We start from the raw sequence: 57671 nt of genomic DNA, 5'->3' as shown, positions 1-57671 counted from the left end.
TACGGGGTCAAGTTTTTGCCCGTTAAACAGGCTTGGCGTTTGAACCCCCTCCACCAGTTTCGCTGGTCCCCCTCCCCGTGCCGGGGAGGAATTCAGGTCATCGGCCTTCGTGCCCGCAGCGCCTGGGCGAGCGTGCCTTCGTCGAGGTAATCCAGTTCGCCGCCGACGGGGAGGCCGTGGGCAAGCTGAGTGACGCGGATAGGGAAGCGTTCGATGCGTTCGGCGATGTAGTGGGCGGTGGTCTGGCCCTCCAGCGTCGCATTCATGGCGAGGACGACCTCGTCGATGCCGCCTGCCTCGATCCGGCGGACGAGCGCGTCGATCGACAGGTCTTCGGGGCGAATGCCTTCCAGCGCCGAGAGGCGACCGCCAAGGACGTGGAAACGGCCGGGGAACAAGCGCGAACGGTCGAGCGCCCACAGGTCGGCCACCTCCTCCACCACGCACAGCGAACGGGCGTCGCGGCGGGGATCGGCGCAGATCGAACACGGATTGGCGGTGTCGACATTCCCACAGGTCGAACAATTCTCCAGCCGTTCGTCGACCTGCTCCAGCGCGTGGCGCAGCGGGCCGAGCGCGCCCTCTCGCTTCTTTAGCAGGTGCAGCACGGCACGGCGCGCGGAACGGGGGCCGAGGCCCGGCAGGCGGGCGAGCGCCTGCGTCAACGCTTCGATTTCAGGAGACGCCATGGGGAACAGATAGGGGGTTGCGCGGGGGTTCGCCAGCGGAGAGAGGCGTGGCCATGCGGATCGTCTTCATGGGAACGCCCGACTTCGCGGTGCCGACGCTGAATGCGTTGGTGTCGGCCGGGCATCGGGTAGTTGCGGCCTATAGCCAGCCGGCGCGGCCGGGCGGGCGGCGCGGGCGCGAACTAGTGCCCTCGCCCGTTCAGCGACGCGCCGAGGCACTGGCGATTCCGGTGCGGACGCCGGTGTCGTTGAAGAGTGCGGAGGAACAGGCGGCGTTCGTCGATCTGGGCGCGGAGGTAGCGGTAGTCGCGGCGTATGGCCTGATCCTGCCGCGCGCGGTTCTGGATGCGCCGGTGCATGGCTGCCTGAACGTGCACGGATCCTTGCTGCCGCGCTGGCGCGGGGCGGCGCCGGTGCAGCGGGCGATCATGGCCGGCGATGCCGAGACGGGCGTCGGCATCATGCAGATGGAGGCGGGTCTGGATACCGGCCCGGTGCGGCTGGAAGGGCGCACCCCGATCGACGACAAGACGACGGGCGACCTGACGATCGAGCTGGCGGCGATGGGCGCGCGGCTGATGGTTGAAGTGCTCGGCGATCTCGCTGCGCATCCAGCGGTGGCGCAGCCGGACGAGGGAATTACCTATGCCGCCAAAATCAACAAGGCGGAGGCGCGGATCGACTTCACGCAGAGCGCGGTGGCGATCGAACGATTGGTGCGGGCGATGAACCCGGCGCCGGGCGCATGGTTCGAGGTGGCGGGCGAGCGGGTGAAGATACTGGCGACGGAGGTGCTGCCGTTCACCTTCCCGGGCGGCGACGGATACACCGTGGACGACCGGTTGACGATTGGGTGCGGCGACGGGTCGATCCGGCCGACTCTGGTGCAGCGCGCCGGGCGGGGCGTGACATCGACCGAGGAACTGCTGCGCGGCTTTCCGATCGCGAGCGGGACGCAGCTTTGACGCGATTCGCGCTGACGGTGGAATTCGACGGGCGGCCCTTCATGGGCTGGCAACGGCAGACTCACGGGCCGAGCGTGCAGGCTGCGCTGGAGGCGGCGGTGCTGGCGGTGACGGGGGAAGCGGCGGCGGTGCATGCAGCCGGGCGCACCGATGCCGGCGTGCATGGGCTGGCGATGCGAGCGCATTGCGACATCGCCAAGCCGATCACGCCGTTCCGGTTGATGGAGGCGCTGAACGCGCTGCTGCGGCCGGCGCCGGTGGCGGTGCTGGCGTGCGACGCGGTAGCGGACGACTGGCATGCTCGATTTTCATGTGTCGGCCGGTCGTATGAATACCGGATCGTCAACCGGCGTGCGCCGCTGACGGTAGAGCGTGGGCTGGCATGGCAGGTGCCGCAGCCGCTGGACGCCGGCGCGATGGCGGCGGCGGCGGCGATGCTGGTGGGGCGGCATGACTTCACCACCTTTAGGTCGGCGCATTGCCAGGCGGACAGCCCGGTGCGGACGCTGGACGTGCTGACGGTGGAGCGGGAGGGCGACCTGATTATGGTGCAGGCGGCGGCGCGTTCATTCCTGCATCATCAGGTGCGGTCGATGGTCGGGTGTCTGGCGCTGGTGGGTATGGGGCGATGGGCGCCGAGCGAGGTGGGCGCGGCGTTGGCGGCGCGGGACCGGGCGCGGCTGGGGCTGAATGCGCCGCCCGATGGGTTGTTTTTCGTGGGGGCGGTTTATCCGGTTGGTGCTGCTGCCGGGTAGGGCAGTTTCTGTTCCCCGGCGAAGGCCGGGGTCCAGTTGGGGAACGTTCGCTATCGTTCTCGGAAGCCTTTTCAACTGGACCCCGGCCTTCGCCGGGGAACAGGAGGTCTTCCTTTTACCCCTGATCGAAGATCAACAGGCCGACCGAACGCGTTCACCTCTATCTAACGAACCGCGCCGCCAGCTCCACATGGGTGGACCAGCGGAACTGGCCCACGGGCTGGACCCAGTCGATCCGCCATCCGCCTTCCACCATAACCTTCGCGTCGCGCGCGAAGGTACTGGGATTACACGAAACATAGGCGATGCTGTTCACCTTGCACGCGGCCAGCGCGTCGGTCTGCTCGCGGGCGCCGGCGCGAGGGGGATCGATGACGACGGCATCGAAGCGATCGAGTTCGGCGACGGTCAGCGGGCGCCGGTAGAGGTCGCGGTGTTCGGGGAAGACCGGACGGCTGCGGAGTTGCGCGGCGGCTCTGAGCGAGAACAGCGCGTTGCGGGCGCCCTCGGCCGCATAGACCTTGGCGGGCAGCGCAAGGGCGAAGGTGCCGAGGCCGGCGAACAGGTCGGCTACCGCTTTTGCTGATCCGGTGGCTTCCTTCACGGCCGCGACGAGCGCGTCTTCGCCTTCCTGTGTGGCTTGCAGGAAGGCGCCGGGGGGCATGGCGACGGGAATGCCGCCAAGAGTGATGGTAATCGGTTCCGGTTCCCAACGGGCTTCGGGGCCGACGCCGTCATCGACCGAAAAACGGGCGACGCCGTGTTTTTCGCAGAAGGCGGTCAGGGCTTCGGCGGCTTCTAGGCCCTGAGGCGCGAAGCCGTTGATAAGGATATCGGGACCCTGATCGGCCATCGCCAGATGAACGTCGACACGGCGTTTCAGGCCGACGCGCTGGAGCAAGGTGCGCAGCGGCGCGACGAGCGCGAACAGTTCGGGCAGCAGGATATGACATTCGCGCATGTCGACGATCTGGTGGCTGCTTTCGGCGGTGAAGCCGAGCAGGCCACGATCGGCGTGGAGCGTTGCGCGGCGACGGGTGCGCGGCGGCGACAGCGTGGCCGGGCGGATCGGCGCTTCGAGTCCCTGTGCATCGAGGGCGACGGCAATACGGTCGGCGACGAAGGCCGTATAGCTTTCGTCGTCGAGATGCTGGAGCTGGCATCCGCCGCATCGCGGAAAGTGGCGACAGGGTGGCGACTGGTGATGCGGGCCGGCGATCACCTCGCCCGTGGCGGTCAAAGTATCGCCGGGAGCGGCAAGGGCGGCGTGGCGGCCGTCGGCGGCGACGCCGTCACCGCGGGCGGCGACACGGAGGATGGGGCTCATCGGACGCGCGATAGCGCGTTGGCGAGGTCGTCGGCAATGAAGGATCGTCCACACAGGCGCGCGGCCTCGCGGTGGAGCCACACGGCGGCGGTGGCGGCCTCGAACGGCGGCAGGCCGCTGGCGAGCATCGCGCCGGTCGCGCCGGCCAACACGTCGCCGGTGCCGGCGGCGGAGAGCCAGTCGCTGGCATCGGCCGAGACGGTGACCCGGCCGTCGGGGGCGGCGATGACGGTGTCCGGGCCTTTGAAGATGATGACAGCGTTCGCGCGGGCGGCGGCGGCGCGGGCACGATCGATCTTGCTGGCGGTGCTTTTGCCGAAGAGCGCGTCGAACTCCCCGGCATGGGGCGTGAGGATCGTCGGCGCGCGCCGGGGCGCGTCGGGGTCGAGCAGGCGGAGGGCATCGCCGTCGATCACCAGTGGGCGACCGCTGACGTGGGCGGCGTCGAGGCGGGTGCGGGCGTCGTCGTCGCGGCCGAGACCGGGACCGATCACGACGGCACCGATGCGGGGGTCGGTCAGGGCGTCGGCGCTCCAGGGGCGGCGAACAAGCGCGTGCGGTGCGCCTTCGCCGTCACCCAGATGCAGGACGTAGCCGGCACCGGCGCGCAGGGCAGCGAGGCTGGCGAGTTCGGACGCGCCGGGCATTGCACCGCCGACGAGCGCGACCATGCCGCGGCTGTATTTATGCGAGTCGGGGCCGGGATCGCGAAAGGCTGGTTTGGCGATGACGGTAGCGGTGCCGATGAGGGGCAGGCCGAGATCGATCAGGCGGACGTGACCGGCGTAGCGTGCAGCAGGCTGGAGCAGGTGTGACGGCTTGACGGCACCGAGCGCTAGCGTGACGTGGCAGCGGGGCGGTTCGGTGAGGACGCGGCCGTCGTCGGTCGTGACGCCGCTGGGGAGATCGATGGCGATCGTCAGGCGGGCGGCGGCGGCGAGGCGGTGGAAATGGGTGGCGTGGACGGCGTCGAGCGGGCGGGACAGGCCGGTGCCGAACAGCGCATCGATCAGGATAGGTGCGGGCGTGGCGGTGGCGAGCGGTTCGACGAGACCGGTCCAGCGTGCTCGGGCGGCACGGCCAAGGTCGGTCCTGGGTTCGGTCGCGGCGGCGACGCGGACGGGGTGGCCGGCGGCGTGAAGCTCGGCGGCAGCGACATAGCCATCACCGCCATTGTTGCCGTGGCCGCAAATGATCAGCACCTCCGACGCGCCGGCCAGCCGCCGGGCGGCGATGGCGACCCCTGCCCCGGCTTGCGCCATCAGGGCGGCGAGGTCGCCATGTGCTGCTTCCGCGTCACGCATGGCAGCGGCGGTGAGGATGGGGTGGCCGTCAATCTGGATCATGGCGGACGAACGATCCGGATCGACGGCGCGATCCCTTTAGATGTCGGCGTAGACGTGCCGTTCGGCCTTGGCACCGGGATGCGTCACCGCGCCTTGCCATGCCGGGCCGACATTCTGGGCGTAGCGCCACAGGGCGCCGGCCTGATAATCGTTGACGCGGGGCGTCCACGCGGCGCGGCGGTCGGCGAGGATGGCGTCGTCGACCAGCAGGTCGATCGTGCCGGCCTCGGCATCGATGCTAATTCGGTCGCCGTTCTCGACCAGCGCGATCGGGCCGCCTTCGGCTGCTTCGGGGCCGACATGGCCGATGCAGAAGCCGCGAGTGCCGCCCGAGAAACGACCATCGGTGATGAGCGCGACGCTTTCACCCATGCCGAGACCATAGAGCGCGGCGGTGGTCGACAGCATCTCGCGCATGCCGGGGCCGCCCTTGGGGCCTTCGTATCGGATGACGATGACCTCGCCCTCGACGATGGTGCGGTGTTCGACGGCGGCGAAGGCGTCTTCCTCGCAATCGAAGACGCGGGCGGGGCCTTCGAATTGCAGGCGGTGCATGCCGGCGACCTTCACGATCGCGCCGGCGGGGGCGAGGCTGCCGACGAGGCCGACGACGCCGCCGGTGGGGGTGATCGGCGTGGAGATGTCGTATATGACCTTTTGATCGGGGTTCCACGTCACGCGGTCGATGTTCTCCGCCAGCGTGCGGCCGGTGACGGTCATGCAGTCGCCGTGGAGCAGGCCGCCGGCCATCATCGTCTTCATCAGCATGTACACGCCGCCGGCCTCGTACATGTCCTTGGCGACATAGCGCCCACCGGGTTTCAGATCGGCGAGGTACGGCGTTTCCTTGAAGACGCGGGCGACGTCGTGGAGGTCGAAGTCGATGCCGGCCTCGTTCGCCATCGCGGGTAGATGCAGCGCGGCGTTGGTGGAGCCGCCGGTGGCGGCGACGACGCGAGCGGCATTCTCGAACGCTTCGCGCGTGCAGATCATCCGGGGGCGGAGTTGCTGCTGGACCAGTTCCATCACCTGCGCGCCGGCGGCGATCGCGATCTGTTCGCGGCTGGTGTAAGGAGCCGGCACCATGTTGCTGTTTGGCAACGACAATCCGATCGCTTCACCGACACAGGCCATGGTGTTGGCGGTGAACTGGCCGCCGCAGGCGCCGTGGCCGGGGCACGCGACCTTTTCCAGCTCGTGGACCTCGGACAGCGGACAGGCGCCAGCCGCATATTTGCCGACGACTTCGAAAACATCGACGACGGTCACATCGCGGTTCTGGTAGCGGCCGGGGAGGATCGAGCCGCCATACACGAAGATCGACGGCACATCGAGGCGGAGCATCGCCATCATCATGCCGGGCAGCGACTTGTCGCAGCCGGCAAAGCCGACCAGCGCATCGTAGCAATGGCCGCGCACGGACAATTCAACCGAGTCGGCGATGACCTCGCGGCTGACCAGCGAGGATTTCATGCCCTGATGGCCCATCGCGATGCCATCGGTGACGGTGATCGTGTTGAAGCGACGGGGCAGGCCGCCGCCCTGAATCACACCGGCTTGCGCGGCATCGGCCTGCGCATCGAGCGTCGTATTGCAGGGCGCGGAGTTGTTGCCGGCAGAGGCCAGTGCCACGAAGGGACGGGCAATATCCTCTTCGGAAATGCCCATGGCATAGTAGTAGCTGCGGTGTGGCGCGCGCTCCGGCCCGACAGAGACGTGGCGGCTCGGCAGGCGGGACTTGTCGAAGGTCTGGGTCATGGCGACAGCCTATGTCGCGACAGCCATATTCGACGCAAGCATCTTTCGCATGGGCGTCAGTGCACGATGGCCATCAACGACAACAAACCGAGCAACACCACAAACACGATCACGATTAGCAGTGCGATGATGAAGAAGGTGCCGGATCGATTATCGAACGCCAATGCGAGCGCTGGGAGCATCAGGATCAGCGTGGCCACCACTGCAACCGCGCCACCCAATGCGTAGCCGGATACGACCAACGCCGTCGTACTTGCCGACGCCACGATCCGTGCGTGGCGCATGTCGGTTCAAAGCGCCGCTAGCGCCTTCGCCACACCGTCCATCGTGAAGGGCTTTTGCAGGACGGGCCGATCGCGGAAGCGTTCGTCGACGCTGTCGTCGCCGCCGCCGGTGGCGAAAACGAAGGGCACGCCGGCCGCGGCCAACGCTTCGGCGACGGGGGTACTCTTCTCACCGCCCCGCAGGTTGACGTCGAGGATCGCGGCGTCGATGCCGCCCTGGCCGACGCGTTCCAGCGCGGTGGCGACGTTATCGGTGCTGCCGGCCACTCCCTGGTCGAGGATGTCGAGGAAATCCTCGAGCATCATGGCGATCAGGGGCTCGTCCTCGACGATCAGAATCTGCTTGGCTGCGGTCATCCGTTTCGTCTTTAGCGGGAGTTGTGACGCAAATGCAACGTCATGGCCCGGCGAGCACTTCGCGCGCGGCCTCCGCCAGTTGCTGGACCGAGAACGGCTTGGGCAGGAATGCGACATTGTCGAGGTCGATCGACCGGCGTAGCTGCTCCTCGGCATAGCCGGACATGAACAGCACCGGCAGATCGGGATAGCGTTCGCGGACGTGGCGAACCATCGTCGGCCCATCCATCGTCGGCATTACGACGTCTGAAATCAGCAGGTCTGGCCGGTCGCTTACGCGCAACAGTTCGAGTGCGACCTCACCATTTTCCGCTGTCCACACCGTGTAACCCTGACGAGTCAGCGCGCGTTCGGCGACGGCGCGGACCATGTCCTCGTCCTCCACCAGCAGGACGGTCCCCTGCCCCCACAGCTCGCTAGGTTTCGGCGCCGGCTTGGGCGGGGCCGCCGGGCGCAGCGTCGCGGGATCGACGGTGTGAACGGGCAGGTACATCGTGAAGGTAGCGCCCTGCCCCGGTTTCGAATCGGCGAAGATCCAGCCGCCCGATTGTTTGACGATGCCATAGACGGTGGACAGGCCGAGGCCCGTTCCCTTGCCGGTTTCCTTCGTGGTGAAGAACGGCTCAAAAATCTTGGGCAGGATGTCGGCCGGGATGCCGGTGCCGGTGTCGGTGACCGACAGCGCCGTGTAATCAGCCGCCGGCATGATATCCTGTTCCATCTCGCGCACCTCGGCAGGAGTGACGGCGCGGGTATGGATGCTGAGCGTGCCGCCGCCCTGCGGATTGGCGGTGACGATTGCGTCGCGGGCGTTCACCGCGAGGTTGACGACGACCTGTTCCAGCTGGCCGGGATCAGCACGCACCGCACCCAGACCGCGGCCGTGGCTGACGTCGAGCCGGACGGTTTCGCCCATCAGGCGTTTCAGGAGGTTCGATACCTCCGACACCACGTCGGGCAATTGCAGAACCTGCGGTCGAAGCGTTTGCTGGCGGGAGAAAGCGAGCAGCTGGCGGGTCAGGCTGGCGGCGCGGTTCGAATTGGTGCGGATCTGCTGGATGTCGTCGTAATCGCTGTCGCCCGGTGAATGGCGCATCAGCATCAGGTCGCAATGCCCCAGGATGGCGGTCAGGATGTTATTGAAGTCATGCGCGACGCCGCCGGCAAGCTGGCCGACCGCCTGCATCTTGGTCGCCTGCGCCACTTCGCGCTTCAGGCGGGTTTCCTCGCTGTTGTTCTTCAGGCTTAAAAGGACGGCGGCGTCGCCTAGTCCGCGTGCACCGGCGATGGTGAGCGCAACAGGTTCGTCGGGGTGATCCTTCAGCCGCACCGCCATGTCGGTCGAGTGTGTTGCGCCGGCGGCGAAGCGGCGGATCGCATCGGCGACGGCGGCCTTGTCCTCGCGCACCACCAGATCGCCGGGATAGAGCGGGACGTCCGTCGCCTCGACTCCCGCCGCGCGCAGGAACGCGTCATTCATCTGGAGGAAGCGCCCTTCGCGATCGACGAGTGCCATGCCGAACGGCATCAGGCTGACCAACGAGCGGACGTGCGCGGAAGCCGACGCACCGGGGGCCGGCGTATCGTCACGATCGTCGAGCAGGACGACGAGCATCGGCGCGTCCTGACCATTCAGGAACGGCACCTGGATCAGGCGTAGCGGCGTCCCCTCCAGCCCCTCACGCTCAAACCGGACCAAACCACGACTGTCGGTGATGAGCAGATCGACGAAATCGCGACCGTTGATCGATCCCGGATGACCCAGCGCGCGGTGTTCGAGCACGGCGTTGGCGGCCAGGACGTGGCCATGCGGGGTCATCAGCGCGGCCATGATCCCCGCCTCACCCAGCCGGTCACCGGTGGGGCCGCCAATCAGGAAGCGCGCGGACATCGCCAGATCGCGTTCCTCGGTCGGGGCAAATCGCCAGACCAGCATGTCCGCCTCGTCACCCGCACGGGTGATCGTGGCGGTGAGGGACGCGTCCATCCCCTCTACCCGCTCGACGTAGGCGATGCCGTCGCGCCAAGCGACGCGGGCGGCGGCGGCGAGCGCATCGGTCGCCTCCTCGTCCAGCGGCAGGCCGGGGGGCGTGGGGAAGCCATCGAACATCGCCTCATAGGCGTCGTTGGCGCAGATCAGGCGACCACCGCGATCGGTGACCGCGACCGCATCGGCACTGGCCCCGGCGACGGCGCGGGTGATGTTCCAGTCGATCGCACGCGCGCCATCCGCCGCGACCGGTGCCAGCAGGCGCCATGCCACGACCGCGCCGACGACGATGATCGCGGTGGCGACGAAACCGGCGGCGGCGATCCAGCTGTCGGCAACAACCAGCACCAGTGCCGCCGAAACGAGACCGACGCCGAGCGCGATAGCTGCAGCGGCGCGGGCGGGCGATGATCGGGGCGCTAGCGAAGCCATGGTGTGTCTTCGGGCCGTGTGCCGCGCGTCGTCAAGCGAGTTGACCACGTGCGGGTGGATGGGGCGCGTCCCCGTCGCACGCCGTGAATGGCTGCGACGGGGACGGCGCGGAGTGCGAGCTTACCAGACCTTGATACGGTCGGCCGGCGCCAGATAGTATTTCTCGCCAGGCTTGACCGCGAACGCGGTGTACCAAGGGTCGAGATTGCGGACGACATAGGCGCGCCAGTTGCCGGGCGTGTGCGGATCGGTGGTCAATTGCTGGCGGATTGCCGCTTCGCGCGCCTTGGTCTGCCAGACCTGGCCGAAGCCCATAAAGAAGCGCTGATCGCCGGTATATCCCTCGATAACCGGGGCTGGCTTGCCGTTCAGCGAGATCTTGTACGCGTCATAGGCGACGGTGACGCCGGCGAGATCGGCCATGTTCTCACCCAGCGTCAGTTCGCCGTTCACGTGCATGCCCGGGACCGGTTCATATGCACCATATTGGGCAACGACCTTGTCGGTGTACGTCTTGAACCGAGCTACGTCCTGCGGCGTCCACCATTCGGCGAAATTACCCTTGGGGTCGAACTTTCGGCCCTGATCGTCGAAGTGGTGGCTGAGTTCGTGGCCGATGACCGCGCCAATCGCACCGTAGTTCACCGCCGGATCGGCGTTGGGATCGAAGAACGGCGGTTGCAGGATCGCGGCGGGGAACACGACCTCGTTCATGGTCGGGTTGGCATAGGCGTTGACCGTCTGCGGCGTCATGAACCATTCGCTGCGGTCGACGGGCTTGCCGATCTTGGCGAGCTGGCGGTTATACTCGAACTCGGCCACGCGATCGGCATTGCCCAGCACGTCGCCGCGCACGACCTGAAGCGCGGAATAGTCGCGCCACTTGTCGGGATAGCCGATCTTCGGCGTGAAGGCGGCCAGCTTGGCGCGGGCCTTCACCTTCGTTTCGGGTGCCATCCATTCCAGCTTCGACAGGCGGACGTCCATCGCGGCGATCAGGTTCTTGACCAGCACATCCATCTTGGCCTTGGATTCAGGCGGGAAGTAACGCTTCACATAGAGTTCGCCGACCGCCTCACCGAGGCTGCCGTTGACCAGATCGACGCCGCGCTTCCACCGCTCCTTCAGCTGCGGCGTACCGGACAGGGTGGTGCCGTAGAACGCGAAATTCTCGTTCACGAACGGGCTCGACAGCTTGGAGGCCGCCTCTGAAATGGTGTGGTAGGCGAGATATTCGCGCCACGTCGACATCGGCGTGGCGGCGGCGATCTTGGCGGTGCCGGCGAGGGCCGATGGCTGGGTGACGATCACCTGCGGCTGCGCGGACAGACCCTGTGCCGCGAGCAGCGCCGCCCAGTCGAAGCCCGGCATCCGCGTCGCCAGTTCGGCGGTGGGTACGGGGTTGTACGCCTTTTCCACCTGACGCTGTTCGGCGCGGGTCCAGTGGACGGTCGCGATCTGCTTTTCCAGATCGTAGATGCGCTTGGCCGCGCCCTCAGGATCGGGCTGGCCGGCCAGACGCAACATCGTGGCGATGTGAGCCACGTATTTGGTACGCGCCTCGATGAACTTGGGATTGTCGACGAGGTAATAGTCGCGGTCCGGCAGGCCCAGACCGCCCTGCCCGGCATAGACCGTGTAGACGGTGTTGTCCTTCAGGTCCTGCTGTACGCCCAGGCCGATCGGCACATCCATGCCGTGACGGTTCGCGTCGCCGAACGCGGTGGCGAGATCCTTGGGCGTCTTCACCAGCGCGATCTTATCAAGATAGGGCTTCAGCGGGGTCGCGCCCTTCGCCTCGATCGCGGCGGCGTCCATGAAGCTGGCATAGGTGGTGCCGATCTTGTCACCGATGCTGCCGGGCGCGTTCTGCGCCTTGGCGGCATCTTCGATCACGATGCGGGTGCGCTGGTCGGACAGGTCGCGCAGGATACCGAAGCCGCCCCAGCTGGACTTGTCGGCGGGAATTTCGGTCTTGTCCTGCCACTTGCCGTTGACGAAGCGGTAGAAGTCGTCACCCGGCTTCACGCTCTTGTCCATATTGGCGAGGTCGACGCCGAAATCGCCCAGCTTGGGCTTGCCGGCGGTGGTGTCAGCCGCGGCGGCCGCGGGGGCTGGCGTGGCAGTCTGCGGGGCGGAACCAGCCAGGGCGGCGGTCGACGCGGCGGAGGCGAGCAGGAAGGCGGCGAACAAGCGCTGATGCATCGATGATCCTTGGGAAAGGTCTTGGCTGATGCCGCGTGTTGTACTCCGCTGAAACGCCTCGTCAATTCGCCTTGTGATGATGCCGCGTGCGCCATTTACGGGCGATCCACAAACGCCAGCCGAGCGTGGAGAGCGCATAGCCGACCAGCGCCGACACCAGCGCGATGACGACCAGACCGGTGATCGTCGCCGGCCCCGCCTTCCACAGCCATTGCAGCCAGTTGGTGGCGGCATCGGCCACCGGCTGGGCGACGACGGGGGTGTCGAGGCGTAACATCCAGGTGCCGATCCAATAGGCGAAGACGAGGATAAAAGGCGTGGTCAGTGGGTTGGTGATGAACGTCGTCAGCGCGGCGACCGGCACGTTGGCGCGGAACGGCAGCGCGAAGACGGCGGCAATGGCGATCTGCGCGACCGGGAACAGCACGCCGGCGACCATGCCGAGGGCGACGCCGCGCGGCACCGAGCGGCGGGTGAAGCGCCACAGTTCGGGTGCCAGTACGCGGTGGGCGACGGGGCGGAGCATCCGGCTCTTTTCCATCGACTCGCGGGTCGGAAGGTTGCGGCGGCACCACGCGGCGCTGCGATGCCACACGCCGGGGGCCGTCGATGCCATCAGCCGCGATCGCGGAGCACGCGCCCGGCCTCACGCTTCCACTCGCGTTCCTTGATGTGTTCGCGCTTGTCGTGGTCCTTGCGGCCCTTAGCCAACGCAAGTTCTACCTTCGCGCGCCCCTGCGAATTGAAATAGACGGACAATGGCACGAGCGTCATGCCCTGTCTGGCGACCGCGCCGTGCATCTTGTTGATCTCGCGTTCGTGCAGCAGCAGCTTGCGGGGGCGTTTGGCCTCGTGATTGAAGCGGTTGCCGTGGCTGAATTCGGGGACGTTGGCGTTCACCAGCCAGACTTCCTTGCCCTTCACCTCGGCATAGCTTTCGGCGATCGATCCTTCGCCGAAGCGCAGGCTCTTCACCTCCGTACCGGTCAGCGCGATCCCCGCCTCGTAGACGGTATCGATCGAATATTCGAACCGGGCGCGACGGTTCTCGGCGACGATCTTCTTCTTGTCGAAGGCGACGGGTTTTGGGCGGGGCATGTGAATGGCGATGTAGGCGGCCGATACGCCGTTGGGAAGCGGCGGACGCCGAGTGGGCGCAAAGTGACGATCGCCAGAGCGTCGGCCGGGGCGAAACGTCACTAAAGTCACACGTCCATGCGCGCGCGATCGCGCGCGGGCGCATGAGCGCGCGAGCATTATACAATCGCCGGGGACTAGGGGTGAGAAAGAGCGAAAGTTGGTGTTACCGGAAGTCCCGCCCTGTAGGACAGCCGGTTTCTCGCCTGGCGTGAAAGGCCCCGGAAGATGGCTCTTAGATCAGCCCGGCATGATCCAGCGCCGCATCGACGAGCGCGCGCGCGGCGTCGTTCGCGGGCGTCATCGGCAGGCGGAGATGCGCGGGGAAGCCGGGGCGGACCCGGGTCATGGCGTATTTCACGGGGCCGGGCGATGCATCGGTGAACATCGCGTCGTGGAGCGGATAGAGGCGGTCGTGGAGCGCGAGCGCGGTCGCCATGTCGCCGGCCGCACAAGCCGCCTGAAAATCGGCGGACAGGCGCGGCGCGGCGTTGGCGGTGACGGAGATGCAGCCGGTGCCACCCATCGCGTTATAGGCGAGTGCGAGGTCGTCATTGCCCGACAACTGAACGAAGCTGGTGCCGAGCGCACCGCGATGCTGCGAGACACGGCCGAGCGCGCCGGACGCGTCCTTGATGCCGACGAACACCGACGGAAACGCCTGCACGATGCGGATGACGGTGGCGGGCTGGATGTCGGTGACGGTGCGGCCCGGCACGTTGTAGAGGACGATTGGCAACGGCGCATCGGCGGCCAGCGCCTCGAAATGGCGGAAGATGCCCTCTTGGGAGGGGCGGTTGTAATAGGGTGGCACCATCAGCGCGGCATCGGCGCCGGCATCCCTGGCGGCGCGCAGATTGGCGGTGGCGACGCGGGTATCGTTGGAGCCCGCGCCGGCGATGACGGGCACCCGCCCCCTCGCCTGATCCACGCAGACGCGGACGACGTGGAAATGTTCGTCATAGCTGAGCGTCGCGGCCTCACCCGTGGTGCCGCAGGCGACCAGCGCGGCTGATCCTTCCGCGATCTGCCATTCGACGAAATCGCGGAACACCGCCTCGTCGAAATCACCGGCCGCGTCGAACGGGGTGACGAGCGCGGGAATCGAACCGGAAAACATGGGTGCAGGCGTCCTTTTGGGCAGCTTGGGTGCATTTCGTTCAGGACAGATACGGGTGCGATGCGTAATCTGTCCACATGATCGCACCGATGAAATCAGGGATGCTGCTGGCGATGCTGGCCGGCACCGCCGCGCTGTCCCAGTCGACACCCCCCTATTCCACCCAGTCACAGGACGCGATCGACCGCGCCCAGACCGAGGCCGCCAATCGCGGCGCGGCCATTGCGACCACCACCACGGTCCGCTCCGCCGCCCCGGTGATGGTGGCCCCCAGCAACCCGGCGATCGCATCGGCGCTGGCGCAGTGGCGGGCCCTGCAACAGACCGATGCACTGCCGTTCGACAGCTATGCCAATTTCGTCATCGCGCATCCCGGCTGGCCGGGCGAGACGGCGAACCGACGCGCGGCGGAGCGGCAGGCGGGGCTGGGCACGGGATCGCCGGGAAATGTCGCGGCGTTCTTTCGCAAATATCCGCCGCTGACGGCGACGGGCATGGTGGCGCAGGCGCGGGCGTTGCTGGCGGCGGGCGACCGGGCGGGCGCGGATGCGGCGGCGCGGGCGGCGTGGCGGATGGGATCGCTGTCGACGACCGACGAAAGCGTCGTGCTGACGAGCTTTCCCGGCGCGCTGACGCCCGCCGATCAGGACGCGCGCATGGATGCCCTGTTGTGGCAGGGGCAGACGACGCTGGCGATGCGGCAATTGCCGCTGGTCAGCGCGGCAAAGCGGCCGGTGTTCGAGGCGCGGCTGGCGTTCCGGACGAAGGCGGCCAACGCCGCCGAACTGTCGGCGGCGACACAGGCGATCTATGCCAATGACGCGGGCTACATCGCGGATCGCGCGACGTGGCTGCGCGATACGTTGAGCCCCAGTGCGCGGACCTGGCTGGCGCAAACGCGGACGCTCGCCAGCCGGCCGGGCCATGTCGAAAAATGGTACGAAGTCCTGCTGGTCAACGCGCGCGGTGCGGCGGCGGACGGACAGCATCAGGTCGCCTACGACATCGCGCGGCAGATCGACGATGCCTATCCGGTCGGCACCGACGTTTCGACCAAGCCGTATGGCGAGCGCGACGATTACACCTCGCTGGCGTGGCTGGCGGGGCAGACCGCGCTGAAGCAGTTGAACCGGCCCGCCGATGCGATGACGATGTTCGATCGCTATGGCCGTGGCAGTCAGGCGCCGCAGACGCGGGCCAAGGGCTTCTACTGGGCCGGACGCGCGGCGGAAGCAGCCGGCATGGCCGAACAGGCGACGGCGTTCTATGCGCGGGCGGCGGGGTATCGCGACCAATATTACGGGCAACTGGCGCTGGAGCGGACCGGGCGTCCGCTGGTCGCCCCGCCCGCGATCGCGGCGCCGACGATCGATCCCGCGGTCCGCGCGGCGTTCACCAATCGCGAAACGGTGCAGGCCGCACGCTTCCTGGGTCAGATCGGCCAGTGGCAGGACCAGACCGCCTTTGTCCGCCAGATCGCGGCGGATGCGACCAGCGCGACCGATCATCTGCTAGCGGACGAACTGTCGCGCCAGATTGGCCGCCCCGATCTGGCGGTGATGGTCGGGCGCAGCGCGATGCAGAACGGCCTGACCGATTACTCGGCGGCGGGCTTTCCCGTGGTGCCGGTGCCGGCGGGGTATGAGGGCAACTGGACGCTGATCCACGCGATCGCGCGGCAGGAGAGTCAGTTCGACCGGGCGGCGGTGAGCGGCGCGGGAGCGCGCGGTCTGATGCAGTTGATGCCCGCCACCGCGCGCGAACAGGGCGGCAAGATCGGCCTGAGTTTTACGCCCGAGCAATTGTCGAGCGATCCGTTCATCTCGATCATGCTGGGATCGAGCTATTTCCAGCGCGTCTATGCCAATTACAACAGCTTCCCACTGGCGGTGGCCGCGTACAATGCCGGTGGCGGCAACGTGAACAAATGGCTGCGCCAGTTCGGCGATCCGCGCACCGGCGCGATCGACATGGTCGATTGGGTCGAGCTGATCCCGTATGGCGAAACGCGCAATTATGTGCAGCGCGTGCTGGAGAATGCGGTCGTGTATGACCTGATGAATCCCACCCGCGCCAAGAGTCAGGGTGCGGCGCGCCTGTCCTGGTATCTCGGCAAGTCGCGGCCAGGCTGATGGAGGCGCGGCCCAATTACATCACGCCGGCCGGCTATGCGACGCTGCGCGCGGAATATGAGCGGTTGTTCGGCACCGAACGCCCCGCGCTCGTCGAGACGATCAGCTGGGCGGCGGGGAACGGCGACCGGTCAGAGAATGGCGACTACATCTATGGCCGCAAGCGGTTGCGCGAGATCGACCGGCGGCTGGGCTGGCTGTCGAAGCGGATGCAGGCGGCGAAGGTCGTCGATCCCGCCCGCCAGGAGGATCGCGCGCGGGCGTGGTTCGGCGCCAGCGTGACGATCGTGGACGAGGAAGACCGGGAACGGACCCTGACGCTGGTCGGCGACGACGAGACGGATGCCGCGGTCGGTCGGATCGGGTGGAGCGCACCGTTGGCCCGTGCCCTGCGCGGCAGCGCGGTCGGTGATCTGCGCCGGGTAATTCTGCCCGCCGGCGAGAAGGAATATGAGGTCGTGGCGGTCGCCTATCCGACGACGTGAGGAACACCGCCTTGCCCGCATCGGTTGATGGTCGAAGGAGACACTAGGATGACGGAGCGCCAGCGCGACAATCCGGCACGCGAGGCCGAGGACGAGGCGATCATCAGAGCGGCGCTGCGCGAGACGGGTCTGGACGCGATCGCCGGCGGGATGGGCGGCAGCCTTCAGGCCGAATTCGCCTTGCAGGCCGAGTTGCGCGACGCCAATGACGACGATGAGGCTGAGCCCGATGCAATCGTGACGCGGTGACGGGCAGAGGCTTGCGGGCGCGGGGCGGCTCGGCGAGAAGGCGGGATGGATTATACCCCCACCCGTAACGTCGCTCTGCTGATCGACGCCGACAATGCCTCCGCCGCGACGCTGGACCCGGTACTGACCGTGCTGGCGGAATTGGGGACCGTCAATGTGCGGCGGGTGTACGGAAACTGGTCGAAGCCCGGCCTGAAGGGCTGGCGCGACATGACCGTGAAGCATGGCATCGAGCCGCAACAGCAGTTCGACCTGACCAAGGGCAAGAACGCCACCGACATGAAGATGACGATCGACGCCATGGACCTGTTGTTCCGCGGCAAGATCGAGGGATTCGGAATCATGTCGTCGGACTCGGATTTCATGCCGCTGGCGATGCGTATCCGGCAGGAGGGTATCCCGGTTTATGCGTTCGGCACCAACCGGACGCCCGAAGCCTTTCGCCAAGCCTGCACGCGCTTCATCGATGTCGGCGCGCTGACGGCGGAAGCCACCGCCAAGCGACCGATCGTGGCGACCGATGTGCCGATTTCGGATTCGTTGCCGCCGGCGATCGGAGCGGCGATGCCCACAAGCACGACGCGGCAAGCGCCTGCTCCGGCCAAGGGAACGGGACAGGTCGATCCTGAATTATTGAAGCTGCTGATCGACGCGTATGATTCGGTGCGGCGCGACGAGCGGGGGTTCGTCAGCCTGTCTGCGATGGGCCAGTTGGCGGGAAACCGGTCCAGCTTCGATGTGCGCAATTTCGGCTATCGGCAGCTATCCGACTTGATCGCCGCCGTACCCAATTTTCAGATGGAACGGCGCGACAATGGTCGCGCCTATGTGCGCCGGGTACGGTAAAGCTTAGAGCTGCCTGGCGATCGGTGCCGTCGCGTCTTTCAGCGAGGGGCGATCCGGCAGACCAGCACCGACTACCGCTGCCCCAGCCGCAATGAGCACGATAAAGGCAGCAAGTCTTCCGGTACGCTGACGGGGCATCAAACTCTCCAATCGTGGAGACCTCTTGCGGGCCTGTTAACCGCGCCGTACCGAATGTTGCAGAATTAATCCAGCATGAATCTGAAGGACTGAGATCAGTACCGGGGACTGGCTGTGACGCATACCCGAACGCCAGGTCCGGCATCCTCGAAGACGATATCGCCGCGCAGCTGGCGTACGAGGCTGTGGATCATGCGCATGCCCAGACTGGTGCGCGATGCCGCCTTCCCTTCGACGTCCGCCGGCAATCCGATCCCGCGATCGGCCACGACGATCGACATGCGTTCGTCCGCGACCGTGATCTGAACGGTGATCGGCCCGGTTTCGTCGCCATAGGCGTATTTGATCGCATTGGTGACGAGTTCGGTGACGAGCAGACCGATCGGGATCGCGGCGTCCGCGCTGAGTTCGATATCGACGACGTCGCAAGCGATATCATGACCGGCGGATTGTTCGCGAAGCTGCGCGACGATGCCGCCGACGAGATCGTCGAGCTGCACGATACCCACCTTGTCGCCGCGCCACAACTGGTCGTGCGCCTGCGCGATGGCTGTAATCCGAGCCTGCGCGTCACCGAGCAACCGGGAGATGCGGGGATCGTCGTCTTCCTGCATCTGGAGGTTCAGCATCGCCGACACCAGCGCGAGACTGTTCTTCACGCGGTGGCTCGCCTCGCGCGTCAGCAATTCCTGATGGACCAGCGCGTCGTTCAGGCGGGCCTCGGTCTGCTGGCGTTCGATCGCGACGCCGATCAGGTTGGCGAACCCCTGCATGAAGGCGAGATCGGCAGCCTCAAACTTGCCCTCGTCCGGACTGTCGACTTCCAACACGCCGAACCGGTCACCGCCGGCATGGACCAGTACGTTGATCGCGCGGCGGATCTGATGGTCGGCCATGAAGGCGGGGGTGCGAAACCGAGTCTCGTTCTCAAGATGATTCGAGATGACCGGTTCGCCCGTTTGGTAGGCAAAGCCGGCGGGCGAGCCGAGATCCGAGCGCATTTCGACCTGCCCGACGACGCCAGCCCGCCAGCCGACGCCGGTACGCACGATCAGCTTGTCACGATCGGGACAACCTTCGAGGAACTTGCAGTACCGCGATTGCATGCCGTCCGCGCATAACTCCACGGCGCGTTGCAACAGCGGATCGAGATCGCGGGCGCGTAGTGCCTCGATCCCGAAATCTGCCAAGACGGATTGCTGGCGCAGGCGATATTCCAGCTCGCCCGCGCCGGGCGGTGCGTCGCCACCAGGAGATTCCTCGACCACCGCCACCCCCGATCAGCGCGTCAGTTTCTTGTACGCGAGACGGGTCGGACGATCGGCCGCGTCACCGAGACGACGGCGCTTGTCCTCCTCGTAGCTTTCGTAATTACCCTCGAACCATTCGACGTGGCTGTCGCCCTCGAACGCCAGGATGTGCGTGCAGAGGCGATCGAGGAAGAAGCGATCGTGGCTGATGACCACGGCGCAGCCCGCGAACGTCTCCAGCGCCTCTTCCAGCGCGCGCAGCGTCTCGACGTCGAGATCGTTGGTCGGTTCGTCGAGCAGGAGGACGTTGCCGCCCTCCTTCAGCATCTTGGCCATGTGGACGCGATTGCGCTCACCACCCGACAGCTGGCCGACCTTCTTCTGCTGGTCCTGCCCGCGGAAGTTGAAGGCGCCGACATAGGCGCGTGTGCCCATCTCCTGCTTGCCGAAACGGAAGATTTCCAGCTCGTCGGAGATTTCCTGCCAGACGTTCTTGTTGGGATCGAGATCGTCGCGGCTTTGGTCGACATAGCCGAGCTTGACGGTCGAGCCGACCTCGATCGTGCCTTCGTCCGGCGTTTCCTGACCGGTAATGAGCTTGAACAGCGTCGACTTGCCGGCACCGTTGGGGCCGATGACGCCGACGATGCCGCCCGGCGGCAACGTGAAGTCGAGCCCGTCGAACAACAGCTTGTCGCCGTACGATTTGGTCAGGCCCTTGGCCTCGATCACCTTACCGCCCAGGCGCGAGGGCAACTGGATCAGGATCGCGGCCTTGCCGGCGACGCGGTTCTCCTGCTTCTCCATCAGCTCGTCGAAGGCGCGGATACGCGCTTTGGACTTGGTCTGGCGGGCCTTGGGCGTCTGGCGCATCCAGGCCAGTTCGTCCTGGATCGCCTTCTGCTTGCCGGCTTCTTCGCGCTCTTCCTGCTCCAGCCGCTTGGACTTCTTTTCCAAATAGCCGGAATAGTTGGATTCGTATGTGTAGTAACGGCCGCGATCGAGTTCGAGCACCCAGTTGACGACGTTATCGAGGAAGTAGCGATCGTGCGTCACGAGGATAACGTTGCCGGCATATTCCTTCAGATAATTTTCCAGCCACGACACCGATTCGGCGTCGAGATGGTTGGTCGGCTCGTCGAGCAGCAGGATGTCCGGCTTTTCGAGCAACAGCTTGCAGAGCGCCACGCGGCGCTTCTCGCCACCCGACAGATTGGTGACTTCTGAATCACCCGGCGGGCACCGCAATGCTTCCATCGCCTGTTCGAGCTGGCTGTCGAGCGACCAGCCATCGACCGCGTCGATCTTGGCCTGAAGGTCGCCCATTTCCTCCATCAGCGCGTCGAAATCGGTGTCGTCCTGCGGATCGCCCATTTCCGCCGAGATGGCGTTGAAACGATCGACCAGATCGGCGACGGGACGCACGCCATCCTTGACGTTGCCCATCACGTCCTTGGTCGGATCGAGCTGCGGCTCCTGCGCCAGATAGCCGACCTTGATGCCCTCTGCGGCCCAGGCCTCGCCCACGAAATCCGGATCCATACCGGCCATGATCTTCATCAACGTCGACTTGCCCGACCCGTTGGGGCCGATGATCGCGATCTTCGCCGAAGGAATGAACTGCAGGTGGATGTTGTTCAGAACGGGCTTGTTCGCGCCGGGGAAGGTCTTGGTCAGACCCTTCATGACATAGGTGTACTGGACGGCCATCGGGGGCTCGCGCTCCATGCGTTGGAATGGCGGGAAAACTTCCACGCGCAAATAGCCGTGCCGGGGCCGGAACGCAAACGACGGCGTCGGGGCGTGCCTATCCATGCCGACTTGTGTGGCAGCGGCAATCCGCCCTACCCCTGCGACATACCAATGTGACGTACCAACAAGGGGATCGATATGAAGCGCCTCGCCCTCATGCTGCTTGCCAGCGCCGCACCCGCCGCCGCGCAACAGGCAGCGCCCGCCACCCGATCGCGCGCGGCGCCGCCGGCCGCCGCCGTCGATCCGAAGGTCGCCGCCCTTCGCGACAAGGCGCTGCGCGACGATGTCGCCTATGCCATCACCGAAGGGCTGACGACCGAGATCGGCCAGCGCGGCACGGGCGGATCGGCGGCACAGGCGCGGGCACGCGATTGGGGCGTGGCGAAGCTGAAGGCGTTGGGGTTCCGCAACGTGCGAATCGAGACATATACCCTGCCGAATGTCTGGCAGCGGGGCGTGGAGACGGCCGAGGTGGTGGCCCCCTATCCACAAGTCCTGCGACTGACCGCGCTGGGCAATTCGGGCGCGACACCGGCGGCCGGCCTGACCGCGCCGATCGTGTACTTTGCCAGCCTGAACGACCTGATGGCGGTGCCGGACGGCAGCCTGACCGGCAGGATCGCCTTCGTGTCGAACGCCATGCAGCCCACGCAGGATGGATCGAGCTATGGCAGCAGCGGCGCCGCGCGGTTCGTGGGACCAAACATCGCCGCGAAGAAGGGCGCCGCGGCCATCGTAATCCGGTCGATCGGCACCGATCATGGCCGAGGCCCCCATGCCGGCACGACGAACTTCGATGCGGGCGTCACGCCGATACCGGCCGCCGCGCTGTCGGTGGCGGACGCGGAAAATCTGGAGCGGATGGTGAAGCTGGGGAAGCCGGTATCGCTGAAGCTGACGCTGACGCCGCGCCTGATCGGCCCGCGCCAGTCGGGCAACGTCATCGCCGAGGTGCCGGGGACCGACAAGGATGCCGGTATCGTGCTGGTCGGCGGGCATCTCGACAGTTGGGAACTGGGCACCGGCGCGATCGACGACGCCAGCGGTCTGGGCATCACCACCGCCGCCGCCAAGCTGGTGATGGACGCCGGCCGCCCCCGGCGGACGATCCGCGTCGTGTGGTTCGGCGACGAGGAGATCGGCGGTTTCGGCGGACAGGAATATGCCAAGGCCCATGCCGGCGAACGCCATGCCAGCGCGAGTGAAAGCGACTTCGGCGCCGACCGGGTGTGGCGCGTTGAGACCGCCCTGCCCGACAGCGCCAAAAACGTCGGCGACCGGCTGGCCGCCGCCCTTGCCCCGCTCGGAATCGTACGCGGATCGGGTGTTGGCGGCGATGGGACGGACATTGGCCCGGTCATCCGCACCGGCGTGGCCGGAATCGACCTGAATCAATCGGGCCTGCGATATTTCGACGTACACCATACGCCGGAGGATACGCTGGACCGCGTCGATCCGGAACAATTGCGCCAGAACGTAGCGGCTTGGACGACGATGCTGGCGATCGTGGCAAATGCTCCGGAGGAAATCGGACCCGTCGTCAGGCAGCCGTGACTGTCATCATCTCGTCGCAACATTGCTGTTTGATGAATTTTCCGCGTTGACCGCCTCCGTCCGTCCGCTATGCACGCCGCTTCGCGACGGCAATCAGGTCGGACGCGATTTTTTCTATGCTTGGGAGCATTCGAATGAAGAAGATCGCCTTTGTTCTCGCTGCCGCCGGCCTGATGTCCGTGGCCGCCTGCTCGAAGTCGCCGGAAGCGGCTGCTGTTGAAAACAATGCCGAGATGATGGCGGATAACCTGGAAGTCCAGGCCGACAACCTCGAAGATCTGGCCGACAACTCTTCGAACGTCGCCGCTTCGGCCGCGCTCGAGAACGCATCGGACAACCTCGAAGCAGCTGCGGACAACGTCCGTGACGCCGCTGACGAGAAGATCGACAACATGAAGTAATCGCCGGTCGGGCTTCATGCCCGATCGACCGTTACGAGGAAAAAGGGTGCTTGCCATGCGGCAGGCGCCCTTTTTCTTTTTGGCGGACTGCGCTAGGCGACGTCGGCGTGGGCCTGTAGCTCAACGGTTAGAGCTGGCCGCTCATAACGGCTAGGTTGCGGGTTCGATTCCTGCCGGGCCCACCACTTTTACCACAATGACCACGCTGCAACGCTTGCACACGGCGCATTACCCCTCTACCGCCACCTTCGTCGGGGAGTGGCGCAGGCTGGTAGCGCACCTGGTTTGGGACCAGGGGGTCGCAGGTTCGAATCCTGTCTCCCCGACCACTTATTCAACAAATCTTCGAGCGATGGCGCAGGCTGGTTTGCATGACCCGATCGGGGTCGCGTGTCTTCGATGCGTCACCGACCCAGCCCGCGCCGATGGACTCGAGATCGATCATCGACATCCTCACATCAGGACATCGCCGGCGCTGGTGGGACTGGGCCATCCGGCAGGGGAATGAATTCCTGATCGTCCGCGTCCGGCAGCTTCATCCGTCCCTCCCGCCAATCGGCGGCCGCTTGCATCAGGCGTTCATGGGATGAGGATACGAAATTCCAATACAACAGGCGCTCGCCCACGGGATCGCCACCCAGCACCATGACGGTCGAGGGCCGCAGCGCGCGGACTGAGGATGCCGTTCGATCGACGACAATCATGCGTCCGGCTTCGTGCCGCTGGCCACCGCATTCGACCTCTCCTCGAGCGACATAGACCGCGCGCTCGGCGTGACCGCTGGGGATCTCGGCGATGCTCCCCTCGGCCATTTCTAGGTGCGCGTAGAACAGGGGCGAATGGGTTCGGGCCGCTGCGGTCAGCCCGAATGCGCTGCCTGCGATCAACTGCCCGATGACACCGCGATCGTGCCACTGCGGCAGGTCGTTCCCCTCGTGATGGGTGAAGGAAGGCGCCGTCTCTTCGTCGCCCGTGGGCAATGCCACCCAGGCCTGGATGCCGTGAAGATGATCGCCGACTGCCCGCGCGCGCTCGAACCGCTCGCTATGCGTGATGCCGCTGCCGGCGGTCATCCAGTTTACCTCTTGCGGTCGAACCGCCTGGACCGAACCGACGCTGTCGCGGTGCATCATTTCGCCGGCGAACAGATAGGTTACCGTGGACAGGCCGATATGCGGATGCGGCCGCACATCGACGCTGCGATCCACCCCGGATGCCAGATCGAGCGGACCCATGTGATCGAAGAAGATGAATGGTCCAACCATCCGCCGCTTGGCGAAGGGCAAGACGCGTCCGACCTCGACACCGCCGCCCAGGTTTCGTCGACGTTGTTCGATGATCATCTCGATCATGATGTAGCTTCCCTGAATATCTGACGACCTGCGCTTCGGTACATTTCTATGTCAGTCGATCACTTCGGTCCAACTCGCAATCGAGAGGCCAAGGCGATGCCTGCCACAAGTTGCAGAACGCCATACATCCGGCGACGGCCGGGCTTGCCGCCGAATGGCCGGACCAACATGTCGGCAGCGACAAAGTTTGATCGCCAGAGCTCGACATGCCGTTCGGGCTGCAAAATGCCGAGGATGCCGTCGCCGATCATAAAGATCGCAGCCATTTCGGCAGTGCGATTGATCGCGATTTTACGGTCGGCCGGTTTCATGGAATGCTCCTTCAGCAGTCTAAACGCGGCGGCACGTGGTCGGTCTCCTCATGCCGTTGCTCACGAGCCGATCTTACAAGGTTGCCGCGTCACATCTGGCTGGAAAGAGCGCCTGTCGCGTGTCACCATCGATCGTGAACGAAGGTAGCGACCCCACATTTCCTGAGGGTTTGCCGGTCAAGGGAAGGCATGGAATGGCTGTGAACCGTCGAGGCTGGATGGCAGTAGTTGCTGCACTGGGTTCATCCATCATCGCCGGCCGGGCGATCGCCGCGGGCAGCGGTGGTCGCAAGCAGATGGTTCACCACGTCTTCTTCTGGATGAAAACGCCCGGCCGTTGGACTGACGTGGACAAGCTCATCGCGGGTCTGGAAACGCTGCGCGCCATCCCGGAAATCCGCGAGTTGCGGATCGGCGTCCCGGCAGACACCGAGAACCGGTCGGTGGTGGATGGCAGCTACGGCGTTTCCGAACTGATGGTGTTCGATACGGTCGAGGACCAGCGCCGGTATCAGGACCATCCCATCCACAAGCGGTTCGTGGAATCCTGCGGTGAGCTTTGGGACCGTGTCGTCGTCTACGACAGCATCGATGTCTGATCGGTCCTGATGCAGGCTCAGCCCGGACTGTTGCCCATCACCTCGCCGAGACGCACGGTGCGTTCGGGCGACCATTGGTCGTTGAACTCGATCGCATCGTGTTTGAACAGCATCACGATGGTCGAACCCAGCAGGAAGCGACCCATCTCCTCGCCCTTCGCCAACATGATACCCTGATCAGCATAACTCCATTCGGCCGCCCTGCCCGTGCGCGTCGGATTGACCACGCCGTGCCAGACCGTGGCGATGCTGCCGACGATAGTCGCACCGACCAGCACCATCACGAAGGGACCGTGGATCGGGGATTCAAACACGCACACGACCCGCTCGTTGCGCGCGAACAGGTTCGGCACGCCGCGCGCCGTCACCGGATTGACCGAGAACAGCGCGCCCGGCACGTAGATCATCCGCAACAGTTTGCCGTCACACGGCATGTGCAGCCGGTGATAATCCTTTGGCGACAGATAGAGGTTGGCAAAGCTGCCATGCGCGAATTCAGCCGCTAGCGTCTCGTCGCCACCGATCAACGCCGCGGCGGTAAAGCGATGGCCCTTTGCCTGGATGATGTGGCCATCATCGATCGGGCCGAATTGGCTGATCGCGCCGTCCACCGGGCATATGAAATCTGCGGCGGCCAGAGGACGTGCTCCGGTCTTGAGCGGGCGCGTGAAGAAATCGTTGAAGCTCTTGTAGCTGGCGATATCGGAATTCGCGGCCTCATCCATGTCGACGCCGTATTGGCGGACGAACCAGCGGATCAGGCGCGGCGTCCCCCAGCTCGACTGAGCGCTGGCGACCATGCCGGCGAAGGTTGTCAGGCGTTGCTTCGGGAGCAAATGTTGAAGCAGGACCTTCACGCGATCTGACGTGCCGGGGTTCATGCGTCCGACGCCATAACGTCGGCTGCGTTGCGCGCGGGAAATCGATAACGGACGCTTATTCTCATGAGTGAAGGCTATGCGCAGCCAACCGGAAGTCCAAGCGAATCCGGTTTGCAACAATCTGAAATCTGTTTCGTATGACCCAGTTGCAGGAGTGGCGCGCCGCCGCCGCGTTGCATATAGCTGCCGCCATGATCTTTTTTTCGAATGCTTCGCGCCGTGCCGTCCTCGCCGTGATGCTGCCCTTGCTGGCGGCGCCATTGCCGGTCAGCGGCGCGACGGTCCGCAAGCAAAAGCCGCGGGCTGCCGCATCAACGCCGGTTAAGGCGAACAACACCATCATCGCTCTGCCGTTGAACCCGGTGGTGCCACCGGGGCAGCGGCTGTGTTCGGCGACGACCGCGTCGGGATTGGGATATACGATGCTTCGATCAGGTACGGGCGCAAAGCCCGGCCAGAGCGACGTCGTGCTGCTGAACTACGTCGGGTATCTGGCAGCAACCGGCGCGGTGTTCGATCAGGGCATGCGGTCGCCCCTGCCGGTCAACGGCGTTATCCCCGGCTTTTCGCAAGGGCTGCAGATGATGGCGAAGTCCGGCGTCGCGCGGCTCTGCATCCCGGCGGCGCTGGGCTATGGCGCTCGAGAGTCAGGACCGATCCCTGCCAATTCCGATCTGGTCTTTCAGGTTGAAGTCGTGGATTTCAAGACTGCGGCCGAAGTGGCGAGCATGAACAGCGGCGCAACAGACGGGGTAGCCGTGCCGAAGGATGCCAACCCACAGCCATAGTCGGATTGCCGCTGCACACGAGGTTTATCAGCCAAGGTATTACGTTGGCTCGGCCACCTTCCGGAGGATGCGCGAGAGCTGCTCCACTGAATAGGGTTTGTGCAGCAGTTCGAAGCCGTGGGTCACATCTTGCGCCAGCACGTTGCTGTAGCCAGACGTCAGGACCACCGGCAAATCGGGGTATTTCGATCGGATCAGCTTTCCGAGTTCAATCCCGTTTATGCCGGGCATCATGACATCGGAAAACACGATGTCGAAACGCGAGATATCATTAGCGAGTTCGGCCAACGCCTCCTGCGCATCTGCCGCCCACACCGTCACATAGCCCAGTTCGGCAAGGGACTGGGTAGTGAACGTCCCGACCTCCTTGTTGTCCTCGACCACCAGGACACAGGTGCCATGCCCATCGGCCAGGGTTTCAAGCGTCGTACCAGTCGCCACCACATCATTGCCGTCGGCCCGCGGCAAATAGAGGGTGAAGGTCGTACCTTCGTCGACCCGACTTTCGACGACGATGTCACCGTCGGATTGCTTGGCGAATCCGAATACCTGACTGAGGCCGAGGCCGGTTCCCTGCCCTACTCCCTTGGTCGTGTAAAACGGCTCGAAGATGCGCTCCAGCTTGTCGGGCTCGATGCCCGATCCGGTATCCCTCATCGAGATAGCAACATACTGTCCCTCGACGGCCGGATGCGCGCGGACGGCGGGAATGAACGACGCGGACCTGACCGAGATATCGATCCGGCCAGCCCCATCCATCGCGTCGCGCGCGTTCACCGCCATGTTGACCAGCGCCGTATCGAGCTGGCTGGGATCGACGTTGGTGAAGCAAGGCGTTTCCCGCAGATCGATGCCGATCTCGATTCTCGACCCGGTCAATGTTCCCAACATGTCGGAAATGACCCGCAGGCTCTGGCCCACATCGATGACCTCTGGCCGCAACGCCTGCCGACGGGCAAATGCAAGTAGCTGACCAGTCAGCTTGGCCGCGCGATCGGCGGTGTCGGAAATCGCGTCAATATACCGAGCCTGCCGCTCGGGGCTGAGATCGGGTCGCTTGAGCAGGTCGGTCGCCGACCGGATGACCGTCAGCAGGTTGTTGAAGTCGTGGGCGACGCCACCGGTCAACTGGCCGACCGCCTCCATCTTCTGCGATTGGCGCAGGGCGTCTTCGGCATGTTGCAACTCCCCCGTCCGGGCGGCCACCTGTTCTTCGAGCGACAAGGCGAGCGCTGCCAGTGCCTGCTCCGTACGGCGACGTTCCGTGGCGATCCTGGTCCGCTCCGCGACTTCGCGAGCAAACATGATCTCGGCCGAACGCCAGCGCAGTTCCCAAGCACTACCCAAGTAGAGCATGGCGACAAGCTGGCCATTCTCCATGATGGGCATATTGATCAACGCACGCGCGTTAACCGATTCAAGCGCGTCAACGGCCTGCCATGTGCGGGGATCGAGACGAATGTCTTCGATGCAGACCTCTTCGCCGCGCTTCATATCGTCGATGTACGACCCGAAATTGCGGAGATTAAACGTACCCGACAGGGGATGCACGCCGGGCGCAGTCCAGTCGCGAGTCACGGTCACAGTTTCGGCTGTCGCGTCGATCTCGCCATAACCGACCCTGCTCAGGTCGATCGTGCGGCCAATGATCGCGGCGGCGGCAAGGACGATGTCGTCGGGAGATTCAGTATCGCGAAATACGTCACCTAGCTCGACAAGCGCGGCGCGCATGATCTCGTTACGGCGCTGATCGGTGATGTCGATCGAAACGCCGGCAATGCGCAGCGCCTTGCCCTCGGCATCGAAAAATGGCTGGCCCCGCGAGCCGATCCATCGCATTTCGCCGTCAGCGCGATAAATCCGGTAGGTGACATCATAATCCGTGCCCTCCGCCACACAACGGCGGACCTCGGCCACGCTTTTCGCCCGGTCATCAGGATGAATGGCCTCCAGTCGATCCGCATAGGTGAAGGGTTGGTCGATCGGCCGGCCGAAAATTTCTTTGCACGTTTCGGATGCCGTTAGTTGCTTCGACTCAATCTCCAGGCTCCACGTGCCAAAACGGGCGGCCTTGAGCGTGAAAGCAAGTTCGCGCTCCTGCTCCTGTTGCACGCGCAACCGATCGGTCAATTCGGCCATGAGCGATGCGTTACTGGTCTCCAGCCCCTTCAATCGCTCCCGCTCGAGCGTGACGTCGACCTGGCTGGCGAAGAAATAGGCCAGAACACCCTCGGTATCGTAGACCGGCGCCATCAGCAGCCGGTTCCAGAACGTCTCCCCATCCTTGCGATAGTTCTGAATGTCGATCTCGATGGACTCGGCTCGCCCGACCGCATCGCGGATTTTGCGCACGGTTTGCGGATCGGTGTCTGGTCCCTGGAGAAACCGGCAGTTGCGCCCGATTATTTCATCCCGGCCATAACCGCTCAGACGACAAAAGGCATCGTTGGTGAAGACGACAGGGTTGTCTGACAGCCGGGGGTTGGTGATGATCATCGGCATGCGCGTGGCGCGCACCGCCGCCACGAACGGATCGGTTCCGAGATCTTGGCCAATCAACTCGGCGGCGATGCGTTCGGCATCGGCGGTCATCTTCGAGCCGATTTCGACGGCGCGATCGGTCGTGTCACTCAAGGCCGTCACTCGTCGATTGCCGCGTTGTTACCGGCCTCTACGCGACACCTGTTTTCGTCGCAACGACGCTGTTGCGCGTCCGTTTTCCACTCGTCCATCTCGAACGTATCGAAATGAAACAGCAAAGACACAATGGTACTTCGACACCAGATAAACCCGCAAAAATACCAGGAACACGCATCACGGCGAGCGGTTGATGCGGCCGAACCGGTAGCGCCTAAGCGGAGTCGGTGCGGAGATCGACCATGAAGGCACTGACGACGATGTTGCTGGGAGCGCTGGCGCTAACTGCCTGTGCCGCCCCCGCGACGCGTATCTCGACGGGGCTGCAGCGTTATGGGCTGGATGCGGAACGTTCCGATTGCGTCGGGACACGATTGCAGAGCGATCTGTCGCTGGGCCAGCTTCAGAAATTGGGCCGCGCCGCTGCCGCCTATCGCAAGGGTGACACCACGCCCGGCGTTTTGACCGTTAGCGATCTTCTGAGGGTCGCCGGCGAGTTGAAGGATCCCGCCATCGCACTCGCCGTGGGCAAGGCCGCCTCCGGCTGCGGCGTCCTTCCCTGACCGATCACCGTATATCCATTTCATTCTTCAAGGAGACGATCATGAACAACGACGAATTTCAGGGTAGCGTCCGCTACGTCGGCGGAAAAGTCGAAAAGGCCGTCGGGGATGCCGTCGACAGCCGCGACTGGAAGGTTGACGGCGTTGTCGATCAGGTCGCCGGCGGGGCGCAGCACACGTACGGGCGAGCCAAGTCGATTATCGGTGATGCCATCGATAGCGCACCCGAATTGGCGGACGAGGCACGTGACCGGTTGAAGGCGGCCGGGGAACGTATCGCCGATACCGCGCAGAAGAGCGGCAAGGCGGCGGCGCAGACCGTGCAAGATACGCCCGTTCTCTCGGCAGTCGCAGCGGCGCTGGCCGGCTATGGCCTCGCCTGGCTCGTGCACGCCCGGCACGACTGAGTTCGTCATGACCGAGGCAGCATTCAAATCCCTCCGCGAGACAGCCGACCTGCGCCATCTGCGTCAGATCATCGTCGGTCTGGACGAGGGTGTGATCCTCATCGATCCCGACCAGAGCCTGCTCTGGGCGAACGATGCTGCCTTGACCATGCACGGCGTGGAAGACATCGCCGAACTCGGCGCGACCGTGGACGATTACCGGTCACGATTCCAACTGCGTTACCGCAACAACCACCGGGTCGAAGCGGATGACTATCCTGTCGAACGCGTGGTTGCCGGAGATTCCTTTTCGGAGGTGGTGGTCGAGGTGACGGTGGCGGGAGACGACGCGCCCCGCTGGGTGCATCAAGTGCGCAGCCTGGTCCTCAACGATGCCGACGAGGCAGAACCCGCGTGCCTCGTGCTCATCATTCAGGACGTATCCGCGCGCTACGAGGCCGAGGACCGTTTCGAGCAGTCGTTCAATGCCAACCCCGCGCCTGCCGTGATCTGCCGGCTGAGTGACCTGCGGTTCGTCAAGGTCAATCAGGGCTTTCTGGATATGACCGGCCACCACCGGGATCAGGTGCTGTGCAGGACAGTGTACGACATCGATGTTCTACGCGGGGCAGACAGGCGCGATCTGGCCAAGGAGCGGCTCGCCGAGGGGCGTACCATTCCGCAGATGGAGGCGGAAATGGAGCTTCCCGGCGGCGGCACCAAGCTCGTCATCGTCGCGGGGCAACCGATCGACATGGGCGAACAGCCATGCATGCTGTTCACCTTCGCCGATCTGGAACCGCGCCGGAAAGCACAGGACGCCCTTCGCCATAGCGAGGAGCGCTTCACCCGTACTTTTGAAATGGCCCCGGTGCCGATGGCGATCGGCACGAGGGACGGGCACTTGCTGTGCGAGGTCAATACCAGCTTCACCTCGATGACCGGTTATACGCCGACAGAAATCATCGGTCGGCCACTTGGCGAGGTCGAGCTTTGGGAAAGCAGTGCGATCCGGCATCGGATCGAGGAAGCGATCAAGGACGGTCGTGATCTGCGCGGCCATGACGCCCGTATCGTGGCAAAAGACGGCGCGCCGATCGACTGCATCATATCGACCGAGGCGATCACGCTGGGTGACGACGCCTGCGTATTGTGGGCGTTCCAGGACATCACCCAACGCAAGGCGACGGAACTCGAACTGGTCGACGCGATCGAGGCGGTGATGAAGGACACGAGCTGGTTCAGCCGTTCGATCATGGACAAGCTGGCCCGGCTCCGCGCACCCCAGCCGGATATCACCGGTCCGGGGCTCGACGATCTAACGGCGCGCGAGCGCGAAGTGCTTGCACTCATCTGTCGGGGTTACGACGACAAGACGATCGCCCGCACGCTCGATGTCGCCAGCAACACAGTCCGTAATCATGTCGCCCGCATCTATGCCAAGATCGGCGTCAACCGCCGCATCGCCGCAGTGGCCTGGGCCCGTGCCCGGGGCTTCGACGGCGAGGGCGTGATGCACGAACGGACCCAATTGGAGACCACAGCATGACGGCCCGGCGCACAGGTAAGGAAGCCCCTGCCGACCCAGAGGCGAAGAATGCGGCAACGCGTGTCGCCAAGGGATCGGTCCAGGAGGCGATCGGTAAGCTGATCGGTGACGATGCGGCGCGTGAGCGTGGCACCGCCGAAAAGAAGGCGGGTGTCGCCGAGGCTACCGACATCCAGAAATCCCAGAAACCCTAAAAATCATCGCGGTTTTGATCGCGGCGAAGATATCTTTCCAACAGGAGTAACTATGGCGACCCACGTAACCACCGGCCTTGCGCCGGTCGATGATGCTTATCTCGGCAAGACCCCTACTCGACTATCCTGGGGCGCAATCTTCGCCGGCGTCGTCATCGCCGTCGCGGTGCAACTCGTCCTCGGCATTTTGGGCGCTGGCATCGGGTTGACGATGGTCGATCCGGTCGAGGGGACCACACCGGGCGCGGCCGGGTTCGGGATCGGCGCCGGCATCTACTGGCTTATCACGACGATCCTCGCACTCGGTATCGGCGGCTATGCCGCAGCGCGGGTTGCGGGCGTCCACGAGCGGTTTGATGCCCTGGTCCATGGCCTGGTCGTCTGGGGCGTGACGCTGATCCTCACCCTTTACCTGCTCACCTCAGCGGTCGGTGGGATCATCGGCGGTGCGTTCCGGACCGTCGGCGCAGTGGCCGGCGCGGCTGGCACGACGGTAAGCGCGGCGGCGCCAAAGGCCGCCTCGATCGCCGGGATCGATGAGGGTGATGTCCGCAGCGAGGCGGCGGCCTATCTGTCGGATGCGCCGACCGATCCCGCGCAGATGACGACCGAGCAGGCGCAAAAGGAAATTGCGAAGCAGCTTCCAGCCCTGGCGCGTGGCGGGACCGACGGCCAGCAAGCCGAAAGCCGCATCGTCGATATCGTCGCTGCTCAGCGCAAGATCAGCCGTCCCGAAGCTCAGGCGCAGGTAACGCGCGCCAAGCAGCAGTTCGTGGAAACGAAGAACAAGACGGTCGCGACCGCCATTTCGGCGACCGACAAGGCCGCCGGCGCGGCTGCGGGCACGTCATTCGTTCTGGTGTTCGCGCTACTCGTTGGTGCGGCCGCTTCCGGTATCGGTGCAACGGCGGCAACCCGTCGCCGGCTGCGCTGAGTTTCTGCGGCGGATGGGCGTACCGCATCCGCCGCACCCCATTTTTCCCATGAAGGATAACATTATGACAAAGCAAATCGGCCTGGTGCTGGCACTGACCACCGTGATCGGCCTTTCCGCCTGCAACACGGTGAACGGTGCCGGGAAAGACGTGAAGTCTGCCGGTACCGCGATTTCCAGCGCGTCGGGCGAGAGCAAGAAGTAACTGCCTTAAGCACCGCTCGGCCTGGTTTGGTCGGGCGGTGCTTTTATCGATTACTCGTCTCCAGTCTCATTTGTATCCGGCGCTTCTTGCGCCGCTGCCTTTCGGTCAGCCTTGGCTTGCGCTTTCTTCGCGGACTCGGTGGCTTTGGCCTTCTCGCGCTCCCGGCGCTCGAAATCGTAGTTTGGTTTGCGTGGTATGTCAGTCACTCCGTGGCACGGCGTTGGCGGCCGGGATGCCTGGCCAGGAGCAGGCAATCAGCCACTCCTGGTCAATAGCAAATCGCCGGTCCTGTTCAGGACCAAGCGCGATCCGGTCAACGCTCTCCATAGCGAAGTTTCGCGCCAAGATAAATGAAGCGCCCGACAGGCGAGATCGGGACGTTCGTCTCGAACCCGATATCCGGCTTCTGATCGGCCAGATTGTTGACGCCGCCATAAAAGGCGAACCGATCGTTGACCTCGATCTGGGCCTGCACGTCGTGCTGCCACAATTCCTTGTACCGGAAATAGCGCGGATCGACGAGGCTGGAGTTCGCGGCGGTATCGATCCGGCTGAACCGGCGCACGCCGTCCTGCCAGCGTAGGTTATAGCTGAGCGTCAGCGGCCCGGTGGTCCAGGTCGGCGAAACGGTGAAGTTATATTTCGGCCGAAATATCTGGTCGACATTGTTCTCGACCACCGCGCCAGGTGTCGCGATCTGTTCCAGCCGGTCGAGATAGCCGCCCACGAAGCGCAGATCGAATGTGCCGGCCCGTGTCGTGGTAAATCGCCAGGCGATGTTCAGTTCGGCACCCGCCGTGCGGAAGGCGGCCACGTTCTGCGGCTGCACCACGAACCCGTTGATGAAGCCGCTGCCGGTCCGGCGGCTGATCGACGCACAATACGGATTGTCGAGCGTTGGCTGATCGACGCACAGCGCGGCGATGGCGTTGGCATCCGGCGTGTTGATCGCGTCGCGCAGGCGAATATCGTACCAGTCGAGACCGATCGAAAAGCCGGAGACGGGCCGCAGGACGACGCCGGCTGTCCAAGTGCGGGCGACCTCTGCACGCAAGTCAGGATTGCCCTGCTGCGTACCGGGAATGAAGATCGTGGCATCCGGATTGTTCTGGGCGGTGAAGGTGGCGGGATTGCCGCCGGCGGCGGTGATGAGCGCCTGGCAATTGGCGCCGCGGAACGAGGTGCCGAGGCTGCGGTTGCCGACATAGCAGGGGTCGGAGAAGAAGTTGCTGGTCCCGGTCCGCGGACGGAATATCTCACCGATATTGGGTGCGCGGACCGAGCGGCCATAGGACCCGCGGAAGCTGATCTCGCGGACGGGTGCGTAGATGCCGTTGAACTGATAGCTGCGCGTCGAATCGACGGTGGAATAATCCGAGTAGCGCCCGGCCGCACCGACCGACAACAGGTTGGCGAACGGCAGATCCTTCAAGATCGGCACGTTGACCTCGCCAAACGCCTCCCATACATCGAAATGACCGTTCGACGGCGTGGGGATGATGTACTCGTCATATTGATAGAACAGATTGTCGGTCAGCGCCTGGGCGGGACGGAAGCGGCTGGACTCGCGCCGATATTCGCCACCTACCGCAAAGGCGACCGGGCCGCCGGGCAACTCGAAAAGCTGACCGAAATCGCCAGTCAGCGAAGCGTTAGCGACATGCTGGGTCAGGCGGGCGTTACTGATCGGATTGCTGAGGAAGTAATCGAACGAGGCCGGGTCGACCGTGATGCCGCCGAACGTGTTGACCGGCACGCAACCCGCGGTGCGCGCCGCGGCCGAACGGCATACCACCTGCCCGGTCGTCGGATCGCGTACCGCGTCGAGCGCAGCTAGGAAACGGTCGTTCAAACGGTCGTTCAGCTTGGTCGCGCGGACGTCCGTCTGACCATAGGTGTAGGAGGCGTCGTAGCTCAGATGGTCCGAAAGCCGCCCGGTGACATCGACCACGCCGCGGTACGTGCGCCGCCGATCCTCCTCGCCGCGACGGGAAATGTCGAAATTGTTGCGGCTGATATCGACAGAGGTCAGGCCGGCATTGCGCGCTGCCGTCAGGATACTGGCGGGAATGAACGGATTGTCGAGTGCGATCGTCGCCGGGTAGTTGCCGCCGAAGCCGCTGAAGCTCGTCACCGTGGACTGAACGAACTTGCCCTCCAGGCTGATCTTGAATGCGTCCGATGCGTCGAAATGAGTGAGCGCGTTGACAGCATGGCGCCGAGTGCGCGGAAAGATGTCGCCGATGTATCCCGCCACCGGCGTATCGTCACCGCCGATCGAATAGCCGTCGTTCTGCAGGAAACGGCCAGGCGTGTAGATCGCACCGTCGCCGCGAAACACCTGATTGCCGATCACGACATATCCCTGGTTCGAACCGTAGGGATAACGCAGGTCGCGCACCGGCCCGATCTTGTAACTGCCCGGCCGCGCAGGATCATAGCCATCGAGGTTCACAAAAAACTGGCGCTCGGCCAACGAGAGATAAGAGCGGTCGTCGTTCGCCAGAGGCTGGTCGGCATTATACTCATACGCCAACGTCACGTTGGCGCGGCCGTCGGCGAAGTTCCGGCCGGCGACGATCGAGGCGAAGCGGTTGGCGGCGTCGCCACGATCGGAAATGCCGAACTGGCTGCGAGCGGCCACCCCGTCAAAGTCACGGCGCAGCACGAAATTGACGACGCCAGAGACGCCATCCGCGCCATAGACGGCAGAAGCCGCGCCGGTCAGTACATCGACACGTTCGATCAAGTCGGTCGGGATTGCGTTGATGTCGAGCGCGGCAGTGTCCGGCTGGCCGGCGACGTGCCGACGGCCATTGACCAGCACCAGCGTACGGTTCGGCCCCAGTCCGCGCAGATCGAGCAGGTTCAGCCCGACCTGACCGAAACTGCCGTCCGACTGGTTGCGACCAGCGGTGCGCGTGCTGTCCAGCGAATTGGTCAGCGCCGGCACGCGTTGCAGGAAGCTGGTGACGTTGGTGCTGCCCGATCGCTGAATATCGGCCGCGCCGAACGAGACGATGGGATTGGGCGCCTCGTAATCCGGGCGGACGATCCGCGATCCGGTGACGACGATATCCGTGTCTTCGCCAGCGATAGCAGCAGGGTCAACGTCCGGCGTTACAGCCGGCGCCGCGTCGGTCACGGTCGGCGCCGTCTGTGCGTGTGATGCGGACGCGACGATCAAAGCCACGCCGCACAACAGATGGCAGCGCCTCAGGATGGGCAACATGTCTATCTCCCCTTTTGATCGATGCCTTTACATCGACAGTCGTTGAGCCAGGGCATACGCCAATACCCAAAGACAGAACAGCGATCGCCATCCGCGCCGGATGCCAACCGATTTACATAGCTCAACTTTTGCGCCGTTTATTATGGTGGCGGGCTGGTGTGAGATGAGCGGATGCGGCACGTTTGCTCGATGGAGGGGCACGCGCAGCATTGGACGCGGCGATCGGCGTTGGGTTTGCTGCCGGCCGTTGCCCTGTCGGCCTGCGCAAACACGACCAGCGATCAACCACTGCGGTTCTGGGCGATGAGTTACGAGGGCGATTACTCCCCGTTATTGATGCCCCCGTTCACAGCGGCGACCGGCATTCCGGTCGAGGTGCAATCGCTGCCGACGACGGCGTCGCATGAAAAACTGCTGACTGCGCAGGCGGGTGGCGCGATGCCGGACGTGCTCATGCTCTTCAACAGCTGGATAGAGGAATTCGCAACGATCGGCGCGATCGCGCCTGTCCCGGCCCCCGCGCTGGTCGCCGATATAATTCCGGGTGTGCTGACGGCGACCAGGATCAAGGGGCGCGACTATGCGATCCCGTGGTCGGTGGCACCACAGGTGCAGTTCTATCGCCGCGACATCCTTCGCCAGGCGGGTTATGAAACGCCATCCGAGGAATGGGACGGATGGCGCGCCATGGCGGGGGCGATCAAGCGGCGGCGGCCCGACGACTTCGTGTTCCTGATGCTGCTCAACTGGCCCACCGCGTTGATCAACATGCTGTCTCAGGCGGGGGCGGTGTTGCTGCGAGACCGCGACACGCGCGGTAATTTTCAGACCGCGGAGGCGCGGATGACGTTCGCCTATTATGCGTCACTCTTCGCCGACGGGTTCGCGCCGCGCGCACTGTCGACCGAGGTGCAGGACCCGGTAGCCGCCTTCGCGCAAGGGTTCTTCGCGATCTGGCCGAGCGGTCCGCCTACCCTGCTCGATTTCAAACGGCGCGCGAACGACCTGCCCGCCGACCTCTGGTCGACGGCGCGGATCGCGGGGCCGCAGGGTGCGGGCAGGCTGTCCGGCCTGAGCACAAGCCTGTGCGTATCCGCCACCACTTCGCGACCAGCAGAGGCATGGGCGCTGGTCCGCCATCTGAGCTCGGCAAGCAGTGAGTTGCGGTATCAGCGGCTGATCGGCAACCTGCCGGCGCGGGCCAGCGTTTGGTCGTCGCCGCAACTGGCAACGCCTGTCCTCGCCCCCTTCGCCGAGCAGATGCGCGAGCCGGCTTTCCTGCCCCGCGTGATCGAATGGGAACGCATCCAGATCGAGATCCAACTGGCGGCAGAGCGCGTGGTGCGCGGATTGCAGACGATCGATCAGGCGCTCGCCGCGCTCGATACGCGGGTCGATCGACTTCTCGCCAAACGGCGCGCACTGGTCGAGGCGGGCAAGCTTGCATGACCCGGCAGGAGCGCACCGCCTGGCTGTTCTCCGCGCCGGTGCTGGCGATCATCGTTCTGGTCTTTATCGTGCCGACCGCGCTGGCGATGGCGTTGTCGGTCACCGATTATTCGATCTATGCGCTGGCTGACTGGTCCAATCTGCGCTTCGTCGGGCTAGGAAATTTTATCGACCTGTTGTCGACGCCGCTGTTCTGGCGGGCGCTGGGTAATACCGCATTGTTCGCGGTGCTCGGCGTGCCGATGGCGATCGGCACGTCGCTGGCCGTCGCGCTGTTGCTGAACGACGTCACGGTACGCTGGAAGCCGCTGTGGCGCGTGCTGCTGTTCGCGCCCTATGTCACCAGCGTGGTGGCGACGGCGGTCGTCTGGCGGTTCCTGTTCAACGAGCGGTTCGGATTGATGAACCGCGCGCTCAACGCGGTCGGCGTGGCGTCGGTCGACTGGCTGGGCAATCCGGCGACGTCGATCCCGGCGATCCTGATCTTCGTGACGTGGAAAATTTTCGGATACAACATGATCGTTTTCACCGCCGCGCTGTCAGCGGTGCCGCAAGACCTGATGGAGGCGGCGCGGCTGGACGGTGCCGGCCTGTGGGGACGTTTCCGCCACGTAACCTTGCCGGCGATCGGGCCGACGCTGTTGCTGGCGGTGGTGATGAGCGTCGCCGGCTTCCTCCAGATCTTCGCCGAACCCTATGTCATGACGCTGGGCGGCCCCGCGCAAAGTACCACGACGGTGCTATATTTCATGTTCGACGAAGGCTTCAAATGGTGGAATCTGGGTCAGGCGAGCGCGGTGGCGTTCATCCTGTTCCTGATGATCCTGGCGCTGACCATCGTGCAGACGCGCATCGGGCGGCGGTACGAATGGCTGTGAGGATGTCGCCACGCGCGATCGTCGCCAATGCGGCGGCGCTGTTGCTAACCGCACTGACCGTCGCGCCGCTGGCGTACATGGTGATCGTGTCGTTCATGCCGCGCGGGGAGTCGAGCACGCTGCCGACGCCGCTCTGGCCATCCCGCTGGTCGTGGGAGAATTATTACGAGCTGCTGTTCCGCCGGCAGATCGAGGGCGCGTGGTGGGATTACCGGATCGTCCCGGCACTGTTGAACAGTCTGGGCATCGCGGCGGTATCGACCGTCCTCGGACTGCTGCTGACGGTGCCGGCGGGCTATGCCTTTGCCAAGCTGCGTTTTCGCGGGCGGGAACGGTTGCTGCAATGGCTGATCGCATCGCTGGTCGTGCCTGGACAGGTGGCGATGCTGCCGCTGTTCCTGATCTTCAAGGAACTGGGGCTGGTCAACAGCTATGCCGGCGTGATTCTGCCTGGTCTGGCCGGTATTTTCGCGATCCTGTTCGTCCGGCAGGCGACGCTGGCGATCCCTGACGAAATGATCGACGCAGCCCGGATCGATGGCGCCAGCGAGGTCCGCATCTTTGTGTCGATCGTGCTGCCGCTGCTGACCCCGATCGTCGTGACGCTGGCGCTGTTCATGTTTCTAGGCTCGTGGAACGACTTCCTGTGGCCGCTGATCGTATTGGCCGATCAGCATCTCTACACGCTGCCGGTCGCGGTCGCCGCGATCGCGCGGGAACATGCGGCGGATGGCGAGTTGATGATGGCGGCGGCGGTCGTTACGACGATGCCGGTGCTGCTGCTATTTCTCGCGCTCCAGCGATATTATCTGACCGGGCTGCTGGGCGGCAGCGTCAAGGGATAGACGCGGCCATCGGGGCCGAAGAGATGGGCATCCCCCGGCGACACGCCGAAGCGCAAACGCTCGCCCAGCGTCACCGATCGATCCCCCGGCAATTGCGCGACGATCGTGTCCACCGCCCCCCGCACGCCGAGATGCGCGAACGACAGGGGGCCAAGCCGCTCGAACAGCTCCACCGCGCCCTCGAACGGCCCGGTGGGATCGAGATGGAGATGCTCCGGTCGGATGCCCAGCGTCGCCGATGCGCCGATCGCGTCCCGTGGCACGTCCGCCCCGGTCAGCACCTCCTCGCCACCCGTCAGCCGCACCATCGCGCCACGTTTGTCGCCGGCAATGATCGTTGCGGGAAGCAGGTTCATGCCAGGCGATCCGATCGCGGCAGCGACCGCCACGCTCGCCGGCCGGCGATAGACGTCGAGCGGCGCACCGCCCTGTTCGACCCGCCCCGCCCCCATCACGACGATGCGGTTGGCGAGCGTCATCGCCTCCAGCTGGTCGTGCGTGACGTAGATCATCGTCGCACCCAGCTGTTGGTGAAGGCGTGCGAATTCGTGTCGCATCCGCGCGCGCAGGTTCGCATCGAGGTTCGACAGCGGCTCGTCGAGCAGCAGGACACGGGGCCGCCGAACCACTGCTCGCGCGATCGACACGCGCTGGCGCTGTCCGCCGGACAGCGCGCGCGGACGGCGATTGAGCAGGTCCGACAGGTCAAGCATCGCGGCGACCTCACGGACGCGATCGTCGATCTCGCGTCTGGCAATGCCGGCGACCTTCAGCGGGAAGGCGATATTGGCTGCGACGGTCAGGTGCGGATAGAGCGCATAGGATTGGAAGACCATCGCCAGCCCCCGGTCCGACGGCGCCGCGTTCGTCACGTCGCGGCCATCGATCACCACGCGGCCCTCGCTCGGCTGCTCCAGTCCGGCGATCAGGCGGAGCAGCGTCGACTTACCACAACCCGATGGCCCGACGAGCACGACGAACTCGCCATCCTCGATCCGAAGGTCAGTCGGGTGGAGAACGGTCGTATCGCCGAAGCGCTTGGAAAGCCCGATGATGTCGACGCTGGCCAATGACTGCTCCCTCGATCCTGTCGATCCTGTCGATCCTGTCGATCCTGTCGATCCTGTCGATCCTGTCGATCCTGTCGATCTTTCCGATCGATCGCTAACCAGTGAAGCGCAACCTGCAAAACTGTTTCAAGGACTTAGTTGCCCTTCATCACCACGGATCAATGGCCGGCTGATCCGTCAGGGCGAAGATGCGGCGCATGGCCAACCACTTTTCACCGTCCGGATGCAGAGGGCGCTGGAATGCGTCCATCTCGGATTCCCAGTCGTCAACGGTCTGAGCCAGCGCTGGATCGCTCCGTCGAGGAAAGTCGTCGGTCACCTCGGCGATCATCACCAGCCGGTCATCGACGCGCCAGATTTCCATGTCGACATATCCGCGTAGACGAATATCGCGGATCACATCTGGCCAGACCGCCGCCGGCGCATGGCGCGCTTCATAAGCCGCGATCAAGGCGGCATCGTCGACCAGGTCGAGTGCGAGCACCATACGTTGAGTCATTGGTCAAACCTCTCCTCGCGCATTGTCATCATGCGCCGCTCGATCGATCAAGTGGCTGGACATGATGCAACCGATAAGTCCAATATGATACCTGAAATGAACTTTTGACGGGTAAAAGTTCGAGGGCGGAGACGGACATGCGTTTTCAGGGCAAGGTCGTGCTGGTCACGGCCGCCGGACAGGGGATCGGCCGCGCGACGGCGGAGCGGATACGCGATGAAGGTGCCACGGTTTGGGCGCTGGACCGCGATGGCGAGGCGCTAGAGGCGGTCGTCGGCGTTAAGCGCATCGTTGCCGACCTGACCGACCCCGCCGCCATCGCCGCCCTGCCCGCCACAGTCGGCCCGATCGATGCGTTGGCCAATATCGGTGGGTTCGTCGGCGCGGGTGACATCCTGCAATGCACCGACGACGACTGGACGCTCAGTTTCGATCTGAATGTCCACGCGATGCATCACGCCATCCGCGCGTTCCTGCCGGGTATGCTGGCAAAGGGTGTAGGCTCGATCGTCAACATGAGCAGCATCGCCTCCAGCATCAAGGGCATTCCCAATCGCTATGCGTATGGGGCGAGCAAGGCGGCGGTGATCGGCCTGACCAAGGCGGTTGCCGCGGATTTCGTTGCGCGCGGCATCCGCTGCAACGCAGTGTGCCCCGGTACGATCGAGACGCCGTCGCTGCGCGCGCGCGTCGAAGCACAAGCGGGGGCGCAGGGGATCGAGGTGGCCGATGCCGAGGCCGCCTTCATTGCTCGCCAACCGATGGGTCGACTGGGCCGCGCCGAGGAAATTGCGGCACTGGTCGCCTATCTGGCAAGCGACGACGCCAGCTTCACCACCGGCGCGGTGCATGTGATCGACGGCGGTTGGGTAAATTGACAATGACATTGCCGCTTCTGGAGCAGACCGCATGACCCGCATCACCGGACTGCGCACGATCGACCTGCGCTTTCCGACCAGCCTCGCGCTCGACGGGTCGGACGCGATGAACCCCGACCCCGATTATTCGGCCGCCTATGTTGTCCTCGACACCGACACGCCGGGGCTGGAGGGACATGGCCTGACCTTCACGATCGGCCGGGGCAACGACATCTGCGTCGCCGCGATCGAGGTGATGCGTCATCTGATCGTTGGGCTGGAACTGGACTGGATCGCGGAGAATCCGGGGCGAATGTGGCGACACTTGACCGGCGACAGCCAGCTCCGCTGGATCGGGCCGGACAAGGGCGCGATGCATCTGGCGACCGGTGCGGTCGTCAACGCGATCTGGGATTTGTGGGCAAAGGCGGCGGGCAAGCCGGTCTGGCGACTGGTCGCCGACATGAACCCCGAACAGATCGTGGCCGCGATCGATTTCCGCTACCTGACCGACGCGATCACGCCCGACGAGGCGCTGGCGCTGTTGACCGAACGGGCGGCGGGCAAGGCGGAACGGATCACAACGCTGATGGCGGAGGGGTATCCTTGCTACACCACCTCGTCCGGCTGGCTGGGTTATGACGACGCGAAGCTGCGCCGGTTGACGCAGGAAGCGGTCGATGCCGGTTTCACGCATGTGAAGCTGAAGGTCGGCCGCGATCTGGCCGACGATATCCGCCGGGTACGGATCGCGCGCGAGGTGCTGGGGCCAGACCGCCGGCTGATGATCGACGCCAATCAGGTGTGGGAAGTCGGCGAGGCGATCGACTGGGTCCGCGCGCTGGCTTTTGCCGATCCGTGGTTCATCGAGGAGCCGACCAGCCCCGACGACGTGCTGGGCCACGCCGCGATCCGGGCGGCCATCGCGCCGGTGAAGGTGGCGACCGGCGAGATGTGCCAGAATCGCATCCTGTTCAAACAATTCATGGCGGCTGGTGCGATCGATATCGTCCAGTTGGACGCATGCCGCATCGGCGGCGTCAACGAGGCGTTGGCGGTGATGCTGCTGGCGGCGAAATTCGGCCTGCCGGTCTGTCCGCATGCCGGCGGCGTCGGCCTGTGTGAATATGTCCAGCATCTGTCGATGATCGATTATCTTTGCTTCTCCGGGACGACGGAGGGCCGCGTGACGGAGTATGTCGATCATCTACATGAGCATTTCGTCGACCCCTGCGTGATCCGCGGAGCCGCGTACATGCCGCCGTCCCGGCCGGGCTATTCGATCGAGATGAAGCCCGCGACGCTCGTCCACTACCGGCACGTTTCGTGATTTGAGCCTCGCCGGGCAGGTGGGGATCGTGATCGGCCGTAGGTCGGGCACCGGCGCGACCATCGTGGGGGCGCTGGTGGCGGAGCAGGCTGATCGCGATGGATCACCGATCGGGTAGGCGATAGGCCGTCGTCGCATTCCCGCCGAAGATGGCGTCGACGTGATCGGGGCAGCGCGCGGAGACGTGCTCCATCGCAACCGCATGGACACGGCCGTAATCGGCGGCGAGCAGGCACACCGGCCAGTCTGTTCCGAAGATCAATCGATCGGGTCCGAAGCAGTCGATCAGGTGATCGACGTAGCGGGCCAGATCGTCCGGCTGCCACGTCGCATGATCGGCCTCCGTCACCAGTCCGGACAGCTTGCACCACACGCCCGGATAGTGTGCGATCCGGGTGATGGCGTCTGCCCATGGCTGCCACCCACCCGTCGCGATCGGTGGCTTGCCACCGTGATCGAGGATGAAGCGGCCATCGCCGACCTTGTCGAGAAAGGCGGGGACGTGGCTCGCCTGTCGCGGGTAGATCAGAATATCGTAAGCTAGTCCCGCCGCGGTCGTCGCCCGGACGCCGTTGGTGAAATCATCGCGGAGCAGGAAGCGATCGTCGGGTTCGTCCTGCACGACATGCCGCAACCCAACGAGCCTTGGATGCCGCAACGCGGCGATACGGTCGGCGATATCGGGTGCACATAGGTCAGCCCATCCCACTACTCCGGCGATCCACGGATGACGCTTGGTCAGCGCCAGCAGCCACAGTGTTTCGGCTTCGCTCTGGGATGCCTGCACGGCGATCGATCCGTCGATGCCAGCGCAGTCCATCGCGACCCGCACGTCCGGCGGCAAGCGATCTTGCGCCAGGGACGTGGCGGGATCGATCCAGCTAAGAGCAACCGGATCGTATCGCCAGAAATGTTGATGGGCATCGATCGTACGCACCATTTCTCTCCTCAATCCGCCGGTGACACGGCTTGGGGCAGTTCCAACGAAGTGCCCCTCGTAGCTCTCAAACCGTGGAGACGCGTTCCAGTCTGGGCGACAGGAGATGCACTGCACCCAGCGCCAGGAAATAGGCGGAGCCGGCGACGTAGAACAGGGGCGCATAACTGCCGACGCCGTCGAGGACGAAGCCGGCATATTTCGCCATCATCATGCCCCCGACCGCGCCCACGGTACCGCCGATGCCGATCACCGACCCCACCGCCGCGCGGGGAAACAGATCGGACGGCAACGTATAAAGATTGGCCGAGAACGCCTGATGCGCCGCCGTCGCGATACCGATGACCAGCACCGCCACCCACAGATTGTCGATCGACTGCGCGAACAGCACCGGCGTGACCGCGAAGGCACAGACCAGCATCGTCGATTTCCGCGCGAAATTGACGGTGCGGCCGCGCGCGATCAGTCGTGACGACATCCATCCGCCCGCCACGCTGCCCAGATCGGACAACAGATAGATCGCGACGAGCGGCGGCCCGAAGCTCAGCAGATCGAGGTCGTACCGGTCGCCGAGATAGCCGGGCAGCCAGAACAGGAAGAACCACCAGATCGGGTCGATGAAAAACTTGCCGAGCGCATAGGCCCAGGTCTCGCGGCGGGTGGCGATCCGTCGCCAGCCGATCGCAGTGCCGGTGTCGGCGGGGTCCTGCTCGATCCACGCCAGCTCGGCGCCGGTCACCTTCCTGTGTTCGCGGGGGCGGCGATAGATCGCCAGCCACGCGATCAGCCAGACGAAGCTGACGACGCCCGTCACGACAAACGCCATCCGCCAGCCATAGGTGATTGTCAGGACGGGGATCGCCAGCGGCGTGATGATCGCGCCGATATTGGCGCCGGCGTTGAACACGCCGATGGCAAAGGCGCGTTCCTTGGCGGGAAACCATTCTGTCACCGCCTTGATGCCGGCGGGGAAGTTGCCCGCCTCGCCAATGCCGAGACCAAATCGGGCCATCGCGAACTGAGTGACGCTATAGGCGCCGCCATGCGCGATATGTGCCAGCTGCCAGATAACGAACGCAACCGCGTACCCCATCCGCGCGCCGATCACATCGACCAGTCGCCCGAACCCCAGATATCCGATCGCGTAGGCCATCTGGAAGAAGAAGATGACGTTCGCGTAATCGGTCTCGTTCCAGCCGAGATCCGCGGACAGGGTCGGCTTCAGCACGCCGATCATCTGGCGATCGACGTAATTGATGACCGTCGCCATGAACAACAGCGCGACGATGCTCCAGCGATAGCGCCCCGACCGCTCGACCGCGCTCCCTATCGTTTCAGCTCGGCCCGGTTCCATGTCCCGCTTCCACTCCCATTGCCTGTGCCGGCATGGCCGCGTCGATCGCGCAGCTCACCCGCATTTCGCCGAAATCGGCCTCAAACCGCTGACCGGGTCGCACCTGGTGCACCCCGGTCACCGCCCCCGACGATACCCATTGTCCCGGTGCCAATGACAGCCCGCGCGCGGACAGGCAATCGATCAGAAACGCAACCGCACCGATCGGCCCGTCGAGCATTTCGCGCGCTGTGGCCTGCCCCACGACGGCGCCGTCGATCCGCGAGACGACCGGCCAGTCGAGAAAGCCCAGGCTCCGCCAATCTGGCACGGCATCGCCGATCAGCAATCCGAAATTGTTGCCGTAATCGCTGATCGTGACCAGTGGCCCGTCCCGATTGATATGCGGGTAAGGCGAACTGGCGATTTCGACGCCGATATGGACCGCGTCCACCAGTTCCAGCGCCTCATCGAGCGTCAGCCCGGTGCTACCCGGTGGCGGCGCGCGACCGATGCGGATGCAGAACTCCGCTTCTCCCGCGGCGAAGCCATCGACGATCACGGGCAGCGTGGCGGTTTCGGTCGCATCATATACCTGATCCGCGAAGATCGGACCGGCTAGCCGATTTGTCCCGATGATCCCGATGAGCGGTGCCGGGATACGCCCGACCTTCCAGCCTGCGACGGATCTGCCATCGATCGCGATCGCCCTGTCCTGAATGGCGTAGGCGTCCCTCAGCGTTTCGGGCCGGGTGCCCGGATACTCGGAAACGCCGTAAACGCCCCGCCGCGCCTCGACGAACGCATGCGCGATCCGGTCCTCGTTGGCCATTTCCGCTGTATCGATGTGCCTCATCGTTCCGACGATCCTTTTGCCCGTTACATCCGGCTCTACTAATGCTTCGCCGGTGGATGACAGCGGGCAGTCGATATCAACCTATAAAGGCGCGTCGATCTCGAACACCACGCCGTCTGGTCGATAATCGACACGAGCCTTGCCGCGGATATGCTGGGCAAGCACGCGTTCGATCATTCGTGAGCCAAACCCCGTGTGGGTCGGCGTGACGACGGGCGGGCCACCAGTCTCCTGCCAGCGGAAGGTAAGCCGACGGCCGGTCGCGTTCGAACAGATGTGCCAGGCGATCGTGACGTGACCACCCGCTATCGACAGTGCACCATATTTGCTGGCGTTGGTCGCCAGTTCGTGAAGCGCCATCGAAAATGCGAGCGCGATGCGCGGCTCCAGCTTCACGTTTGGGCCGTCCATCGTCAGCCGTCGGCCCTTTGCATCGTCGAACGGCGCCATGACGCCGCTGACGATGTCACCGATCGCCGCGCCCTCCACCTCATCGCGCAGCAACAGGTCGTGCGCCACGGCAAGTGAGGCGATGCGGCCAGCAATCGTATCGCGCGCGGCCTCCATCGACCCGGCATCACGCAGTGTCTGGTTCACGATGGCGCCAACCGTGGCGAGCGTGTTCTTGACCCGGTGGGTCAACTCGGCCGCCAGCAGTTCGCGATGTTCCTCGACGCGCCGGCGTTCGGTAATGTCGGTCGAGAAGCCGCTCATCGACAGCGGACTGCCATCGCGACGGGTCATCAATTCACCGCGGATCGCCGCCCATCGCACCTCGCCCGACGGCGTGACAAGGCGATATTCGATGTCGTAATCCGCGCCGGTGGCGATCGTCCGATCGATCGCAGCCAGCACCCGGTCGCGGTCCTCGGGGTGGATGGCGGCGCGGAGATCGTCATAATCGAACGGCTCATCGGCTGCGCGGCCGAACACCGCCTTGCAGCCGGTCGATGCGTCAAGCCGCCCGGTGGCCGGATCGAGCGTCCACGCCCCCAATCGGCCCGCCTTCAACGCAAATTCAAGCCGCGCCGCGCTATCGGCCAGATCGACCTGTTGCCGTCGCTCGACGCTCACGTCATGTTGCGACGCGACGAAATAGCAAAGCTCGCCCGCTGCATTGAACACCGGTGCGATATGCAGGCGGTTCCAGAAGGGCGTCCCATCCTTGCGATGGTTGAGCAGATCGATTTCGATCCGCTCCTGCGAGGCGATTGCCGCGCGCAGCGATTCGACGTCCGCCGCCGCAGTCAACGGCCCCTGCAGGAACCGACAATTGCGGCCGATCACCTCGTCGCGGCAATAGCCGGTCAGCTTTTCGAACGCGTCGTTGATATGGACGATCGGGTTGTCCGGCAGGCGGGGATCACTGATCGCCATCGGCAGCACGGCTTCGCGGAACCCGGCGACGAATGGATCGGCCGGATCGAACCGGTCTTCGCGGCCAATCGCCGATGAAATGCCATTTCTCGCCATCAGGTCGTCTGCGACAATCCTGGGATTCTCAATCTGTTCCACCCGCATCTGCTAGCCGAATTGCGCCTTGCCGGACAATGGGTGCATTATGCGGGGGCATTAGTAGCGAACGGGTGGTCGATCGATGGCTGCGGCTCGGTGAACCATGCCGCGCCCGTATCGGTAACGTGGAAATGATCCTCTAGCCGGATGCCGAACCGGTCGGGTACAACGATCATCGGCTCGTTGGAAAAACACATGCCGGGCGCTAGCGGGGTCCGGTCGCCCCGCACCAGATAGGCGGGTTCATGGATCGACAGGCCGATGCCATGGCCGGTGCGATGCGGCAGGCCGGGCAACCGGTAATCCGGGCCTAGACCGCCTGCCTCTAGCACCGATCGAGCAGCGGCATCGACCGCCTCGCACGTCACGCCGGGTGCGGCGGCGGCGAAGGCGGCGGCCTGTGCGTCGTGTTCCAGTTGCCAGATATCGCGGATTTCCTGATCCACATTGCCAAAGGCATAGGTGCGGGTGATGTCCGAATGATAGCCACGGACCCGGCAACCGGTGTCGATCAGCACCAGTTCGCCCTCACCCAGATATTGCTCACCGGGCAGGCCATGCGGAAACGCGGTCGCGCGACCGAACTGGACGATGCAGAAGAACGATCCGCCCCCGCCGATCGCATGATGCGCGGCATCGATAAAGCGGATGACCTCGCCCGCCGCGATCCCGGGCCGCAGGATGCGCGCGGCGCGTTGCTGCACCTCCAGCGTCATTACCTTGGCCTCCGCCAGCAACGCCAGTTCGGCGGGCGATTTGATCGTGCGGCACCCGTCGATCGCCGCCGCCCCGTCGATCACCGACAGTCCCGCCGCACGCAGTTTCTCGCCCCAGCCGAACGGCAGCAGCGGATCGATCGCGATCCGCGCCATCCCCGTCGCGGCATCGGCGACGAGAGCGATCGGGTCCTCGTCTTCTTCCCACAGCCGCAGGTCGGCGGCGATGTCCAGATCGGCTTCCAGCGTGCCACGCTCGAACCGCGGGCAGATGACGATCGGCTCGCCATGGACAGGCAGCAGCAGCGCGACCATACGTTCGCTCGCACCCCAGGGAACACCGGTGAAATAGCGCAGGCTGGCACCGGTATGGACCAGCAGCGCATCGGCGCCGATCCCCGCCGTCAGCGCCCGCGCGCGATCCAGCCGCGCCGCATATTCGGTCGCTGCGATGGCAGGCGCACGGGTGGCGGGCGGGCGGATCGCCGCGAGTTCGGTGGCGGCGTCCGAAGTACCGATCGTCATGGTCGCTCCTGTCCCTAGAATCGTGCGATATCGAACGGTGTGCAATCGATCGCCGGTGCCTCGCCCAGCACCATCGCCGCCATCAATTCCCCCGTGACGGGCGCCAGCGTCAAGCCGAGATGCTGATGGCCGAACGCGTAATAGAGATTGGCCGCCCGGCGCGACCGGCCGATGGCGGGCAGGTAATCGGGCAAGGTCGGGCGCGCGCCGATCCAGCGGCGGAACGGCCCGGCGATCGGCATTCCCAGCGCGGCGACATGGCTTTCCAGCCGATCCCATTTGCGCGGGTCGGGCGGCGCATCGGCACGGCCGAACTCGACAAACCCGGCTACTTGCACGCTGTCGACATAGCGCGTGACGATGATCGACCGGTCCTCGAACACGACGGGCGGCAGATCGGCGGGCCAGTGATCGGCCGCCGCCCGGATGTGATAACCGCGCTCGGCGATCAGCGGCACGGCATCGCCCGCCGCCGCCATCAGGGCGCGCGATCCGATGCCGGCCGCGACAATGATCCGGTCGGCGTCGAACCCCGCTACATGCACCCCCGCCCCGCGCCGCTCGATCGTGGCGGTGCCGCGTTCGATCCGCACGCCCGCCGCGATCAGGGCATGATCGAACGCCGCCGCCAGCGCGTCGAGATCGCTTACCTGGCCGCTACCGCTGAACCGGATTGCATCGACGACGTTCGGCGACAGGGCCGATAGCGCTGTGTGGTCACTGGCATCGGCCTCGCCGACCCGCGCCGTGCCGGTGTTGGCCGCCTGCCATGCCGCGCGGCCTTTTACGGCGCTGCCAGCGTTTTCCCACGCGACGAGATGACCCTGTTCGCGCAACAGATCCGGTGCGCCCAATCCCGCAACGAGCCGCCGCCATGCCGGCATCGCCGCGGCCAACAACGATCCTAGCGCCGCCTCCCCCGCCGCGAACCGGCGCGGCTGCGTCGACCGCAGCAGTCGCAAGGCGAACGGCAGCCAAGTTGCAATCATGCGTGGCGGCAGGTCGAGCGGCCCGCCCCGCACGAACAGTCGACGCGGCAACGATCGCACCATCGCGCGCGAGGCGAGCGGCACCACTTGTTCGGTTGCGATATGCCCGGCATTGCCCCACGATGCGGCAGACCCGGCACATGCGGGATCGACTATCACAACCTGAATGCCCTCGCGTTGCAGGTGCCAGGCAATGGAACGGCCGACGACCCCGCCGCCGATGACCAGAATTTTCAACATATGTCAGCGATCTTGTTGCACTGCGCAGATTGGTATCGTATACGGTATTCATTGACAAGACAGGGACGGCGAAGATGACGATTGGCTGGCAAGGTGTTTTTCCGGCGGTGACGACACAGGTCCGCGCCGACTACTCGCTTGATATCACTGATACGCAGCGCGTGGTCGACGATCTGGTGAACGACGGCGTGACCGGCGTCATCGCGCTCGGCACCGTGGGTGAGAACAACTCGCTGACCTTCGAGGAGAAGGTCACCATGCTGACCGCGATCGTCGAGGCGGTCGATGGTCGCGTGCCGGTCATCACCGGGGTGTCCGAATACGACACCCGCCGCGCCGTTGAGTATGCGCAGGCCGCCGAGAAGGCCGGGGCCGACGGCCTGATGCTGCTGCCGCCGATGGTCTATGTGCCCAAACCGCACGAACTGGCCCTCCACTTCCGCGGCGTGGCCGAGAAGACGGCGCTGCCGATCATGCTCTACAACAATCCGCCCGCGTATCGCACGTCGATCACCAACGAGGTGCTCGAGATGCTGCTCGACGTCGACAACATCGTCGCGGTGAAGGAATCGGCGCCCGATACGCGCCGCTTCACCGATCTGCGCAACTCGTTCGGTGATCGGTATGTGCTGTTCGCCGGCCTCGATGACGTGGCGCTGGAGGGATTGTATCTCGGCGCGCAGGGCTGGGTATCGGGCCTGACCAACGCGTTCCCGCGTGAATCGGTCGAACTGGTTCACGCCTTTGCACGCGGCGACCATGCTAAGGCGATGGAGATCTATCGCTGGTTCATGCCGCTCCTCCATCTCGATGCGGAGCATGATCTCGTCCAGTCGATCAAGCTCGCCGAGCAGGTGATGGGTCGCGGGTCGGAGCGCGTGCTGCCGCCGCGTTACCCGCTGGAGGGTGCCCGCCGCGCCGAGGTGATCGCGATGGTCGAACAGGCCGCCGCGACGCGCCCGACGCTGACGCCCGCCACGCCGGTCGTCGAAGAGGTGGCGTGATAGACTGAGCGTCATGCGCCACACCTTCTTCTGCATCGACGGCCACACCGCCGGTAATCCCGTCCGGCTGGTCGCGGGGGGCGCACCGCTGCTCCGCGGCGCTTCCATGTCGGAACGACGCCAGGATTTCCTGGCCCGTTTCGACTGGATCAGGACGGGGCTATGCTTTGAACCGCGCGGCCACGCGATGATGTCGGGCGGATTCCTTTACCCGCCGACGCGTGCCGATACCGATATCGGCATCCTGTTCATCGAGACGTCGGGCTGCCTGCCAATGTGCGGCCATGGCACGATCGGCATGGTGACGTTCGGGCTGGAACACGGGTTGATCCAGCCCGTAACGCCCGGCCGATTGCGGGTTGAGGTGCCAGCCGGCGTGATCGACATCGCCTATGAAACGGAGGGCGACCGTGTCACCGCGGTGCGCATCACCAACGTCCCCGCCTATGTCGCGGCGCGCGGCGTGACGGTGACGGTGGAGGGGATCGGACCGCTGACGGTCGATGTGGCCTATGGCGGCAATTACTACGCCATCGTCGAACCGCAGGCGGGCTATCCCGGCCTCGACGCGGTGGGCGCATCATGGCTGGTCGAGATGGGTCGGCGTGTGCGGGCGGCGGTGAGTGCGGCGGTGGAGCCGATTCACCCCATCGACCCCACGATCCGCGGTGTCAGCCATGTGTTGTGGGCCGACGCACCGAAATCGAACGGCGCGGACGGGCGCAACGCCGTCTTCTATGGCGACGCGGCGATCGACCGATCGCCCTGCGGCACCGGCACGTCGGCACGGCTGGCGCATCTGGCGGATCGCGGCACGCTGAAACCCGGCGACCGGTTCGTCCACGAAAGCTATATCGGCAGCCGCTTCATCGGCCGGGTCGAGGCGGCGACGACGATCGGCGAGACGCCAGCGATCATTCCCTCGATCGAAGGATCGGCGATCGCGACCGGTTTCAACACGATATGGATTGATCGTGCCGATCGGTTCTGGGAAGGTTTCGAGGTCAAATGACGGCGCTCCTCGCGCCGGCCTGCCAAGGAAGCCGCTGTTGAGCATCGTCGTGCGTACCCTGTCCGATCAGGTCTTCGAGATCGTGCGCGAGCGCGTGGTGACGGGATCGTTGCCTGCCGAAATGCCGATCCGTCAGGATGCGCTCGCCGCCGAACTGGGCGTCAGCAAGATTCCCCTGCGCGAGGCGCTGGCCCGGCTGGAGCAAGAGGGCCTGCTCATCAGCCAGGCCAACCGCGGCTATACGGTGCGGCGGATGTCCGCCGATCAGGCCGACGAAATCTATGCGCTGCGGCTGGCGATCGAGCCGTCGGCCGCCGCCGTCGGTGCGATGAACGCCGACGAGAACGCCCGAACCGAGGCGTTGCAGGCGTTCCAGGCGCTTGACGAGGCGGCACACACCAATCTGGCCGAAGTCGCCGTCCGTAACCGCGAATTCCACACCGCGCTGGTCCGCCCCGGCGGCCGGTTGCTGACCACGCAGCTCGTCGAGCGGCTGGCGATCCTCGCAGAACGCTATGTCGTCGCCCATCTCGCCCCCGCCGGGCGGGACGCGCGCGCGCATCTGGAACATCGCGGCATGATCGATGCTTGGCTGGCCCGCGATGCCGGTCAGGTCGAAACATTGCTTCACGCCCATATCGCCGGCACGCTCAGCGATCTGCGCGCACAATTCGCCACCGGATAGGCTGACCGGGGAAACCCCGGCAGCACCGGCAATCAGGGTTAGAGGGGTAACACCATGTCGATCATCGGACCGCGCAAGCCACTGGGCGCGCACGCGCCCTCGGGGCAGGCGCTCGCCAAAACACTCAGTTGGCCGCATCTGATCGCGCTGGGTGTCGGTGCGATCGTCGGCACCGGCATTTATACGCTGACCGGGGTCGGTGCCGAACGCGCCGGGCCGGCGGTGATCCTGGCCTTCGCGATCGCCGGTGCGGTCTGCGCCTGCGCCGCCCTCGCCTATGCCGAGCTGGCGACGATGATCCCGGCAGCGGGCAGCGCCTATACCTTTAGCTACACCGCGCTGGGTGAGACGATCGCCTGGGTGGTCGGATGGAGCCTGATCCTCGAATATTCACTCGCCTGTTCCACCGTTGCGGTCGGCTGGTCGGGCTATCTGGTCGGCTGGATCGAAGCGATCGGCATACACCTGCCACCGGCCCTGCTGGTCGGGCCGCACGCGGGCGGCATCATCAACCTGCCCGCCGTGCTCGTCGCGCTGGCGGTGATGGGCATGCTGGTCGCCGGCACGCGCGAAAGCGCAACGTTGAATATCATTCTGGTCATCATCAAACTCGTCGCACTGACGGTGTTCGTGGCGTTCGCCGCACCGGCGTTTGACTCCGCCAACCTCCATCCCTTCATGCCATACGGCTTCGGCAGTACCGAGGTGGAGGGCACCAAGCGCGGCGTGATGGCCGCCGCCGCGATCGTCTTCTTCGCGTTTTATGGCTTCGATGCGGTCGCCACCTCGGCCGAGGAAGCCAAGAACCCCGGCCGCGACCTGACGATCGGTATCGTCGGATCGATGGTGTTGTGCACCGCGATTTACATGGCCGTCGCCGTCGCCGCGATCGGCGCGCTGCCGTTCCGCGTGCTGGCCGATTCGCCTGAGCCGCTGGCCCTGGTCCTGCGCTCGCTGAACCAGCCTTTCGCCGCCCATGTCATCGCCTTGGCGGCGGTGATCGCTCTCCCCTCCGTGATCCTCGTGATGATGTACGGGCAGAGCCGCATCTTCTTCGTCATGGCGCGCGACGGCCTGTTGCCGCAGCGGCTGGCGACGGTCAGCAAGCGCAGCGGCGCGCCGACCCGGATCACGATCCTGACCGGCCTCTCGATCGCCGCCGTCGCCGGTTTCTTCCGGCTGGATGAGATCGCCGAGCTGGCGAATGCCGGCACGCTGATCGCCTTTATCGCGGTCGGTGCCTGCCTGATGGTGCTGCGCCGCACCGCCCCCGATGCCGCCCGTCTGTTTCGCTGCCCGGCGCCCTATATCGTCGGTACGGGCGCGATCTTGGGATGCCTGTACCTGCTATACAGCCTGCCGATCGCAACGCTGGTCCGCTTCGCCATCTGGAATGCGTTGGGGCTGATCCTGTATTTCGCGTTCAGCCGCCGGGCCAGCCTGTTGCGGCGTGGCGACGTCGCCGTCTGATCGACACTTCAGATACCGGCAGCGTGTTCCGCTGCCGGTACGAACGCGGCCGGCAGGCGCAGCGTCAGGTGGTCGGCATCGATCGCCAGTGCCCCGCCTAGCTCGGTCGCCAAATTTCGTACCAGCCGCAGCGTGAATCCCGCGCCCAGCAACGGCGCACCATCGCCACCGTCGCCGATCCCACCATCTAGGCTGAACAGCGCGTCGCCGGGCAGATCGGCCAGCGCGCGTGGTCGATCGACCGTCACTACCGCGTGATCGCCGACGGGGTGTACGGCCACACCGATCCGTTCGCCCGTCTGCGCGGCAGACACCAGCGCCGCCAACAACCGCGCGAACAGTCGCTCGGCCGCGCGGTCGTCGGTCGAAGCGACCGTTTCCTCGCCCGACAGCATCAGCGTCGCACCGCGTTGACGGGCTAGCGGCTCCAGCGCTGTCATCGTCTGTTCGACGAGTTCGCCCAGCCTCACCTCCGTCGGCCGGAGATCGAGTGCACCGCCCTCGATCCGAGCAGCGGTGTCGAGATCATCAATCGCGGCAAGCAGATCCGCTGCCTGATGGCGTATGGCACCGGCACGGACGCGATAGGACGCTGGCACCGGACCCAGCAATTCGGTTTCGATCAGCTCGGCGAACCCGGCAACTGCGTTGGCGGGCGTGCGCAGTTCATGGACCAGCTGGCGCAGGCCATCCGACATCGTGACCTGCGCAGCCGTTGCCGGCGCGGCGCTTTCATGGCGCAGCGGCCGGCGACCGGTTCCGTAATATCCGGTGAAACGGCCGCTCCCCGCCTCGAAACGGGGCGTACCGGCGATCCGCCACGATCCGGCTGCATCCGACAGGCCACCGACCTCCAACCGCAAATCGTGGAAGCGAGCCCGCTGGCGAAACGCCGCGGCGGTGCCGGCATCGAGACGCACCAGGCCCTGCAACGGCGCCTGCGCCCCCGGCATCAATGTCGATCCACCCGGCATCGCCAATGATACGCCAACCAGCGCCCCGCGGGACACGCCCTCGACCCAACGGATCACGCCCGTATCATCGGTTTCGAACCGGAAGCCGTCCTCGATCGGCGCCGGTGCCGTCGGGACGACCCGGTCGTCACGCACACGATTGAACGCCTCGATCCGGGCAACCAGATCGGCGATCTCGAACCTTGGCGGTGGGGCGATCGGCGGCGCGTCAAACCGGCGCAGCGCGTCGGCAACGAGCGGCAGACCGCGCGTGATGTCGCCCAGCGCAGTGAACGGCCTCGACGACCAGGGCATCGTCGGAGACGGCGTCAGATCGACGGCCGAAACCGCCGCCGGCTCGCTCGTCGGTTCCGCCAGGTCGAGGATATCGACAAGATCGTCGGGTGCATCGATGGTCGGAGTAAGGGTCGCTTCCTCCACCACCTCGGCGTCGACGGGGTGATCGCCCTCCTCGATGTCCTCGCCGATCGGCTCGGCCGCCTCGATCGTTTCATCGGACAGCACGAAATCCACCGAGCCCAGGCTCTCCAGCCCGCGCTTCACATCATCATGCAAATCGCGCCGCTGTCGCAGGATCGAACGACCGGCGGGTGACAGACCGCTGATAAGGCCCAGCCAGTCGTCGACCGGCAGGGCCACCATCCGCAACACTGGCGCCGCGATCGCGAGTTCGTCGGCGGCGAAGAACCCGACAAGAACCGCCGGTGGCCGGGCAAAAGCCAAAGCCCGCGCGCTGGCGGCACGCACCGGCAGCGGCACGACATCGCGGAGCGACTCCAGTCGCGCCATGTTCTCGTCCGTCGCCTCGATCCGACCACGGCCCATCAGATCGACCAGTTGGCGCCATGCCGACTGAGCACCCAATCCGGGTCCCTGGTCGGCCGATAGCACCGTGGTCAGGCTGTCGTCGAAACGCAAAACAGATAACTCCCTCGTTTCGTCATAGCGGGTCTGATGAAACAGGTCCTTAATTAACTCGAATCGACCGCGATACGGTTGTTTTGTCGGTGTCGCGTTGTGGGACAATTGCGGTAGAGAGCAATTATATTATTTGAGCGAGGGCATCGCCGATCGGTCATGCCATCAGGAGGAACGCAAAGAATGCCGATCGATCGAATCGACCGCCAGATCCTGTCTCTGCTGCAAGCCGATGGTCGCATGACCAACGTCGATCTCGCCGAGCAGGTCGGCCTGACAGCACCCCCCTGCCTTCGCCGCGTGCGCGCGCTGGAAGAGGCTGGGGCGATCCGGGGCTATCATGCCGATCTGGATGCGGCGCGGCTCGGCTATCCGATCACGGTGTTCGCGATGGTGTCGTTGCGCAGTCAGGCCGAACACGACCTGTCCGCCTTTGAAAATCATGTCGCCGCCATTCCGGAAGTCCGCGAATGCCACATGCTGAATGGCGAAATCGACTTTATCCTGAAGATTGTCGCATCGGACCTGAAGAGCTTTCAGGAAATCCTGACGACGCACCTGACGCCGGCACCCAACGTCGCCAGCGTCAAGACGTCGCTGACCATCCGCACCGCCAAATCGATCTCGGGCATCCCCGTCCCACCCGAATAATTCGCTCGTCATGAAAACGTATGGCTCGCCCCGTCGGCAAGCGGTTTGTGTCTAATATTCTGAGCAGTCTGCGAAAACGTATCCGGCCTTTCGACGCGAGGTCGTTGGCCAA

General features: G+C 65.0%; 53 protein-coding genes and 2 tRNA genes. 28 read left to right on the top strand and 27 right to left on the bottom strand.

Features of this window, described 5'->3' with window-relative positions; all coding sequences use genetic code 11:
- Positions 1-92: 92 nt before the first annotated feature.
- On the bottom strand, positions 93-689 hold the full coding sequence (gene recR / locus ASG67_RS07145) for a recombination mediator RecR (protein ID WP_056527616.1): 597 nt from the start codon (positions 687-689) through the stop codon (positions 93-95).
- Between the two features lie 53 nt (positions 690-742).
- Between recR and fmt the strand changes: the two genes are divergently transcribed.
- Together fmt and truA are read left to right on the top strand one after the other, a co-directional pair.
- Positions 743-1654: a methionyl-tRNA formyltransferase gene (gene fmt / locus ASG67_RS07140; protein ID WP_056527612.1), complete on the top strand. Its 912-nt coding sequence runs from the start codon at positions 743-745 to the stop codon at positions 1652-1654.
- Positions 1651-2409: a tRNA pseudouridine(38-40) synthase TruA gene (gene truA / locus ASG67_RS07135; protein ID WP_056527610.1), complete on the top strand. Its 759-nt coding sequence runs from the start codon at positions 1651-1653 to the stop codon at positions 2407-2409. Before fmt ends, truA begins: the two co-directional genes overlap by 4 nt.
- A gap of 160 nt (positions 2410-2569) precedes the next feature.
- Here truA and ASG67_RS07130 read toward each other — a convergent pair whose 3' ends face one another.
- The 10 genes from ASG67_RS07130 to dapA form a co-directional block, all read right to left on the bottom strand.
- On the bottom strand, positions 2570-3736 hold the full coding sequence (locus ASG67_RS07130) for a class I SAM-dependent RNA methyltransferase (RefSeq protein WP_056527607.1): 1167 nt from the start codon (positions 3734-3736) through the stop codon (positions 2570-2572).
- Positions 3733-5082: a bifunctional ADP-dependent NAD(P)H-hydrate dehydratase/NAD(P)H-hydrate epimerase gene (locus tag ASG67_RS07125; protein WP_056527603.1), complete on the bottom strand. Its 1350-nt coding sequence runs from the start codon at positions 5080-5082 to the stop codon at positions 3733-3735. The genes ASG67_RS07130 and ASG67_RS07125 overlap by 4 nt, the downstream gene beginning before the upstream one ends.
- 36 nt (positions 5083-5118) lie before the next feature.
- Positions 5119-6840 (bottom strand): dihydroxy-acid dehydratase, encoded by a 1722-nt coding sequence (gene ilvD, locus ASG67_RS07120; RefSeq protein ID WP_056527600.1) that lies wholly within the window; start codon positions 6838-6840, stop codon positions 5119-5121.
- Positions 6841-6896: 56 nt separating this feature from the next.
- Positions 6897-7124: a hypothetical protein gene (locus ASG67_RS07115; protein ID WP_056527597.1), complete on the bottom strand. Its 228-nt coding sequence runs from the start codon at positions 7122-7124 to the stop codon at positions 6897-6899.
- Positions 7125-7130: 6 nt separating this feature from the next.
- Entirely contained in the window at positions 7131-7481 is a 351-nt protein-coding gene (locus ASG67_RS07110; RefSeq protein WP_056527594.1) for a response regulator, read from the bottom strand.
- A gap of 40 nt (positions 7482-7521) precedes the next feature.
- Entirely contained in the window at positions 7522-9903 is a 2382-nt protein-coding gene (locus ASG67_RS07105) for a response regulator (protein WP_056527592.1), read from the bottom strand.
- Between the two features lie 120 nt (positions 9904-10023).
- Positions 10024-12108, bottom strand: a complete 2085-nt coding sequence (locus ASG67_RS07100; RefSeq protein ID WP_056527590.1) for a M13 family metallopeptidase — start codon at positions 12106-12108, stop codon at positions 10024-10026.
- A gap of 61 nt (positions 12109-12169) precedes the next feature.
- A complete protein-coding gene (locus ASG67_RS07095) occupies positions 12170-12724 on the bottom strand; it encodes a DUF2062 domain-containing protein (protein ID WP_200940746.1) in 555 nt (184 codons plus the stop codon).
- Positions 12724-13206 (bottom strand): SsrA-binding protein SmpB, encoded by a 483-nt coding sequence (smpB, locus tag ASG67_RS07090; RefSeq protein ID WP_056527587.1) that lies wholly within the window; start codon positions 13204-13206, stop codon positions 12724-12726. Before smpB ends, ASG67_RS07095 begins: the two co-directional genes overlap by 1 nt.
- 274 nt (positions 13207-13480) lie before the next feature.
- Positions 13481-14365, bottom strand: coding sequence for a 4-hydroxy-tetrahydrodipicolinate synthase (gene dapA, locus ASG67_RS07085; protein ID WP_056527584.1), 885 nt, complete (start codon positions 14363-14365; stop codon positions 13481-13483).
- 89 nt (positions 14366-14454) lie between these two features.
- Here dapA and ASG67_RS07080 point away from each other — a divergent pair, with 89 nt between their 5' ends.
- From ASG67_RS07080 to ASG67_RS07065, 4 genes are read left to right on the top strand one after another with little or no spacing between them, the layout of a single operon-like run.
- Entirely contained in the window at positions 14455-16497 is a 2043-nt protein-coding gene (locus tag ASG67_RS07080; RefSeq protein WP_235535097.1) for a lytic transglycosylase domain-containing protein, read from the top strand.
- Entirely contained in the window at positions 16497-16982 is a 486-nt protein-coding gene (greB, locus tag ASG67_RS07075) for a transcription elongation factor GreB (protein ID WP_056527578.1), read from the top strand. The genes ASG67_RS07080 and greB overlap by 1 nt, the downstream gene beginning before the upstream one ends.
- Positions 16983-17030: 48 nt before the next feature.
- The gene (locus tag ASG67_RS07070) at positions 17031-17231 is read left to right on the top strand and encodes a hypothetical protein (protein WP_056527576.1); all 201 of its coding nucleotides are present in this window, start codon (positions 17031-17033) and stop codon (positions 17229-17231) included.
- A gap of 45 nt (positions 17232-17276) precedes the next feature.
- The gene (locus ASG67_RS07065; protein WP_056527573.1) at positions 17277-18077 is read left to right on the top strand and encodes an NYN domain-containing protein; all 801 of its coding nucleotides are present in this window, start codon (positions 17277-17279) and stop codon (positions 18075-18077) included.
- 233 nt (positions 18078-18310) lie between these two features.
- On the opposite strand, the gene ASG67_RS07060 is transcribed toward ASG67_RS07065, so the two are convergent.
- Both ASG67_RS07060 and ettA read right to left on the bottom strand, forming a co-directional pair.
- Positions 18311-19483 carry a sensor histidine kinase gene (locus tag ASG67_RS07060; protein ID WP_056528997.1) on the bottom strand — a complete coding sequence of 391 codons (1173 nt, stop codon included), beginning with the start codon at positions 19481-19483 and terminating at the stop codon, positions 18311-18313.
- Between the two features lie 12 nt (positions 19484-19495).
- The gene (gene ettA, locus ASG67_RS07055; RefSeq protein ID WP_056528994.1) at positions 19496-21175 is read right to left on the bottom strand and encodes an energy-dependent translational throttle protein EttA; all 1680 of its coding nucleotides are present in this window, start codon (positions 21173-21175) and stop codon (positions 19496-19498) included.
- 180 nt (positions 21176-21355) lie between these two features.
- Between ettA and ASG67_RS07050 the strand changes: the two genes are divergently transcribed.
- The 4 genes from ASG67_RS07050 (at position 21356) to ASG67_RS07035 (ending at position 23504) form a co-directional block, all read left to right on the top strand.
- The gene (locus ASG67_RS07050; protein ID WP_056527570.1) at positions 21356-22774 is read left to right on the top strand and encodes a M28 family peptidase; all 1419 of its coding nucleotides are present in this window, start codon (positions 21356-21358) and stop codon (positions 22772-22774) included.
- Between the two features lie 134 nt (positions 22775-22908).
- Positions 22909-23175, top strand: a complete 267-nt coding sequence (locus ASG67_RS07045; RefSeq protein ID WP_056527567.1) for a hypothetical protein — start codon at positions 22909-22911, stop codon at positions 23173-23175.
- Between the two features lie 109 nt (positions 23176-23284).
- Positions 23285-23360, top strand: a tRNA-Ile gene (locus ASG67_RS07040).
- 67 nt (positions 23361-23427) lie between these two features.
- Positions 23428-23504, top strand: a tRNA-Pro gene (locus ASG67_RS07035).
- A gap of 129 nt (positions 23505-23633) precedes the next feature.
- On the opposite strand, the gene ASG67_RS07030 is transcribed toward ASG67_RS07035, so the two are convergent.
- Positions 23634-24527, bottom strand: a complete 894-nt coding sequence (locus tag ASG67_RS07030; protein ID WP_056527564.1) for a pirin family protein — start codon at positions 24525-24527, stop codon at positions 23634-23636.
- Between the two features lie 59 nt (positions 24528-24586).
- Positions 24587-24838, bottom strand: a complete 252-nt coding sequence (locus ASG67_RS07025) for a hypothetical protein (protein WP_056527560.1) — start codon at positions 24836-24838, stop codon at positions 24587-24589.
- Positions 24839-24873: 35 nt separating this feature from the next.
- On the opposite strand from ASG67_RS07025, the gene ASG67_RS07020 reads away from it, so the two are divergent.
- Positions 24874-25437 (top strand): Dabb family protein, encoded by a 564-nt coding sequence (locus ASG67_RS07020; protein ID WP_235535096.1) that lies wholly within the window; start codon positions 24874-24876, stop codon positions 25435-25437.
- A 17-nt stretch (positions 25438-25454) separates the two neighbouring features.
- Here ASG67_RS07020 and asd read toward each other — a convergent pair whose 3' ends face one another.
- The gene (gene asd / locus ASG67_RS07015; protein WP_056527553.1) at positions 25455-26318 is read right to left on the bottom strand and encodes an archaetidylserine decarboxylase; all 864 of its coding nucleotides are present in this window, start codon (positions 26316-26318) and stop codon (positions 25455-25457) included.
- A gap of 137 nt (positions 26319-26455) precedes the next feature.
- On the opposite strand from asd, the gene ASG67_RS07010 reads away from it, so the two are divergent.
- Complete coding sequence (locus ASG67_RS07010; RefSeq protein ID WP_056527551.1) at positions 26456-27106, top strand: FKBP-type peptidyl-prolyl cis-trans isomerase; 651 nt, start codon at positions 26456-26458, stop codon at positions 27104-27106.
- Positions 27107-27145: 39 nt separating this feature from the next.
- Here ASG67_RS07010 and ASG67_RS07005 read toward each other — a convergent pair whose 3' ends face one another.
- Positions 27146-29740: a PAS domain-containing protein gene (locus ASG67_RS07005; RefSeq protein WP_235535095.1), complete on the bottom strand. Its 2595-nt coding sequence runs from the start codon at positions 29738-29740 to the stop codon at positions 27146-27148.
- A 245-nt stretch (positions 29741-29985) separates the two neighbouring features.
- Between ASG67_RS07005 and ASG67_RS07000 the strand changes: the two genes are divergently transcribed.
- From ASG67_RS07000 to ASG67_RS18255, 6 genes are all read left to right on the top strand, one after another.
- The gene (locus ASG67_RS07000) at positions 29986-30306 is read left to right on the top strand and encodes a hypothetical protein (RefSeq protein ID WP_056527549.1); all 321 of its coding nucleotides are present in this window, start codon (positions 29986-29988) and stop codon (positions 30304-30306) included.
- A 41-nt stretch (positions 30307-30347) separates the two neighbouring features.
- Complete coding sequence (locus tag ASG67_RS06995) at positions 30348-30713, top strand: CsbD family protein (RefSeq protein ID WP_056527546.1); 366 nt, start codon at positions 30348-30350, stop codon at positions 30711-30713.
- A gap of 7 nt (positions 30714-30720) precedes the next feature.
- Positions 30721-32241: a PAS domain S-box protein gene (locus ASG67_RS06990; RefSeq protein WP_056528988.1), complete on the top strand. Its 1521-nt coding sequence runs from the start codon at positions 30721-30723 to the stop codon at positions 32239-32241.
- A complete protein-coding gene (locus ASG67_RS06985; RefSeq protein WP_056527541.1) occupies positions 32238-32435 on the top strand; it encodes a hypothetical protein in 198 nt (65 codons plus the stop codon). Before ASG67_RS06990 ends, ASG67_RS06985 begins: the two co-directional genes overlap by 4 nt.
- A gap of 52 nt (positions 32436-32487) precedes the next feature.
- Positions 32488-33369, top strand: a complete 882-nt coding sequence (locus tag ASG67_RS06980) for a hypothetical protein (RefSeq protein ID WP_056527538.1) — start codon at positions 32488-32490, stop codon at positions 33367-33369.
- A 64-nt stretch (positions 33370-33433) separates the two neighbouring features.
- Positions 33434-33574 (top strand): entericidin A/B family lipoprotein, encoded by a 141-nt coding sequence (locus tag ASG67_RS18255; RefSeq protein WP_156460702.1) that lies wholly within the window; start codon positions 33434-33436, stop codon positions 33572-33574.
- A gap of 313 nt (positions 33575-33887) precedes the next feature.
- Here the strand turns inward: ASG67_RS18255 and ASG67_RS06975 are convergent, their stop codons facing one another.
- Positions 33888-36806: a TonB-dependent receptor plug domain-containing protein gene (locus ASG67_RS06975; RefSeq protein WP_082543375.1), complete on the bottom strand. Its 2919-nt coding sequence runs from the start codon at positions 36804-36806 to the stop codon at positions 33888-33890.
- Positions 36807-36977: 171 nt separating this feature from the next.
- Here ASG67_RS06975 and ASG67_RS06970 point away from each other — a divergent pair, with 171 nt between their 5' ends.
- From ASG67_RS06970 to ASG67_RS06960, 3 genes are read left to right on the top strand one after another with little or no spacing between them, the layout of a single operon-like run.
- Positions 36978-38255 (top strand): extracellular solute-binding protein, encoded by a 1278-nt coding sequence (locus tag ASG67_RS06970; RefSeq protein ID WP_082543374.1) that lies wholly within the window; start codon positions 36978-36980, stop codon positions 38253-38255.
- Positions 38252-39133: a carbohydrate ABC transporter permease gene (locus tag ASG67_RS06965; RefSeq protein ID WP_056527532.1), complete on the top strand. Its 882-nt coding sequence runs from the start codon at positions 38252-38254 to the stop codon at positions 39131-39133. The genes ASG67_RS06970 and ASG67_RS06965 overlap by 4 nt, the downstream gene beginning before the upstream one ends.
- Positions 39134-39135: 2 nt before the next feature.
- Positions 39136-39978, top strand: coding sequence for a carbohydrate ABC transporter permease (locus tag ASG67_RS06960; protein ID WP_082543373.1), 843 nt, complete (start codon positions 39136-39138; stop codon positions 39976-39978).
- Here ASG67_RS06960 and ASG67_RS06955 read toward each other — a convergent pair.
- A complete protein-coding gene (locus ASG67_RS06955; RefSeq protein ID WP_056527526.1) occupies positions 39939-41048 on the bottom strand; it encodes an ABC transporter ATP-binding protein in 1110 nt (369 codons plus the stop codon). The genes ASG67_RS06960 and ASG67_RS06955 overlap by 40 nt on opposite strands.
- 148 nt (positions 41049-41196) lie before the next feature.
- On the bottom strand, positions 41197-41535 hold the full coding sequence (locus ASG67_RS06950) for an L-rhamnose mutarotase (protein WP_200940745.1): 339 nt from the start codon (positions 41533-41535) through the stop codon (positions 41197-41199).
- Between the two features lie 149 nt (positions 41536-41684).
- On the opposite strand from ASG67_RS06950, the gene ASG67_RS06945 reads away from it, so the two are divergent.
- Entirely contained in the window at positions 41685-42425 is a 741-nt protein-coding gene (locus ASG67_RS06945) for an SDR family oxidoreductase (RefSeq protein WP_056527520.1), read from the top strand.
- A gap of 31 nt (positions 42426-42456) precedes the next feature.
- On the top strand, positions 42457-43734 hold the full coding sequence (locus ASG67_RS06940) for an L-fuconate dehydratase (RefSeq protein ID WP_056527517.1): 1278 nt from the start codon (positions 42457-42459) through the stop codon (positions 43732-43734).
- Between the two features lie 103 nt (positions 43735-43837).
- Here the strand turns inward: ASG67_RS06940 and ASG67_RS06935 are convergent, their stop codons facing one another.
- The 6 genes from ASG67_RS06935 to ASG67_RS06910 form a co-directional block, all read right to left on the bottom strand.
- Positions 43838-44671 carry an amidohydrolase family protein gene (locus ASG67_RS06935; RefSeq protein WP_235535094.1) on the bottom strand — a complete coding sequence of 278 codons (834 nt, stop codon included), beginning with the start codon at positions 44669-44671 and terminating at the stop codon, positions 43838-43840.
- 67 nt (positions 44672-44738) lie between these two features.
- Positions 44739-46025, bottom strand: coding sequence for an MFS transporter (locus ASG67_RS06930; RefSeq protein WP_056527511.1), 1287 nt, complete (start codon positions 46023-46025; stop codon positions 44739-44741).
- Positions 46006-46860: a 2-keto-4-pentenoate hydratase gene (locus ASG67_RS06925; RefSeq protein ID WP_235535093.1), complete on the bottom strand. Its 855-nt coding sequence runs from the start codon at positions 46858-46860 to the stop codon at positions 46006-46008. The genes ASG67_RS06930 and ASG67_RS06925 overlap by 20 nt, the downstream gene beginning before the upstream one ends.
- A gap of 81 nt (positions 46861-46941) precedes the next feature.
- Positions 46942-48375, bottom strand: a complete 1434-nt coding sequence (locus tag ASG67_RS06920) for a PAS domain-containing protein (RefSeq protein WP_235535092.1) — start codon at positions 48373-48375, stop codon at positions 46942-46944.
- A gap of 44 nt (positions 48376-48419) precedes the next feature.
- Positions 48420-49616 (bottom strand): M24 family metallopeptidase, encoded by a 1197-nt coding sequence (locus ASG67_RS06915; protein WP_056527505.1) that lies wholly within the window; start codon positions 49614-49616, stop codon positions 48420-48422.
- Between the two features lie 14 nt (positions 49617-49630).
- Entirely contained in the window at positions 49631-50845 is a 1215-nt protein-coding gene (locus ASG67_RS06910) for an NAD(P)/FAD-dependent oxidoreductase (protein ID WP_056527502.1), read from the bottom strand.
- A gap of 74 nt (positions 50846-50919) precedes the next feature.
- Here ASG67_RS06910 and ASG67_RS06905 point away from each other — a divergent pair, with 74 nt between their 5' ends.
- Genes ASG67_RS06905 through ASG67_RS06890 form a run of 4 tightly spaced genes read left to right on the top strand, consistent with a single transcriptional unit; the run spans position 50920 to position 55016 of the window.
- On the top strand, positions 50920-51849 hold the full coding sequence (locus ASG67_RS06905) for a dihydrodipicolinate synthase family protein (RefSeq protein WP_056528979.1): 930 nt from the start codon (positions 50920-50922) through the stop codon (positions 51847-51849).
- A gap of 13 nt (positions 51850-51862) precedes the next feature.
- Positions 51863-52861: a 4-hydroxyproline epimerase gene (locus ASG67_RS06900; RefSeq protein WP_056527499.1), complete on the top strand. Its 999-nt coding sequence runs from the start codon at positions 51863-51865 to the stop codon at positions 52859-52861.
- A gap of 37 nt (positions 52862-52898) precedes the next feature.
- Positions 52899-53546 carry a GntR family transcriptional regulator gene (locus ASG67_RS06895; protein WP_056527496.1) on the top strand — a complete coding sequence of 216 codons (648 nt, stop codon included), beginning with the start codon at positions 52899-52901 and terminating at the stop codon, positions 53544-53546.
- A gap of 54 nt (positions 53547-53600) precedes the next feature.
- Positions 53601-55016 carry an amino acid permease gene (locus tag ASG67_RS06890; protein WP_056527493.1) on the top strand — a complete coding sequence of 472 codons (1416 nt, stop codon included), beginning with the start codon at positions 53601-53603 and terminating at the stop codon, positions 55014-55016.
- A gap of 8 nt (positions 55017-55024) precedes the next feature.
- Here the strand turns inward: ASG67_RS06890 and ASG67_RS06885 are convergent, their stop codons facing one another.
- Positions 55025-56908 (bottom strand): sensor histidine kinase, encoded by a 1884-nt coding sequence (locus ASG67_RS06885; RefSeq protein ID WP_235535091.1) that lies wholly within the window; start codon positions 56906-56908, stop codon positions 55025-55027.
- A gap of 183 nt (positions 56909-57091) precedes the next feature.
- On the opposite strand from ASG67_RS06885, the gene ASG67_RS06880 reads away from it, so the two are divergent.
- A complete protein-coding gene (locus tag ASG67_RS06880) occupies positions 57092-57559 on the top strand; it encodes an Lrp/AsnC family transcriptional regulator (protein WP_056527490.1) in 468 nt (155 codons plus the stop codon).
- Positions 57560-57671 lie beyond the last annotated feature (112 nt).

The organism is Sphingomonas sp. Leaf339, from assembly GCF_001426195.1.
In the GTDB taxonomy this organism is placed as follows: domain Bacteria; phylum Pseudomonadota; class Alphaproteobacteria; order Sphingomonadales; family Sphingomonadaceae; genus Sphingomonas.
Note: the sequence above shows the minus strand (reverse complement) of the source record. Positions and strands in the feature narration are given on the sequence as shown.

Coding starts and splice junctions, on each gene's coding strand:
- recR (WP_056527616.1), bottom strand. CDS start 689: ATGGCGTCTCCTGAAATCGAAGCGTTGACGCAGGCGCTCGCCCGCCTG.
- fmt (WP_056527612.1), top strand. CDS start 743: ATGCGGATCGTCTTCATGGGAACGCCCGACTTCGCGGTGCCGACGCTG.
- ASG67_RS07130 (WP_056527607.1), bottom strand. CDS start 3,736: ATGAGCCCCATCCTCCGTGTCGCCGCCCGCGGTGACGGCGTCGCCGCC.
- ASG67_RS07125 (WP_056527603.1), bottom strand. CDS start 5,082: ATGATCCAGATTGACGGCCACCCCATCCTCACCGCCGCTGCCATGCGT.
- ilvD (WP_056527600.1), bottom strand. CDS start 6,840: ATGACCCAGACCTTCGACAAGTCCCGCCTGCCGAGCCGCCACGTCTCT.
- ASG67_RS07115 (WP_056527597.1), bottom strand. CDS start 7,124: ATGCGCCACGCACGGATCGTGGCGTCGGCAAGTACGACGGCGTTGGTC.
- ASG67_RS07110 (WP_056527594.1), bottom strand. CDS start 7,481: ATGACCGCAGCCAAGCAGATTCTGATCGTCGAGGACGAGCCCCTGATC.
- ASG67_RS07105 (WP_056527592.1), bottom strand. CDS start 9,903: ATGGCTTCGCTAGCGCCCCGATCATCGCCCGCCCGCGCCGCTGCAGCT.
- ASG67_RS07100 (WP_056527590.1), bottom strand. CDS start 12,108: ATGCATCAGCGCTTGTTCGCCGCCTTCCTGCTCGCCTCCGCCGCGTCG.
- ASG67_RS07095 (WP_200940746.1), bottom strand. CDS start 12,724: ATGGCATCGACGGCCCCCGGCGTGTGGCATCGCAGCGCCGCGTGGTGC.
- smpB (WP_056527587.1), bottom strand. CDS start 13,206: ATGCCCCGCCCAAAACCCGTCGCCTTCGACAAGAAGAAGATCGTCGCC.
- dapA (WP_056527584.1), bottom strand. CDS start 14,365: ATGTTTTCCGGTTCGATTCCCGCGCTCGTCACCCCGTTCGACGCGGCC.
- ASG67_RS07080 (WP_235535097.1), top strand. CDS start 14,455: ATGAAATCAGGGATGCTGCTGGCGATGCTGGCCGGCACCGCCGCGCTG.
- greB (WP_056527578.1), top strand. CDS start 16,497: ATGGAGGCGCGGCCCAATTACATCACGCCGGCCGGCTATGCGACGCTG.
- ASG67_RS07070 (WP_056527576.1), top strand. CDS start 17,031: ATGACGGAGCGCCAGCGCGACAATCCGGCACGCGAGGCCGAGGACGAG.
- ASG67_RS07065 (WP_056527573.1), top strand. CDS start 17,277: ATGGATTATACCCCCACCCGTAACGTCGCTCTGCTGATCGACGCCGAC.
- ettA (WP_056528994.1), bottom strand. CDS start 21,175: ATGGCCGTCCAGTACACCTATGTCATGAAGGGTCTGACCAAGACCTTC.
- ASG67_RS07050 (WP_056527570.1), top strand. CDS start 21,356: ATGAAGCGCCTCGCCCTCATGCTGCTTGCCAGCGCCGCACCCGCCGCC.
- ASG67_RS07045 (WP_056527567.1), top strand. CDS start 22,909: ATGAAGAAGATCGCCTTTGTTCTCGCTGCCGCCGGCCTGATGTCCGTG.
- ASG67_RS07030 (WP_056527564.1), bottom strand. CDS start 24,527: ATGATCGAGATGATCATCGAACAACGTCGACGAAACCTGGGCGGCGGT.
- ASG67_RS07025 (WP_056527560.1), bottom strand. CDS start 24,838: ATGAAACCGGCCGACCGTAAAATCGCGATCAATCGCACTGCCGAAATG.
- asd (WP_056527553.1), bottom strand. CDS start 26,318: ATGAACCCCGGCACGTCAGATCGCGTGAAGGTCCTGCTTCAACATTTG.
- ASG67_RS07010 (WP_056527551.1), top strand. CDS start 26,456: ATGACCCAGTTGCAGGAGTGGCGCGCCGCCGCCGCGTTGCATATAGCT.
- ASG67_RS07000 (WP_056527549.1), top strand. CDS start 29,986: ATGAAGGCACTGACGACGATGTTGCTGGGAGCGCTGGCGCTAACTGCC.
- ASG67_RS06995 (WP_056527546.1), top strand. CDS start 30,348: ATGAACAACGACGAATTTCAGGGTAGCGTCCGCTACGTCGGCGGAAAA.
- ASG67_RS06990 (WP_056528988.1), top strand. CDS start 30,721: ATGACCGAGGCAGCATTCAAATCCCTCCGCGAGACAGCCGACCTGCGC.
- ASG67_RS06985 (WP_056527541.1), top strand. CDS start 32,238: ATGACGGCCCGGCGCACAGGTAAGGAAGCCCCTGCCGACCCAGAGGCG.
- ASG67_RS06980 (WP_056527538.1), top strand. CDS start 32,488: ATGGCGACCCACGTAACCACCGGCCTTGCGCCGGTCGATGATGCTTAT.
- ASG67_RS18255 (WP_156460702.1), top strand. CDS start 33,434: ATGACAAAGCAAATCGGCCTGGTGCTGGCACTGACCACCGTGATCGGC.
- ASG67_RS06975 (WP_082543375.1), bottom strand. CDS start 36,806: ATGTTGCCCATCCTGAGGCGCTGCCATCTGTTGTGCGGCGTGGCTTTG.
- ASG67_RS06970 (WP_082543374.1), top strand. CDS start 36,978: ATGCGGCACGTTTGCTCGATGGAGGGGCACGCGCAGCATTGGACGCGG.
- ASG67_RS06965 (WP_056527532.1), top strand. CDS start 38,252: ATGACCCGGCAGGAGCGCACCGCCTGGCTGTTCTCCGCGCCGGTGCTG.
- ASG67_RS06960 (WP_082543373.1), top strand. CDS start 39,136: ATGTCGCCACGCGCGATCGTCGCCAATGCGGCGGCGCTGTTGCTAACC.
- ASG67_RS06950 (WP_200940745.1), bottom strand. CDS start 41,535: ATGGTGCTCGCACTCGACCTGGTCGACGATGCCGCCTTGATCGCGGCT.
- ASG67_RS06945 (WP_056527520.1), top strand. CDS start 41,685: ATGCGTTTTCAGGGCAAGGTCGTGCTGGTCACGGCCGCCGGACAGGGG.
- ASG67_RS06940 (WP_056527517.1), top strand. CDS start 42,457: ATGACCCGCATCACCGGACTGCGCACGATCGACCTGCGCTTTCCGACC.
- ASG67_RS06930 (WP_056527511.1), bottom strand. CDS start 46,025: ATGGAACCGGGCCGAGCTGAAACGATAGGGAGCGCGGTCGAGCGGTCG.
- ASG67_RS06925 (WP_235535093.1), bottom strand. CDS start 46,860: ATGAGGCACATCGATACAGCGGAAATGGCCAACGAGGACCGGATCGCG.
- ASG67_RS06915 (WP_056527505.1), bottom strand. CDS start 49,616: ATGACGATCGGTACTTCGGACGCCGCCACCGAACTCGCGGCGATCCGC.
- ASG67_RS06910 (WP_056527502.1), bottom strand. CDS start 50,845: ATGTTGAAAATTCTGGTCATCGGCGGCGGGGTCGTCGGCCGTTCCATT.
- ASG67_RS06905 (WP_056528979.1), top strand. CDS start 50,920: ATGACGATTGGCTGGCAAGGTGTTTTTCCGGCGGTGACGACACAGGTC.
- ASG67_RS06900 (WP_056527499.1), top strand. CDS start 51,863: ATGCGCCACACCTTCTTCTGCATCGACGGCCACACCGCCGGTAATCCC.
- ASG67_RS06890 (WP_056527493.1), top strand. CDS start 53,601: ATGTCGATCATCGGACCGCGCAAGCCACTGGGCGCGCACGCGCCCTCG.
- ASG67_RS06880 (WP_056527490.1), top strand. CDS start 57,092: ATGCCGATCGATCGAATCGACCGCCAGATCCTGTCTCTGCTGCAAGCC.